Here is a 57,671-nt window from a genome sequence, read left to right as displayed (position 1 = left end):
GTCTTCGTAATACGCCATTTGTCTTGCCTTCCTTCATCTATGTGAGGTGTAACGGGATGTGCGGTGATCAGCAGGCCTGATGCCTGCGTCGAGGCGATGCGGGAATCTGCGCCATCCGGGTACGAGATCAGCGGGAAGAGGCGATCACGGTCGGGATGTCGGGCGCAAGCAGCACTCGCGAAATTACCGCGAGAGCGTCGGTGTGGGGTGCGGACGTTTAGCGGGGATCGTCAGCAGGCCGGACATGCCATCGACGCACAGCAACGACACATGGTTGCAACGCGCATCGTGATCATGTGGGCAGCCTAGCCCCCACCGCGACCCGACACAACTTCGTCCGCCTCGCGAGCAGGCCATTCGGACGCGTTGTGTCGGTCGACGGCCGATCGTTGTGCAAGATAGCTCCATGCATGCCGTGCAGCGAAGAAGACGGGAAACCCCGCTCCTCACCCGCGACTCGATCGTCACCACCGCACTGGGAATCATCCGGAGCGAGGGCCTGGACGCCCTGACGATGCGGCGCGTAGCCCGGGCGATGAACGTGGCACCGATGTCTCTCTACCGGCACATCGCCGACCGCGAGGATCTCATTCTGGGGATCATGAACCGGGTGGCGGAGGGCATGGAACTCCCGCCGGAGGATGAATCGCCCGAACACGAGCTCATGGCCCTCGTCCGGACGCTGCACAAGGTGTTCCGCAAGGATCCGTGGATCATCCTCGTGTTCGCCAACCAAGGCCTGGCCAGCCCTCTCGCTCTGACGCTGCTGGATCGGGTGTTCGCCTGCCTGTATCGCATGGGATTGGACGGAAAAGCAGCGATCAACGCCTGGCAGCTGGTGTCCCAGTACCTGTACGGCGAGGCGCTGGCCGGCCGCCTGGCGGAGGAGCAGACCTACGCCACGCGACTGCTGTGCGAGGCCGACCGCGACCGGTTCCCTCACCTCGCGAGGATGCTGGCTGATTCTCCCGGCCCGGGACACGTGGAGGAGGACTTCGAGGTCAATCTGGCGGCTCTGGTGAACCGACTGCGCCCTGGCTCGTGACGGCGGAACCGGCAGATGCACCCGTGTTCGGGCCCGAGGTGGGCGTTTCCGCCTGCGGCGAGGCTGTCGCGGGTTAAGGTCGGCAGGTGGACACCTCCTCACACCCCGGCCGGACGGGGATCAACCGGCTCACAGGATTCTTGCCCCGCGTCTCACGGTGGCTGCCGTGGTGGGCCTCCGCGCTGATCGGCATCGGCGCCGTCGTCCTGGGCGTCCTGCTGATCGTCCGTCCGTTGAGTTCGGTGACCGTGCTCACGATCTACATCGGGTTGAGTTGTGTCGCCGCAGGTGTCGCGTCGCTGTCGTCGGACGCAGCCCGTTCGCGGCAGTTGGCAGCCGGGGTGCTGGGCGCGGGATGGATCGTCCTGGGCGTGGCGGTGCTGGCGGGCCTCGGCCGGGCGATCGGGTTGCTGCCGACCGTGATCGCGGTGGCACTGATCGTCTCGGGTCTCGTGCGAGGCTTCGAGGTGCGCCGCGCCCCGACGCTGGACGCCCGGATCGCGACCGGGCTGTTCGGCCTCACCGACATCGTGTTCGGCGTGGTGGCGCTCGCCTGGCCCGACATCACACTGCTCGTCGTCGCGGTGCTGTTCGGCGCCCGCACCATCGCTTTCGGGCTCGCCCAGGTCTGGCAGGCGGTTCGCCGGGGGCGGGACGCCCGGCACCTCGACGCAACGGGCACCGGCCGTGCGGAGTCCGCGGTCGCCACCCGCTGGAGGCGGCTGGGGCGTACGACAGCGGCACTGGCGATGGTGCTGGTGTCCGTCGCCGCCCTCGTCGTCTCGGGGCGGCTGACCTCGGGGAGCCCTGCCGTCGACGACTTCTACGAGGCTCCCGACCAGGTGCCGAGCGAGCCCGGCCGACTGTTGCGCAGCGAGCCGTTCACGCGTGAGGTGCCCGACGGGGCCAGGGCCTGGCGAATCCTCTACACCACGACGCGGGACGACGACACCCCGGCGCTGGCCAGCGCGATCGTCCTGGTGCCGGAGTCGGGCTCGTCACACCCGGTGATCGCCTGGGCGCACGGGACGACCGGCTACACCCCCAACTGCGCGCCGAGCGTCCTCGACGAGCCCTTCACCTCGGGCGCGCTGCTCTTCCCGGACGAGGTCGTCGAGGAGGGCTGGGCGCTCGTGGCCACCGACTACATCGGTATGGGCACCGAAGGTCCGCAGCCGTATCTCGTCGGGCAGGGTGAGGGACGCTCCGTGCTCGACGCCGTCCGTGCCGCACGTGAACTCACCGAGGCCTCGCTCGGCGATCAAACCGTGGTGTGGGGCCACTCGCAGGGAGGACACGCCGCGCTGTGGACGGGGCAGATCCAGCCGTCCTACGCCCCGGATGTGCCGCTCCTGGGTGTCGCCGCCATGGCACCCGCGGCCAACCTGATCGGGCTCACCGGGCATCTGGCCGATCTCACCGGCGGCTCGGTGCTGGCCTCCCTGGTGGCGCAGGCCTACGTCGACGCGTATCCCGACGTCACCATGGAGCAGTACGTCATCGCGTCCGCCCGGCCCCTGGTCCGTGAGATGGCCATGCGCTGCTGGTCGGAGCCGGGGATGTCCGTATCGGTTCTGGACGCGCTGTCCATCAGCGGCGACCGCCCGATCTTCGCCTCCGACCCGTTGTCGGGTCCCCTGGGCGACCGGTTGAGGGAGAACACGCCCGCCGGGGGGATCGACGTGCCGCTGCTGCTGGCCCAGGGCGAGTCGGATCCACTGATCGCCATCGATCTGCAGGACGAGTTCGTCGAGAGCTTGTGTTCCGCCGGGCAGCAGGTGGACTACCGCACCTATCCGGGGCTCGACCACATGGGTCTGGTCGGTCGCGATTCGCCGCTGGTCACGCAACTGTTCGAGTGGACGCGGTCCCGGCTCTCCGGCGACCCGGAGATCACGAACACCTGCGACGCCTAGAGAAACGCATGACTAATACGGGCAACGTTGGTTGAGCCGGTCGAAGCCCGTCGCCGGACGGTGGTTCCACCACCCTTCGACGGGCTCAGGGATCGTTGGTCAGCGTTACGGTGTTCCACGACCCTTCGACGGGCTCAGGGATCGTTGGTCAGCGTTACGGTGTTCCACGACCCTTCGACGGGCTCAGGGGTCGTTGGTCAGCGTTACGGTGTTCCACGACCCTTCGACGGGCTCAGGGATCGTTGGTCAGCGTTTCCCTGGAGATTCCGGGCCGGATCAGTCGGACGGGCCCCGGACGACGCCGATCGCGAATCCGTCCCACCCCTTGAGGCCGACGGTCTGCAGGGCGGTCGCGGCGAGACGATCGCGGTCGCCCAGGCCGTCGAGGAGCGCCCAGGTGCCGTGGACGCGGGGATCGCGGCTGTCGGGATCAGCGACCGCTCCGTCACGGACGACGTTGTCACCGACGATCACGGTGCCGGGATGCGACATGGCGAGCGCCGCCGCCAGGTAGTGGGGATTGTTGGGCTTGTCGGCGTCGATGAAGACCATGTCGAAGGGTTCGGTGCCCTGGTCCGCCAGAGCCCGGGCCGACTCGAGGGCAGGTCCCAGGACGAGGTCGATACGGTCGGCGACACCGGCTCGCTCGAAGTTCTCGCGGGCGACGGCCGCGGCGACCTCGTCGACCTCGAGGGTGACGACCCGTCCCCGCTCGCCCACCGCGCGGGCGAGCCAGATGGTGGAGTAGCCCGCCAGCGTCCCGAACTCGAGTATCCGGTGCGCGCCGGCTATTCGGGCGATGATCGACAGGAAGGCTCCCTGGTTGGGCGCCACGTCGGCCTGCGGCATCGCCGTGCGAGCGGAGCTCTCACGAGCGGCCACCAGGGCCTCGTCCTCGTCCACGAGGCGGTCGATGAACAGGCGGTCGACAGCTTCCCAGATGGGTTCACCCCGGTACATGGGGCCGACTCTAGCGGTCGGTGGCTCGGCGCCGACCTCAGCCCGAGATGAGCAGCATGGTGAGGTTGTCGCCGTTCACGTCCGACAGAAGCAGTTGGGTGTCACCGCGTGGTTTGGTGACGTGCAGAGTGCCGGACGCCGATCCGCCGGCCCGCAACGTCTCCTGGCGGATGTCGCCGCTCTGCGTCGGGGAACTGACGTCGTAGACGTCGCCGGTGGCCACGTCCATGGTCACGAACCAGAACTCCAGCGACCCGGTGTCGACGCTCACCGTGACGTCGACGGTGAGCGTCGATCCTTCCCACTGGGAGGAGTTGAGTATGAAGGTGCCGCTCACCTGATCGGTCTCGAAACGGATCTCGTTGGCAGCACCCCCGGGCGTGGCAGGGGTCGGAAGTGTGGTGCGGCTGGGGGTCGGGGTCGCACTCGCGCTGTCGACGGGCTCGGGCCGGGTACCGAAGTACAGGACGCCCGCGACGACGACGAGCACCGCGGCCAGAAGCAGGATCGGGACGGCGACATTGCGCTTCGTCCGATACTGGTCGATGCTCACCCGCGGTCGCGAGGTCTCCTGGAACGGCGTGGGCCCCGTGACAGGAGCCGTGGGGCCAGTGGGCACGGAGCCGGGCTCGGGCGGGGAGGACGCCGGGCGATCCCCGCCGGGTGCGGCCCATCCCGTCGTCTGGTTCCAGGCCGAGTTCGGTGCCCCCCAACTCGACGGCGGCTGACCGGGGCTTTGGGACAGCCCGCCGAATCCCTCCTGCGCGGACGCCGCGGCATCGCGATTCGGTGCCGGTGTGCCATTGCCGCCGGACGGCGGGGTCGGTTGACTCATAGTGCACTCCAGCGTATCCGAGCCCGTGGAGGCCAGGGTTGTCCACAGGCTCGACGAATGTGAGCAACCCTGGGCCGGCTCACCCACAGTCGTTGGCGTGACAGACAATCACTATGAACGGCACCCCGGCTGGCCGGACGACGTGCCGACGGCGGCTCGTGACATTGATGGCCCCCTGAGGGTGAGGGGCCTGCCCGACCTGATCTCGATCATTCCCTACCTGCTCGGTTTCCATCCGGACGAGTCGGTCGTGATCGTCGTGTGCGTCGAGGGGCAGGTGGCTCTCACCGTGCGATTCGAGATCGGGGACTGCCGCCATCCACGGGCCGTGGAGGCTCGGTTGTGGGCGATCCAGGCGCGGTTCGCCTCGGCGCGGTTCGTCCTGGCGGCGTACTCGGACGAGCCGCGACGCGCGCATGATGCGCTGGCCCTGGTGGAGCAGATTCTGGAACCGGACAGCCTGCTCGACAGCGTCGTCGTCGGGTCGGGTCGCTACTGGTCGCGCCTGTGCACGAGCGAGGAGTGCTGCCCGCCCGAGGGCGTCCCGTTCGATGCGGCGAGCGGCCCGATGGCCGTACGTGCCGTCGTCGCGGGGTTGCAGGCGTTGCCGAGGCGGTCCGACCTCGAACGGCGAGTCGCCCTGCCCCGGGGTGGGGCCGTTGGGGCATCGCGGCGTCGCTACGACCGCGTGGAGAGCGCTGCCGGAGGCCTCGAATGGGCCGACCGACGAGCCGGACTGGACGAACTCGTGGACCGCGGCCTCGACGATCCCGCTTCTCTTTCGGACGACGACCTCGTCGAACTGGCGATTCGGCTGAAAGACCCTGACCTGCGGGATCGTGTTCTCGTCCGGTTGGATCGTGCGACCGCGTCCGGTCATGTCCGGCTGTGGGAGCGGGTCGTTCGCGCGACCCCACGGGAGGGACGCGTACCCGCTCTGTGCGTGCTGGCTCTCGCGTCCTGGGTCAGCGGTGACGGGGCGTTGCAGGTCGTCTGCATGTGCCAGGCCGAGCGTATAGACCCGGGGTTCCCGCTGCTGCATCTGCTGGCCGACATCAATGCCACGGCGGCACCGCCGTCGATCTGGGATCGGATGCTTGTCGACATCGCGATGGACATGGCCGGGGGACAGTTCGGTGGTTAGGGTTGATCCATGCGGGTGGCAGTATGCGGAGAGGCACTGATCGACCTGATCCCGGCGGCGGAGGTGCCCGCGAACCAGCGGGCGTCGGCTTCGTCATGGGCGGCGCACAACGGTGGCGGGCCCATGACGACGGCGGTGGCGCTGGCGCGGCTGGGCTGCGAGACCGCGTTCTGGGGATCGTTGTCGAGCGACGTCTTCGGTCGCCAGCTGGCCGGGTGGATGGAGGCCGCCGGTGTCGACCTGCGGGCTGCGCGGCGCCCGCAGGGGCCCACGGCTCTCGCGGTGGTGGAGTCTTCGCCGAAGGGCATCTCCTACACGTTTCATCTGCAGGGTTCGGCGACGTTCCAGTGGGACGATACTGGTCTGCCGACAGGCGGGGACGATCTGTGGCTGCACATCGGATCGCTGGCCGCTGTACTGGAACCAGGCGCCTCCGCGCTCTTGGACTATCTGTCCAGGTGTGGCCTGCCGGCGTCCTTCGACATCAACGTGCGGCCGACCGTGGTCGGCGACCAGGCGGACTACTGGGAGCGCATCGAGCGCGTCATGGTGCGGGTGGGCGCGGGCGGGGGCATCCTGCGTGCCAGTGATCAGGACATCGCGTGGTTGGTCGGTGCTGTGGGCGATCCGGATCTCGACGTCATCGACGTCGCTACCGATTGGGCGCGCACATACGGGTTCTCGCTGGTGGTCGTGACATTGGGGGATGCCGGGGCACTGGCGGTGAAGCCCGACGGCCGGGTGAGCGCGTCTGGGCGGTTCGACGTGCCGGTGGTGGACACCGTCGGAGCGGGCGACGCGTTCACCGCGGGTTTCCTCTCACAATGGCTCCGCGACCCCCTGGACACCGAGGCCGCGTTGCGCCGGGGCAATGCCGCCGCGGCGCTCACCTGTACGCGGATCGCCGCGGATCCGCCGACACGGGCGGAGGTGGACGGCTTCCTCGCGGCTCACACCGAGAAGAGCGTCCCGACCGTGTAGGTCAGGCACATACCGAGGCTCCCGACGAGCATGTTGCGCAGAACAGGACGCGCGGCGCTCGCTCCGCCGAGTCGAGCACCGGTCAACCCCGTGAGGCACAGCGCCAGTTCGACGCCGAGCATCGTGGCCAGTACCCGCGTGTTCGGTGGAGACGCGAGCATGAGGACCAGCGGGATGAACGCTCCGAGCGCGAAGGCGATGAGCGAGGCGGTGGCCGCCGCCCAGGGACTCGTCTGCTCGCCGGCCTGGATCCCCAGTCGGGTCTCGGCGTGGGCGGCCACTGCGTCGTGCCGTGTGAGTTGCTCGGCGACCTGGAGCGCGAGCGACGGCTCCAGACCCCGAGCGGCGTACGCGCGGGCCAACGCGTGGCGTTCCCTGGTGGGGTCGGAGGCCAGCCGGGCGCGCTGGGCCGCCAGTGCGGCCAGTTCCGTGTCGGCCTGACTGCTGACCGACACGAACTCCCCGCCGGCCATCGACAGCGCTCCCGAGACCAGTCCGGCGACTCCGGCGATGAGGAGCGTGCGGCTGTCGGCCGCCGCCCCGGCCACCCCCATGACGAGACTGGCCACCGAGACGATCCCGTCGTTGGCACCCAGCACGGCGGCGCGCAACCAGTTGAGCCTGCCGGTCAACCGTGCGGGCTCCGAACCGGTGAGCGCCATTGCCATCATGGATCAACCATGCGGGCGGATCCTCCCGACAGCAAGCAATGTGGCTGCGACTTGAGGCAAGGCTGGGCTGATGGGCCAATCCGCTAGACTGCACGGGTGCATGGCGCGCAACTTCTCCCCGTTCCACGGTTCGCCGGCTGAACGGACGGGCCGTGGACGCCCTGATGCCTACGGGCCTCGGGGCGTTCTTCATGTGGGAGGGGTCATGTGGGGAGCCGCTGGAGCGGTGACGACAAGGAGACACCAACGGTGAGCGAGACCAACGAATCGGCCGGGCAGACAGGCTACGACGCCGTCGCCGCGCAGGAGAAGTGGCAGCGCTTCTGGGCGGACGACCAGACCTTCGTCGCCCACGACGACACCGACAAGCCACGACGCTACGTCCTCGACATGTTCCCGTATCCGTCGGGCGACCTCCACATGGGTCATGCCGAGGCCTACGCGATGGGTGATGTGATTGCGCGGATGTGGCGTATGCAGGGCTACGAGGTGCTGCACCCGATCGGCTGGGATTCCTTCGGCCTGCCGGCGGAGAACGCCGCGATCAAGAGCAACGAGCACCCGGCCACGTGGACCTACGCGAACATCGATACGCAGAAGAACTCGTTCAAGCGCTACGGACTGAGCCTCGACTGGACGCGCGAACTGCACACCAGCGACCCCGAGTACTACCACTGGACGCAGTGGCTGTTCCTGCGCTTCCATGAGCGGGGGCTGGCCTATCGCAAGGACTCCTACGTCAACTGGTGTCCGAAGGACCAGACCGTGCTGGCCAACGAGCAGGTCATCAACGGCCTGTGCGAGCGATGCCACACGCCGGTGACCAAGCGAAAGCTCAATCAGTGGTACTTCAAGATCACCGAATACGCGCAACGGCTGCTGGACGACATGGCCCAGCTGGAGACCGGATGGCCTGATCGCGTCCTGGCCATGCAGCGCAACTGGATCGGACGCTCCGAGGGCGCGGTGGTGGAGTTCACCGTGGACGGCCGCGAGGACCCGATCACGGTGTTCACCACGCGTCCCGACACGCTGTACGGCGCCACCTTCATGGTGGTCGCCCCCGACAGTGAGCTGGCCGGCGAGCTGGTCACCGACGAGCAGCGTCCTGCTTTTGAGACCTACCTGGAGCAGGTCAAGAAGTCCACGGAGATCGAGCGGCAGTCCACTCAGCACGAGAAGACCGGTGTCTTCCTGGGAGTGCACGCCGTCAACCCGGTGAACGGGGAACGCGTCCCCGTGTGGGCGGCCGACTACGTCCTGTCGGAGTACGGAACGGGCGCGATCATGGCGGTGCCCGCTCACGACCAGCGCGATCTGGACTTCGCACGCAAGTTCGGGCTGCCCGTCCGTGTGGTCATCGCGACCGGCGAGCCTGATCCCGGCGAGTCCGGGATCGCGACGGCCGGGGACGGCACCTACGTCAACTCCGGCCCTCTGGACGGCCTGGAGGGCAAGGCCGCGGGCATCGCGAGGACGATCGGGACGCTGAGGGAACGCGGGACTGGCGACGCCAGAGTCACCTACCGGCTCCGGGACTGGCTGTTGAGCCGCCAGCGTTTCTGGGGCTGCCCGATCCCGATCATCCATTGCCCGGCCTGTGGTGAGGTCCCCGTGCCGGACGATCAGCTGCCGATCGAACTGCCGGATCTGCGGGGCGATGCCCTGGCGCCCAAGGGCACCTCGCCGCTCGCCGGGCCGGCTGCCGCGCAATGGCGCGACGTCACCTGCCCTCAGTGCGGTGGGCCCGCCCAACGCGACACCGACACGATGGACACGTTCGTCGACAGCTCCTGGTACTTCTACCGCTACTGCAGCCCGGGTTACGCCGACGGTCCGTTCCGTGCCGCCGATGTCCGGCGCTGGATGCCGGTGCAACAGTATGTGGGCGGCGTCGAGCACGCGATCCTGCATCTGCTGTACATGCGGTTCTTCGCCAAGGTGCTCCACGACCTGGGCATGATCGACTTCGACGAGCCCATGGAGCGCCTCCTCAACCAGGGGCAGGTGATCAACCAGGGCAAGGCGATGAGCAAGTCCCTGGGCAACGGCGTCGACCTCGGTCAGCAGATCGACGCCTACGGGGTGGACGCCGTGCGGTTGACCGTGGTGTTCGCGGGCCCGCCCGAGGACGACATCGACTGGGCGGACGTGTCGCCGGCGAGTTCCCTGAAGTTCCTTCAGCGTGCCTACCGGCTGGCTGTCGAGGTGGCCGGTCCGCGAGGAGCAGACGTCGCCTTCGGTGACCGCACGCTTCGCCAGGCGACCCACAGGGCCATCCGGGACGTGACGGACCTGGTCGGGCTCGGTCGTTTCAATGTCGCCATCGCGCGCGTGATGGAACTTGTGAACGCGACCCGCAAGGCCATCGACACGGGTTGTGGACCGCAGGACGCGGCCGTGCGCGAGTCGGTCTCGTTCGTGGCTCAGGCACTGAGCCTGGTGGCCCCCTATGTGGCCGAGGAGATGTGGGAGGTATTGGGCGAGGCGCCGTCGATCGCGAACTCGCAGTGGCCGACGCCCGATCCCGAGTTGCTGGTGACAGAGGCGATCACGATGGTCGTCCAGGTGCAGGGCAAGGTGCGTGCCAAGCTGACCGTCCCGCCCGAGATCACCGAAACGGATGCCACGGATCTGGCCCTGTCGGACGCGAACGTCCAGCGTGCGCTGGCCGGCCGGGAGGTCGCGAAGGTCATCACCCGGCTACCGAAGATGGTGAGCATCGTCCCCAAGGACTGATCCCCGCGAGTGCCCTTTGCCGCTCCGAGAGTGGGCGGTGAGAGGCACGAGTTTTCCACAGCTTCGACGAATGTGGTCCACGGGGCGGTGACACACCAACAGTGAGGGTGTGAATCAGGCACGCGATCACACGCCGGTGCGTGACCCGGCTGGTCGGCTCGAGGCGGTCGTGGGCCGGGCACAACCGCCCGGCGGTCCGCGACGCGCCCGGGTGCGGTCGGTCGCGGGTCCGCTCTCCCGGCCGGGTGTTCTCCCCGAGGAGTGGGCCGACGACTTCGTGGACGAGCAGGTCGCCGCGCCGGGTCGGCAGGAACCGCAGGACACCGCCGACGGCGGGTACCAACTTCCGCCGGGCGGAGCGGCTCTGCTGACACGGTTCATCGGTCTCGGGCGTGCCCATGTGGGTGCGATCGTGCTGGTGCTCGTCGTGGCGCTCATCTTCACCGCGACCCGCGTGATGGCCGCCAAGGGCCATGATGTGCAGGACACGCCGCTCACGCCGGCCCTGACGCCCGTCGTCGCTCAGTCGACGGCGAGCCCGACGGAGGCGGACACACCTATCGAGATGATGGTCCACGTCCTGGGTGCGGTGGCGACCCCAGGCGTGGTGGTGCTGTCCCCGGGCGCCCGGGTGGCGGACGCGATCGGGGCCGCCGGTGGTCTGTCCCAGGATGCCGATTGTGCGGAGCTCAATCTCGCCGCGCCCGTGTCGGACGGTGACCAGGTCGTCGTCGGTACCCGCTCGGCACCACGTGGGGAGGTGCGGCGTGCCGGGGAACCGACGACGGTACCGGCGTCGGGCAGCGGCTCGCAGGGGGCAGGCTCCACCCTCGACCTGAACACCGCGACGGCGGACCAGTTGGACGGGCTGCCCGGTGTCGGACCGGTCACGGCGCAGCGCATCCTCGCCTGGCGTGACCAGCACGGACGCTTCACGCGGGTGGAGGAGTTGCAGGAGGTCGATGGGATCGGAGAGAAGACCTATGCCCAACTCGCGCCGCTCGTCCGTGTGTGAGACGGCGAGCGTCGCCGGCCGGGGCGGGCGGCCGGTGACGGACGCAGTCCCCGAGGACCCCGTCGATCTGCGGTTGGTGCTCCCTGCGCTCGGCGCTTGGGCGGGGGCGGCATCGGGAGTGACGCCCGGACGGGCGGCCGTCGTGCTCGCCATCGCCGGTGCGACGCTGGTCGTCGCCGGCTGGACGCGCAGGGCCTGGGTGGCGGCCGCCACCGGTGCGGCGGTGGCAGGTTCGATCGTGGTGGCCTGGTTGTGGGCGACCGGGTTGGCCGCGTCCACCCCCGCCGGTCTCGCCCGTGACGGAGCCCTGGTCGAGGTGCGGGCCGTGGTGTCGTCCGATGTGCGCACCTGGGAGGCCTCCGGGACACGGCCCGGTCTGGCCCTCCTGCCCGTCACGGTGCAGTGGATCGAGGCTCGGGGGGATGCCTGGCAGGGACGAGTGCCCGCGACCGTCCGCTCGACGGGCGGGGACGCCGCGCGCGACCTCGCGTTTCCCGTGGGGGCGACGATCGAGTTCCAGGCACTCGCCGCTCCCGCGGACCCGGGGGATCGGTCGATCGGCACCCTCGCCCTACGAGGGGACGTGGCGCAGTTGGAATCGCCACAGGGTCTGGCGGCACTGGCCAACCGATTCCGTGAGGGGTTGCGAACGGCGATGGGGCACTCACCCTCCGAGCAGGCCGGACTCGTCCCCTCCCTGGTCGTCGGGGACACGTCCGCCGTGCCCTCGGAGGTGACCGATGATTTCACGACGACGGGGCTCACGCATCTGACCGCCGTGAGCGGCACCAACCTCACCCTCATGTTGGGGTTCTGTCTCGCGCTGGCTCGCGGCGCAGGCGTGCGCGGCTGGTGGCTGAGGGGAATCGGCGTGCTGGTGACCGTCGTCTTCGTGGTGGTGTGCCGGGCGGAGCCCAGCGTCCTGCGTGCCGCGGCCATGGGGCTCGTGGCTCTGGCTGCCACCGGTCTCGCCCGCGACCGGCGGCGAGGGCTCCGCAACCTGTGCGTGGCGGTGCTGGGGCTCGTCCTGGTCGATCCGTGGCTCGCGCGCTCGTGGGGATTCGCGCTCTCGGTGACGGCATCCGCCGGAATCCTGTGGTGGGGTGGGCCCTGGCAAGCACGGATGCGCCGCTGGGCGCCTGGTTGGGTGGCCGAGGCCCTGGCGATCCCGTTGTCGGCACAGATCGCCACGCAACCGATCGTGACGGTGCTGTCGGGTTCGGTCAGCGTGGTGGGGCTGCCGGCGAACATGCTGGTCGGGCCTTTCGTCGGGCCCGTGACGGTGATCGGGTTGGCCGCCGCCGTGGTCTCGCTGGTGAGTCCACCGGTGGCGGGTGTCCTCGGCTGGGCGGCCGGTTGGTGTGTCCAGCCGATCCTGCTCGTCGCCCATGCCGGCGCGGCGGCCCCCGCAGCGACCTGGCGGTGGGCGGTCTCGCCTACGGGCATCGCGGTGCTGGCACTTCTCTGCGTGGTGGTGGCGGTCGGAGTCGTCCCTCGTGTGCTCGACAGCCGGTGGGGCTCGGCACTGCTCGTGATGGTGGTGCTCGTCGGTGCTCTGCGGAGTCCGCCGCAGGCCGGGTGGCCCGATGACTGGGCAGTGATAGCCTGCGACGTCGGTCAGGGTGGCGCCCAGCTGTTCCGGGCCGGTCGGCATTCGGCCGTGATCGTCGACACCGGTCCCGATCCCGGTCTGCTGGCCGACTGCCTGCGGCTCGCCGGGGTGGACGATGTGCCGCTGCTCGTCCTCACCCACCCGCACGCCGACCACGTCGGCGGCGTCTCGGCCCTCGGTGACGACAGTGGCATCGGGGTCGGCATGGTGCTCATCGGGCCCGCATCCTGGCAGGACGCGGGCGCCCGGCTGCTCGGGCATCTGCCCGCCCCGCACGTGACCCACGCGGGTGACGTCGTCCGGGCGGGACAGGTGACCTGGACGACGCTGGCTGCGGGAGGGGCATGGTCGGACCCGATCTCGGCGGGCGATGGGGACAGCGCGGCCGAGAACGATGCGGGCGTGGTCGGGCGGGTCGACGTGGACGGGATCACAGCCCTCGCGACCGGGGACATCGAGGTCGCCGGCCAACAGGCGCTCGTTGCTTCCGGGGTCGACCTGCACGCCGACGTACTGGTCGTCCCGCATCATGGAAGCCCCAACCAGGACGAGCGGTTCGTCGAGGCCGTCGGGGCGTCCGTCGCACTCGTCCAGGTGGGGGAGGACAACGACTACGGTCATCCGGCCGGTTCGACGCTGGCCCTGGTCGGAGCACGGGGAGCCGCGGTGTTCCGCACCGATCTCCAGGGGGCCATCGCGATCCGCACCGACCCTCTGGAGGTGGTGACCCAGCGCTGAGCCCGAGCAGGGAGGAACACCCGGGATCGTCCGGGCATGACAGTTCGGCGAACATTCGCCTACCCGCCGTCGACAGTTCGGCGAATGTCGCGCGCGCAGGGGCCGGTCGGGAGGTGCGCTGACGGTGTCCGCCGCTAGCGTCGTGGTCGCCGCCGGCGAAGGCGGTGTCTACCTCCCCGTCAAGGAGCACGAGTGAAACCTCCACAGTCCCCGATCCGCAACGGTCGTGCCGCAGCGATGCTGCTGGTGTCGGTGGCCATCGTGGCGGGTGGCATAGGTGCCGCCCCCGCGCATGCTGTCAGCGACCACGTGATCATCAGCGAGGCCTACGGTGGCGGTGGCAATTCGGGCGCCACCTACACCCACGACTTCGTCGAGCTGTACAACCCCACGGCCACGGCGGTCGATCTGGCGGGCTACTCGGTGAACTACTACTCGGCGGGCGGCAACCTCGGTAACAGTTGCGCGCTGTCGGGTTCGATCCAGGCCGGTGGCTACTTCCTCGTCCAGCAGGCCAAGGGGGCGGGCGGCACGACCCCGCTTCCCACTCCTGATATCACCTGCTCAGCCGCGATGAGCGGCAGCGCCGGCATCGTCCGCCTTCTCGCCCCGGACAGCTCCACGATCGACCTTGTCGGCTACGGGTCGAGCGCCACCCAGTTCGAGACCGCGCCCGCGCCCGGAACCTCGAGCGTGACATCGGTCGCCAGGGCCGTGCTCGACGACACCGACGACAATTCCGTGGACTTCGCAGCCGGTGATCCCACCCCGCGGGCCTCCGCCGATTCCGGTGGGCCAGACCCGGAGCCGGAGCCCGGGCCGGAGGCAGTCACGATCGCCGAGATCCAGGGAACAGGCGCCGAATCGCCGCTGCGTGGTGACGCCGTGACGACACTCGGCCTGGTCACGGCCGCATACCCCACCGGTGGCCTGCGCGGGTTCTTCATGCAGACGCCCGGGTCGGGCGGTTCGTCCGACGCCACGCCGGGAGCCTCCGACGGCATCTTCGTCTACGGCACCACCGACGTCGAGATCGGCTCGTGCTACACGGTTGCCGCCACCGTGAGCGAGTATCAGGACCTCACGGAACTCACGAGCGCGACCATCACGTCCGCCACCGACTGCGACCCCGTGGAGGCCACGGCGCTCGCGTCCCTACCGTCGCAATCCGAGTCCGAGGCCCTCGAGGGAATGCTGGTTGCGCCCCGGGGCACCTACACCATCGCGAACAACTACAACCTCAACACCTACGGAACCCTCGGCCTGGCGTTCGGTGACGAGCCGCTGTACCAGGCCACCGACGTGGTGGAGCCCGGCGCCGCGGCAGAGGCCTACGAACTGGCCAACCAGGCCAACTCGATCGTCCTCGACGACGGGTCGAGCTGGAACTACATGCAGAACGCCGAGGCGCAGGCGTCCCCCTTGCCCTATCTGTCGCAGGACGAGCCCATGCGCACCGGGTCGCAGGTGACGTTCGTCCAGCCGGTCGTCATGGACTACCGCTACGGCGCCTGGACGTACCAGCCGGTCGGGCAGATCATCGGAGCCACCGACAGCGACGACCCGCTGGCCACCGAGAACGATCGGGAGGCGGAGCCCCCGAGCGTCGGCAGCGACCTGACCATGGCGTCCTTCAACGTCCTCAACTACTTCACCGAGCTGGGGGCTGACGAGGACGAGGTGAAGAGCTGTGACTACTACGCCGATCGTAACGGTGATCCGGTGGCGACGGACTACTGCGAGGTGCGTGGCGCATGGTCGCCGGCGGCGTTCGACGATCAGCGCGCCAAGCTCGTGAACGCGGTGAACTCCCTCGGTGCCGGGGTGGTGGCGCTGTCGGAGATCGAGACCTCGAACATGGTCTCGTGGATCGACCGCGGTCGTGACTACACGCTTTCGGAGTTCGTCGACGAGCTCAACGCCGCCGGTGGGAACTGGGCCTATGCGGCATCCCCCCTGGTCACCCCCTCCGACGAGGACATCATCCGGACGGCGTTCATCTACGACCCGAGCATCGTGCAGCCGACCGGAGCCTCCGAGATCCTGCTGGACGATGCCTTCGCGAACGCGCGGTACCCGCTGGCGCAGACGTGGCAGGTGGCCGATTCGCCGACCTCGTTCACCACGATCGCCAACCACTTCAAGTCGAAGAGCTCCGGTGAGGACGACGGCACGGGCCAGGGCCTGTCGAACGCGTCGCGCGTGGCGCAGGCACAGGCGTTGGTCGACTGGGTCGCGGGAGAGGGGAGCGGATCGGCGGACGAAGCGATCTTCCTCATGGGCGACTTCAACTCGTACAGTCGTGAGAGTCCCGTGCAGGTGATCGAGTCGGCGGGCTTCACCGATGTCATCGGTCAGTTCGACCCGGGCTCGTCCACCTACCAGTACAGCGGGCGCCTCGGTTCCCTCGACCACGTCTTCGCCAACGAGCAGGCACTCGCCCTGGTCTCCGGCGCCGGGGTCTGGGACATCAACGCCGACGAGTCGATCGCGATGCAGTACTCACGGCGCAACTACAACGTCGTCGACTTCTACACCACGAGCCCGTTCGCCTCGTCCGATCATGATCCGGTCGTCGTCGGCCTCGACGTGGGCGACGACCAGACCGGTGACCAGACCCCGGGAGGGGAGCAGCTGTCCGGCGGCACTCCCGACGGGGCCACGCCCGACGGGACCACCGATGCCGGCGACGTCACCACGCCGACGGCATCGCAGACCCCGGTCGCCCAGCGTCCGGGCAAGCTCCCGAGCACGGGCGCAGCAGGCACGGCGATGGCGCTGATCGGGCTCGTGGTGGCGGCGCTGACGGCGACGGTGGCCATCCGGATGGTCGTTCGGGTGCGCTGAGACCCGGGATCGGTTCGGCCGGCGGGACGAGCGACCGGGCGGCACATCACTGCGGGCGCTGTGGGCGCGAGACATTCTCCGGCGCTCGCAGCGCCCGCGGTGATGTCGTTCGTGGGGCGGGCGAGCCCCGCTACCGGGTGGCGAAGAGCGGCTTCAGATGGCGCTCCAGCAGGTTCTCGGTCACGTTGCGGGCGACGTGCTCACGATGCTCGTCCAGGGCTGCCAGGTAACGGGGCCCCATCTCCGCGGCGACCTTGTAGGCCACGTGGAGGAGTTGGCGCACGTTCCGGTCGTAGGCGGGGTTCGACTGATCGTGACGAAGGGCTCCGGCGTACTGGGCGCTGGTCCACCCCTCGACCGTGTCGGGGGAGGGGAGCGCCGCCTGATCGATGTCGATGACGTCCGAGTACGGAGCGGCCAGTTCGTCGTAGCGGCCGTAGGCGCTGCGGTAGATCTCCTTGGCCAGGTCGAGACCCTGGCCACCCGCCTCGGCGAGGCCGATGAGTTCCTCCAGCCAGGTCGTTCCGGCGGTCTTGAGGTGCAGCCCAGCGTCCAGTTCACGGATGATGTCGCCGATACCGGGGTAGATCGAGAACTTGTCACTACCGGTGTGCACGGAGAGCTTCAGGCCGGCGGGGATGCCGAAGGCCTCGACCGCATAGTTGGCGACGCACACGTCAGCCCGGAACTCGGCCAGGAAGTCGGTCACCTCGCCGACATAGTCGACGCCCTTGTTGAAGCGCCCGGAGAACTTGGGGGCGATGGTCGCGATCGGGATGCCGGCGTCCGCGACGGCCGCGAGGATGATGAGCAGTTCGGCGGGCTTCTGCGGCTTGTCCGTCTCGTCCATCGACACCTCGACGACGATCGGCGCGTCGCCCTTGACGTCCTTGATGTGTCGATAGGTGCGATCGGCCTCCTCCACGGCGTACAGGTACCGCTCGGCGACCGCGCGCAGGAGATCCTCGGTGATCACGAGGGGATCAGCGATGCCCGGCACTTCGATCTCCCCGACGAGAGAGGAGCGCCGCGCCTGGAACGCCGCCAGGGACTCGGGGCTCGCCGGCTTGCCGATGAAGTCCGTGACGTCGAGGGTGAAGAAGTCGCAGTGGCCGACGAACGCGTCGACACTGGACATGTTGATGTGGTCCGCGTCGACGAAGTACCGACCGGCCCATCCGCTGGCTGTCACCGCGTCGTCCGCCGCCTTGCGCTGGTCGGCGGGAGTGGTCCCGATGGTCTTGTGCTCGCGGTTGCTCTTGTTCCACACGATGTCCACGTCGACTCCGGCGTCCTTGATGGCCTGGAATGCCGCGACTTGTGCCACGCCCTCCTTGCCGAACCTGTCGCCTGCTCCCACGGAGTACTTGCCGATCGTCATTGATGCCTCCTCTGGTTGACCTCGGATCAAGGCTAATTGGCGGGGTACCCGTGCGTCTCTATGGAATGCAACTCATGGCAACCGGCTCTGGTTTGGAATGATGCCTGAACTGACGAATGTCTGCCGGGGGTGGCAGCATGGAGATGTGAAAGCCTCCTCTGTATTCGGTTCGACGTTGCTCGTGGTGGGATCAGAGCCGTTGCTCGCCGAACGTGCGGTTCGCCAGCGCATCAAGCAGGCCACTGCGGAGCAACCCGATGCCGAGATCAGCGAGGTCGATGCCGCGGCGCTGGCCGACGGGAGTTTCGCCGACCTGATCGGGGGCAGCTTGTTCGCGTCCCGTGCGGTCGTCGTGGTCGACGATCTGGCCGGCCTCCCGGACGCACAGGTCGATCTGGTGAAGCGCACGGCGCTCGACCCGCATCCCGAGTTGTGTCTGGTCCTCGTGCACGGTGGTGGGACGAAAGGCAAGGCGCTGCTGGACGCGTTGAAGCCGAAGGTCCAGGTCGAGAAGGCAGACCCGATCAGGAACTGGGATCTGCCGAAATTCGTCGCGGCGGAGGCACGCAGTCTACGGATGTCGATGGACGCGGCGGGTGCCCAGGCGTTGGTGGACGCGGTCGGCAGCGACCTGCGCACACTTGTCGGCGCGTTGCGGCAACTCGCTTCCGACTACGCCGATCAGGCCGTCGACGTCGAGGGGGTGCGGCGCTACTTCGGGGGCCGCGCCGAGGTGACGAGCTTCTCGGTGGCCGACGACGCCCTCGCCGGCCGGCCCGGCGCCGCGCTCGAGAAACTGCGGTGGGCTCTGGCGACAGGAGTGGCACCCGTGCTGGTCACCAGCGCACTTGCCGGGACGTTGCGTGGCCTGGGTAAGTATCTGGATCTACGCTCGGCGCGTCTTCCCGACAACGAGGTGGCCAGGCAGGCCGGCGTCCCCCCGTGGAAGCTCAAGGAATTGTCCCGGTTGGCCCGTGACTGGTCGCCGCGGGGGGTGTCGTCCGCGATAAAGGCTGTGGCCGTGGCGGACGAGCAGGTCAAGGGTGCTGCGGCCGATCCGGGGTTCGCGTTGGAGCAGTTGGTGCTCGCCGTGGACGCGGCTCGGGGTGGTCGGCGTCACTGAGTTCGTCGTGCGTGGCGGTGATGGTTGCCGTCGGCCGACGCGCGTGGGCGTCGTTCGCTTGCGGGGCGGCAAGCGAAACGCGGACACAGACGAACGCTCTGACCACCCAGTCGGGCCAGAGCGTTCGGGAGTGATGCTGTGGGGACGGCTCTCAGAGAGCCGCGGCGCGCGCCGAGATCGCGGACTTGCGGTTCGCGGCCTGGTTGCGATGGATGACGCCCTTGGAGACGGCCTTGTCGAGAGCGCGGTTGGCGGCCTTGGCGTACTCGGCAGCCTTGTCCTTGTCGCCGGCGGCCGCAGCCTCGCGGAACTTGCGGACGTGGGTACGCAACGCGGACTTCACGGCCTTGTTGCGCTCGTGCGCCTTCTCGTTGGTGATGATGCGCTTCTTCTGCGACTTGATGTTCGCCACTGGGCAAGCCTCTTCTGTCGTTCCACTGGGTATGTGATGTTTCCGGGCGCGCCCGGCCTTACCGGGGACGCGCGACAGACAACGTTATCACGAGGGGACATCGACCCTCAACCGAGCTGTGACGGGGCTCGTCCGGCCAGGTGGGCGCGCTCGCACGGCGAACCGGTCGGGAGAGGCTCCAGGTACAGCGTTCGGAGATCCGTCAATTGTTAAGATGTTGAAATCTTGACATAAAGTACTCAACCCCTGGACCTCTTGACCGAAGAGATTTTGAAACTGGAAGCATGCGTTTTAGTCTGTTTGCGCTTCGACTTAGGGAAGTCGAAACTCACACGAGCACAGATTGGATTCCCATGGCTAGTCAGGTCTACAAGACGCTCCTGAAGATCGTCGGTCTGGTCCTGTTGGTCATCGGCATTGGCGCACTCATCGGTGGTTCCTTCGCTCACAGTTATGTGAAGGATCAACTTTCTGAACAAGCGATCGCCATGCCGACCAACGAGACATTGGACGCCCAGGTCAAGTCAGGTCGCCTCACCCAGGAGAACGCGGACGCCATGCGTCCCTTCGCAGGCGAGGAGATGACCACCGGTCCGATGGCTCAGGCCTTCGCGAACGAGTACATCGCATCCCACATGAAGGCGGCCGCTGTCGCGCTGGATGTCCCTGATGACAAGGCGACCTACGAGGGCGTGGGCGAGTTGGTCACCGAGAAGACCAGCGCCTTGACCGAGGTTCTGAAGGCTGAGCCGGAGAATGCCGACAAGACGGACGCCGAGATCTCGGCGCTGGCCACCAAAGAAATCGCGAACGCGAACACGACCTACCAGGACGCGAAGGACGCAGCTGCCCTTCAGACCCTGCGTACCGGCACCATGTTCACCGGAAACTCGCTGCGCGGCATGCTGCTGAATGCCTACGGCTGGTGGCTGCTCGGCACCATCGCCATCGTGGCGGCGTGGGCCCTGATCGTCATCGGTGTCGCCTCCGTGGTGGTGGGCTTCGTGTGGAAGCCGAAGTCGGCGACTGCGAGCGCCCCGGCGACCGAGTAGTCGACCCTGGTATCGCGCGGCGGCGGCGTCCTATCCGGCAGGACGCCGCCGCCGTTTCGTTGCCCGGACGCGCCCATTAGACTGTGGGCACCCGGCCGGGCAATGCGCCACAACGATGCGGAGGATCATGGCAGACACCGTCCACACCACTTTGGCGAACGTCTTCGGCCCGGTCCTGATGGCTGTGGGGGCGGCTGCGGTGGTCGGCGGGGAGTTCGCGATGCGGTTCGTCGCCCGGCAACTCGGGTCGGAGGGAATCACCCTGCCGACGGGCGAGCAGATAGGCGCGGAGGTTCGCGGCGGGGCGATCTCTCCCGACGACGCGGGGCGGCTCGAGCCGTTCGCCGGTCAGCGGCTCACCTCAGGTCCCCAGGCTCGTGCGTACGCCGACAACTACGTCCTGGCGCACATGCTGACCGCGGCGCGCCGGGCCGGTGTCCCCGACGATCTCGCGACGTACGCCGGGGTCGGCGACCTGGTGACCGAGAAGACCCGAACGCTCCGGGACGAGATCCGGACCGCTCGTCCCGAGATGAGTGGCCCCGAGGTGGCCCTGCTCGCCAAGGCGGAGATCGGGGACCCGGAGACGGAGTTCGACATCGCCCGCGAGATCGCGGGGTTGAACGCGCTGCGATCGGACAACTTCTTCATGGGCAACGCGATTCGGGGAATGCTGCTCAACGCGTACGGCTGGTGGCTGGTCGGAATGGTGGCCCGCACGGCGGGGTGGGCTCTGGCGGGCATCGGGGGAGTCCTGGGCGTCGCGGGCCTGCGAGGCCGGAGGCGTGCATGACGACCCGGCGGGTCGTGGCTCCTGACGTCGCCTGACGCCGTCATTGGGTGGCATCCGGGTGCCGTGAGACAATGGCGCAGGTGCCGACGCAGGTCGGCACGGCTCATCGCACGCGCGAGAGCCCACACCGAGTGGATGTCGAAGCCCGTACCGACTGGATTGTGAATGCCCGTATCTGAACCCGGACGCACCGACCCTGCGCTCATCCGCAACTTCAGCATCATCGCCCACATCGACCACGGAAAGTCGACGCTGGCCGATCGGATGCTGCAGTTGACAGGGGTCGTGGACGAGCGCGCCATGCGCGCCCAGTACCTCGATCGCATGGACATCGAGCGTGAGCGCGGTATCACCATCAAGTCGCAGGCGGTCCGCATGCCGTGGCAGGCGTCCGGGACCGACTACGTGCTCAACATGATCGACACCCCGGGCCACGTCGACTTCACCTACGAGGTCTCCCGTTCGCTCGCCGCCTGCGAGGGAGCGGTGCTGCTCGTGGATGCCGCGCAGGGCATCGAGGCCCAGACGCTGGCCAACCTCTACCTCGCCCTCGAGGCCGACCTGGCGATCATCCCGGTGCTCAACAAGATCGACCTGCCCGGGGCACAACCCGACAAGTTCGCCGCTGAACTGGCGAGCATCATCGGGTGCGAACCCGACGAGGTGCTCCGCGTGAGCGCGAAGACCGGCGAGGGCGTCCCCGCGCTGCTCGACCGCATCGTCGAGGTGGTCCCGGCGCCCCAGGGGGATGCGGACGCGTCCACCCGTGCCCTGATCTTCGACTCGGTCTACGACGCCTACCGGGGCGTGGTCACCTATGTCCGCGTGGTCGACGGGGCGATCGCCCACCGCGAGCGGGTCACCATGATGTCCACTTCGGCCACCCACGAGGTGCTGGAGGTCGGTGTCATCTCACCCGAGCCCGTGCGGTCACAGGCGCTGGGCGTCGGCGAGGTCGGTTACCTCATCACAGGCGTGAAGGACGTGCGGCAGTCCCGCGTCGGTGACACGGTGACGCTGACCCGGCGTCCGGCGCAGACGCCCCTGGCCGGATACCGGCACCCGAACCCGATGGTCTTCGCGGGCATCTACCCGATCGACGGGGACGACTTCCCCGACCTGCGGGAGGCACTGGAGAAGCTTCAGTTGAACGACGCCGCGCTGACCTTCGAGCCCGAGACCTCGGCGGCCCTCGGCTTCGGGTTCCGCGTGGGTTTCCTCGGCCTGCTGCACATGGAGATCGTCCGCGAGCGGCTGGAGCGGGAGTTCGGCCTCGACCTGATCAGCACCGCCCCGAACGTGAACTACCGGGTAGTGATGGAGGACGGCACACAGCACCAGGTGACCAATCCGTCGGAGTTTCCCGACGGCAAGGTGGCCGAGGTCTTCGAGCCCGTCGTGAAGGCCACGGTCCTGTCGCCGGCGGAGTTCATCGGGACGATCATGGAACTGTGCCAGACCCGCCGCGGGGTTCAGAAGGGCCTCGACTACATCTCGGAGGACCGCGTCGAGTTGCGCTACGAGCTTCCGCTGGCCGAGATCGTGTTCGACTTCTTCGACGCGTTGAAGTCCCGGACGAAGGGCTACGCCTCGCTCGACTACGACGAGGCGGGGGAGCAGGCCTCCGAGCTGGTGAAGGTCGACATCTTGCTGAACGGCGAGCCGGTGGACGCGTTCAGTTCCATCGTCCACAAGGACAAGGCATACCAGTACGGGGTCGCGATGGCTGCCAGGCTCAAGGAGCTGATCCCGCGCCAGCAGTTCGAGGTGCCGGTGCAAGCCGCTATCGGTGCGCGCGTGATCGCCCGCGAGACGATCCGCGCGATGCGCAAGGACGTGCTCGCCAAGTGCTACGGCGGCGACATCACTCGTAAGCGCAAGCTGCTCGAGAAGCAGAAGGAGGGCAAGAAACGGATGAAGGTCGTGGGACGCGTCGAGGTGCCCCAGGAGGCCTTCGTCGCGGCATTGTCGACCGGCGAGAGCGCGAACGGGAAGAAATGACCGTGTCGCCCGCCGATCGTTCCGCCGTGGCGGAACGAGGCTGACAACGTGCCCGGTCCGCTGCCCGAAGGTGATCCGGTTCCTGCCGACGGGACGCTGCCGGCCTCCGCATTGGTGCAGGTCGCGCGTCGTCCCCTCGGGTTCTACGTCCACGTGCCCTTCTGCCGCGTGCGCTGCGGGTATTGCGACTTCAACACCTACGTGCTCGACCAGGCGGGGACCCGGGGGCCCGGTGACTGGCTCACGGCGGCGCACGCCGAGATCGACCTCGCGTCCCGGGTGCTGGGGGAGCAGGCCCCGCCGGTGTCGACCGTCTTCTTCGGTGGTGGTACCCCGACCCTGATGAGCCCGGCTCAGCTCGGAGGGCTGGTCTCCCACATCGCCGAGCGGTTCGGACTGGCCGACGGCGCCGAGGTGACCACGGAGGCCAACCCGGAGACCGTCGGCCCGGCCGAGCTGGAGGGCCTGCTGGCGGTCGGCATCAGCCGCCTGAGCCTGGGCATGCAGTCGGCGGTGCCCCATGTGCTGGCGACCCTCGACCGCGTGCACACACCTGGACGCGCCCTGGAGGTGGTCGCGGAAGCGCGATCGGCCGGGTTCCGCAGCGTCAGCCTCGATCTCATCTACGGCACTCCGGGGGAGTCGCTCGACGACTGGAGAGCCTCGCTGGAGGCCGCGGTGTCGTCCGGGGTGGAGCACGTCTCGGCGTACGCGCTGGGCATCGAGCCCGGCACGGCCATGGGACGCAGGGTGGCGCGCGGCGAACTGGCACCCACCGACGACGACGTGCAAGCCGACATGTATCTCGAGGCCGAGCGCGTGCTGACCTCGGCCGGGTTCGCCAACTACGAGGTGAGCAACTGGGCGACAGGTCCCGAGCACCAGGCCCGTCACAACCTCGGCTACTGGCTCGGGCACCACTGGTGGGGGGTCGGGCCGGGAGCCCACTCGCACGTGGGCGGCGTCCGCTGGTGGAACGTCAAGCTGCCCGCGCAGTACACCGCGGCCCTGAGCGCCGGGCGAAGCCCAGGACAGGCGCGCGAGGTGCTGGACGACGAGTCGCGCCGCGTGGAACGCGTTCTGCTGGAACTACGGCTGGCCGACGGACTGCCGCTCGACGTGCTCACCGCCAGGGAGCGGGCCCGGCTCGACGGATTCGGTGCGCGCGGCCTGGTGACTGTGGCGTCCGGACGCGTCCGGTTGACCCTGCAGGGCAGGTTGCTCGCGGATGCCGTGGTGCGCGACCTGCTCGACTGACATTCGGGGACGCTCGTCGCGTCCCCGATAGCGCCTCCCGCGTCGTCACTCGGACGTCGGCTCCGGCCGGGGTCGGCGTCACAGACCGATGTCCACCACCAGGTTGTCCCTGAACTGTTCGGCGTCGAGGTCTGCCGACAGGTACCCGACGTCCTTCAGAGCCTGCGCGAAGTACAGGGCGTCTTCCTCGGCCTGGGCGATCTGGGTGGCAGGTTCGTGCTCGGCATGTGCGCTGTAGTGGTAACTGGTGAGCAGCGTGACCAGCAGGTCCTTGTCGGCCGATGCGATGTAGGCCTCGTGTTGGCTGGTGTCGGTGACGATGGTGGCGGTCTCCTCCGGGTTCGCCGCGATCCACGAGATCGCCCGGTACCAGCCGCGCAACAGTGCGGAGACCGCTTCCGGCCGTTGCTCGATGGCCTGACCGGAGGCGTACAGGAAGCAGCAGAAGCGGCCGCCGAACAACGGATGGGTGCTGATATCGACGAGCACACGGAACCCGGCCTGTTCGGCGATCGTCGCGAACGGATCCCAGGCACCGATCGCGTCGACCTCGCCTCGGGCGGCGACTTCCTGAAGTGTGCTCGCGTCGTAGGGAGCGAACGTCACCTCACCGGCGGACTCGGCCGGGTTGATGCCCGCGTCGCTCAGCGAGATCGAGGTGATGGCCCAGGGGGAGCCGCCGACCTCGTCCACGCCGATCTTCTTTCCCCGCAGATCGGCCACCGTCTGGACGGGGGAATCAGGAGGCACGAGCAACTTGATGCACCCCTCGTGCAGACCGCCGATGATCTTGAGATCCAACCCCTGCTCGACGGCCGGGAAGAACTGGAAATCGCCGTTGGCCACCAGGTATTCGCCACCGGCCAGGCCGTCCTTCGACTGCTGGAAGGTGCCGCTGACCAACTCGACGTCGATACCCTCCTCGGCCCAGAAACCCTTGTCCTTGGCGATGTAGGAGGGTGAGCCGCAGAGCCCTCCGCCGAGTGCCTGAAGCTTCGTGGAGCCGAGCGGGAACTCCGACGAGCTTGCCGCGGCGCCCTCCGTCGAGCCGGAAGAGGCCCCTGCGGTCGAGTCTGATGGTGTTCATGTCATGTCCTTTTCGGTGTTCGTGCACGATCTGTGCGGGAAAGAGCGGCTGTGCGTGTCGGTGCTGGGGGTGGAAAGGCGAGATGGGCCGACCTGGCGGTGGCGGCCGGCGAAGGGTCGATCTCGGGCAATGCCCGTCAGGCGGCGGAGGGCACGATGCGGGGCCGACATCGCGGTCTCCGCGCGGGCCGGCCGACGGCCCGATGCTGTGTCACTGGGCGCTCCCGGCGAGTACGGAGGTGGGCGTGCCGCTCGTGCTGAGCTTCAACTGTTCGAGGATGTGGGCCCTGAGCCTGAGGAAGCCTGCCTCGCCGCGCGCCCGCGGGCGCTCCAACTGGACGTCGATAACCTCGCTGACCCTACCCGGACGAGGCGTCATGATGACGATCCGGTCGCTCAGATAGATCGCCTCGTCGATGTCGTGGGTCACCAGCACCATCGTTGAGGCGAGCCGCTGCCACAGTTCGAGCAGCTTGTCCTGGAGCTCGATGCGGGTGAAGGAGTCGAGGGCACCCATCGGCTCGTCGAGCAGAAGCACCCGGGGCTCGTTGATGAGCGCGCGGGCGATGGCCACTCGCTGGGCCATGCCTCCCGAGAGCTGGTGAGGATAGGCGTGAGCGAAGTCCGAGAGACCGACCATGTCGACGAACTCGCGCACCCTGGCCTTCTGCTGTGAATACACGCCCCGGGCCTTGAGCCCGGTGGCGATGTTGGCCTCCACCGTGGCCCATGGGAACAAAGCGCCCTGCTGGAAGACGTAGCCGCGCTCGTGGCTCGGCCCTGTGACCGGCTCGCCGTCCACCTCCACGGATCCTTGTTGCGGAGAGTCGAGCCCGGCCACCAGGCGCAGCAGGGTCGTCTTCCCGCAGCCGGACGGCCCGATGAGGCTCACGAACTCTGTCTCGCCGACGTGCAGGGAGACGTCGTCCAGAGCGTGCGTCTGTTTGTCGTCGGCGGTGTAGATGCGTGACACATGCCGCAGATCCACGAGCGCGCTCACGGTTGCACCAGCCCTTTCTGCCAGCGCAGGACGCGGTTCTTGACGCGCTCGATGATCGCCAGGATCACGGTGAAGACGATGAACATGATGATGATCGCCGCATAGACCTGGTAGTACTTGCTGAAGGTCTTCGAGTAGTTGATGAAGTACCCCAGGCCGGCGGTGGCGCCCATCATCTCCGCCGCCACCAGCGTCAGGAACGACATGCTCGTCGCCATGCTGATCCCGGTGAAGATGCTGGGCATCGCATGCGGAATCGCGACGTGGAACAGCAGGAAGCTGTCCTTGGCGCCAAGGGTTCGGCTGACTTCGTACAAGGCGGTGGGGGTCGATGCCATGCCCTGGCAGATCATCAACGCGATGACGAACCACGAGGCGATGACCAGCAGGAATGTCATCGCGACGGGCGCAGGCTTGAGAAGCACCGTCGCTATGGGCATCCAGGCAGTCGCGGGGACGACGCCTGTGAACTTGAGGATCGGATACAGCCAGTAGAACCACTGGCGATACCAGCCGATCAGAATGCCGGTGCCGATTCCGGCTATCGTGCCGAGCCCGAGCCCTATGGCGAACAGGCGGCTGGAGGCCAGGACGTGACCCAGGAGGTTCTCCCAGTTGCGGGGCACATAATCCAGGATCGTCACGGGTCCGGGGAAATAGGGCGGCTTCATGACGAAGAGCTTGGAGGTCAGCAGATCCCACACGCCGATCGCCAGCGCTCCGGCGAAGACGAACTGTGCCTTGTGGAAGAACCGTCTGCCCAGACGCGGGAAACGTAACAGGAACGGGTACAGGGCGACCAGAGCCAGACCGATGGCGGCTAGGAGTATCCGGTAGTTCCTGGGATCCAGTGGATAGTCCTGCGAGAAATCCTCGCCACGCACGAGACCCGGCAGATTGTCCGGGACGAGGAAGCTGGCCGCCAGCGAGATGCCGAAGCCGGCGACGGCGACCCAGTACCAGACTCGTGAGCCGGCCTTCCAGTGGACAGGGTCGGTGCTTTCTCGGACGGCCGCGCGATCGCGTGGCCGGTGACGCTCGCTCGGCGTGTCCGCGGAAGCGTGGCGTATGGTCCGTTCTCGCCGAGCGTCCGTACCGGTCGTTCCGGGGTCGACGATCGGGGTGGACGCTGCGGGACTCGTGGTGTCCACGGAGCTAATCGCCCCCATGTGCGTTCCTCCTGAGGTGTGGTGTGTCTGTTGCCCTGCGTCCGGTTACTTCGTTGACTCGGGCAGGCCGGGCGGGTTGATCTGCGAGGAGTCGACGGCTTCGGCCTCCAGCCCCCAGCGCTTGAGGATCTCCTGGTACTGGCCACCCTCGATCGCCTTGTTCAGCACGATGTTCACCGCTTCGATCAGGCCGTTGTCCTTCTTGGTGCCGGCAGCGATCGGTGCCGACTCGGGCCAGCCCCCGTCGACGGTGCCGACCAGCTTCGTGTCACCGGTCGAGGCAGCGTTGAACGCGCCCGTGGCATTCGGCCCGAAGATCGCGTCGGCGCGCCCGGACGCGACGGCCAGCGTCCCGGCCGCGTTGTCGTCGTAGTACTGGAGTTCTGCCGGGGCCTTGCCGTCGGCCTCCAACGAAGCGTTCCAGTTCAGCAGGATCTTCTCCTGGTTGGTCGCCGAACCGACCACGATGGTCAGACCGGATATGTCGTCGGCTGACTCGAGCTTGGTGATCTCGCTGTCCTGCCGCACATAGAACCCCAGGAGATCCTTTCGGTAACTGGCAAAGTCGTAGAGTTCCTTGCGCTCCTCCGTGACGGTCACATTCGACGTGACCAAGTCGTACTTGCCCGACTGGATTCCCAGCGGCCAGTCGGACCACGAGGTAACCGCCTGCTGGTACTCCAGGCCCAGGCCTTCGGCGATGAGCGCCCCGAAATCGGCCTCGGAACCGATTCGAGTCTGGTTGTCGTCGGAGGCGAGCAAGCCCAGCGGTGCCCCGCCCGACCCAGCCGTTCCGACCACCGTGAGTTTGCCGGCCTCGATCGGTTGGAATCCGCTCGCTTTCAGCGCCTCCACGGCCTCGGGGACCGCTCCGATGTGAGGACGTCCCTCAACGTTCTTGGATGTGAGGTCGAACTCTACGGCCGCGGCGACTTGTTGCTCGGTGCTCACCTGGTCGGATTCACGTATGTTGGTGATCGCGTAGGCGACCCCGCCGGCTGCCACTACGACCACGAGCGCGGTCGCGACCAGTAGCCCGATCTGTCTCTTGTTGATTGCCACGATATTCCTCCTTGTCATCGCACTTTGGCGATGAACTCCTGTGCCCTGTGGTGCCGCGGATGGTCCAGGACTTGTTCAGGAGTGCCTTCCTCCAGGACTTCGCCATGGTCCAGGAACACGATTCGATCCGAGATCTCGCGTACGAACCCGATCTCGTGCGTCACGATGATGAGCGTGGTTCCCTCGTGGGCGAGATCGCGGATCACGTCCTCGACCTCGCCCACGAGCTCGGGGTCCAAGGCGCTGGTCGGTTCGTCGAAGAGCAACACCTTCGGATGCAGCGCGAGCGCCCGCGCGATGGCGACCCGTTGCTGCTCCCCGCCCGACAGCTGCCGTGGATAGTGGCCGGCATGGTCGGCAAGCCCGACTCTTTCGAGAAGCTGCAGGGCCTCGATACGCGCCTGGGTCTTTGCGACGCGGCCAAGGTCCACCGGAGCCTCGGTCACGTTCTGGAGGGCCGTCAGGTGCGGGAACAGGTTGAAGTTCTGGAAGACGAGCCCGACCTCCGTACGACGTTTCAGCACGTCGCGCTCCGGCAGTTCGTGGAGGCGACCGCCCTTGCGCTCGTAGCCGATGTACGTGCCGTCGACGGTGACCGACCCGCGATCGACCGTCTCCAGATGGTTGATTGTGCGCAGCAATGTCGATTTGCCTGATCCCGACGGCCCGATGATGCCGACGACTTCGCCCGGGTCCACGGTCAGGCTCACCCCCCTGAGCACGAGGGTCTGCCCGTAGGACTTCCAGACGTTCTCGACGACAACCTGACCGAGGCCCTCGTGACGGGCAGTTGGAACTGGCGTCTCTCGACGCAACCGCACGGAGGTCATGAGTCGTGCCCCTTCTCGGTGGCGGTGGACGGCGGGCTGTCGCCCAGTCGCCGCCAGAGCGCCGCGACCGCCTGGCGGAAGCGTTGTGGTGGCGTGAGTGGTAGCTCACGCACCGAACCCCGGGCGTACCGCCGCTCGATGTAGAACTGCGCGATCGTCAGTGCGGTGGTGACGATCGCATACCACGCGACGGCGACCAGTAGCAGGGGAATGATGCGCTGGTTGCGGCCGTAGATCACCTGCACGGTGTAGAACAGCTCCGGAAGGGCGACGATGAAGCCGACCGAGGTCTCCTTGACCTGCCCTACCAGGCTGTTGAAGAAGTTGGGCAGGATGGCGCGGGCCGCTTGCGGCAGGATGATCCGGAAAAACCGTTTGCGGCGAGGAAGCCCGAGCGCCGCTGCGGCCTCGAGTTGCCCCTGATCGACCGAGATGATGCCGGCGCGGATGATCTCGGCGGAGTAGGCGGCTTGATTGAGCGTGAGCCCTACGGCGACCGCGGCGAATCCGGTGAACAACTGAACCGTGGGGAACGAGACCAGCCAGAAATCCTCGGTGAACGGTGTGCCCAGGCCGAGGGTCGGATACAGGTATCCCAGGTTGTACCAGACCAGGACCTGGACCAGTACGGGCACCGAACGGAACAGCCAGATGTACCACCACGCGACCGTGGCGAGCAGAGGTGAGCCTGACAGCCGGAACGTCGCGAGAGCGGTGCCCAACACGAACCCGCCGGTGATCGAGATGACGGTGAGGAGCAACGTGTTCACCAGACCGCGAAGCACCGCGGGGCTGAGGAAGTACTCGGCGAAGACCCCCCACTCGTAGCGCGAATTGGTGATCAGCGACCACAGGAACTGTGCGACCAGGAAAGCAACGAGTGCCGATGCGATCCAGCGCCCCCAGTGCCGAATCGGCACGACGGCGAGTGGCTCGGATGAAGGGGACGGTGAGTGGTCGCGCACCAGAGGCGCCGTCGGCCCGTGGGATGTCGTCAGGCTCTCACTGATCACTGACATCTGTTCCTCCCCGTTCCACCTTGTCAAGATCGGATTGCTGGGTGCTGCCGAGGGTCTGCGCCACCAGCGCGGTACGTGCTCGGCCATTCGCGCCCGCGCCGTGCCGGACGATGTTGTTTGTTCCCATGTGCTGCTCCTCGCAGTGAGGTGCCGACAGCCCGTGAGGGTGCGGCGCCTGGTTATTCGGCCGCCGCGCCGACGAGTTGTTCGGCGGGCACCCGATCGTCGTCGTCGTAGATTCCCGCCGACAGGTAACGTTCGCCGGAGTCCGGGATCACGACGACGATCGTCTTCCCGGCGTTCTCGGCACGCTGTGCGAGCAGCGTCGCCACATGCACGATTGCTCCGGCGGAGGTTCCGGCCAGTAGGCCCTCCTCCCTGGCGAGGGCACGCGATGCGGCGAAGGCGTCATCGGTCTCCAGGGCGACGATCTCGTCGAGCAGCGCTCTGTCGAGGTTGTCCGGCAGTTGCTGGGGCAGTGCCTCGGTGACGTTGTGGACGCCGTCGATCTCCTTGGGGTACGGATTCTCGGGAGTGGGAACCGATCCCAGCCCGGGTTCTGCGGCGACGACCCGCACCGATGGCTTGTGTTCCTTCAGGTAGCGTCCGGCTCCGCTCAACGTGCCCCCGGTGCCGACACCACCGACGAGGATGTCGACCTGGCCGTCGGTCGCCTGCCAGATCTCGGGCCCGGTCGTCTCGTAGTGAAAACGCGGGTTCACCGGATTGGACAACTGGTCGGCGAAGAACGCCCCGGGGTTCTCCTCCTGGGCGCGAGTGCGTAGCAGTACGAGGGCGTCGGGGTCGAGGAAGAAGGTGTTGGGCACCTTGACGATCCGTGCACCGAAAGCCCTGAGCAGCGCGAGCTTGTCGGGGCTGATGTTGTCGCTGGCGTAGAAAATGGACGTGTAGCCCCTCGAGGCGGCGATCGCACCGAGTGCGATGCCGGTGTTCCCGCTGGTGACGTCGACGATCTCGCCCCCTGGATGCAACAGGCCGCGTTCCTCGGCGTCGCGGATGATCGCCCAGGCGATCCGATCCTTGACGCTGCCCACCGGGTTCCGGGTCTCCAGTTTGGCGAGGATTCTGGCGTTCAGGCCTCGGTGGGCGCCGTAGCGGCTCAGCTCGAGCAGGGGCGTGTCGCCGATGAGGTCGGTGAGAGTGGTGACCAGCTGACTCATGGGAGTTCTCCTTGCGTGTGATGTGGTTTGGGTGTGACAAAGCGCGGAGGCAGCAACCGGGCCCTGCAGCAGACCCTGTGCCTCGATCGAACTTCGGGTATCAGGCGTCGGGACAACAGGCGCGGGCCGCGCGGGCGTGCGACCGGCCGACGACGTACTTGTTGAGCTGCGGGATCACAGCGTCGAGGGTGCCGTCCGTCTCGAGCGTGTCGATACCGTGACGCAGCAGGACCGCCTGCGGTTTGCGGCCGATGGCGACGGTGAGCAGATAGCGGCAATCCGCCAGCAACTCGCCGGTGCGTCCCAAGCGCTCGATGTCGGTGCCGATGCAGGTCACCGATCGTCCGGTTTCTCCCTCTGCGGCGTCGACGGCCGGAGCGCGGCGTCGTCCCTCGGTCCTCGTCTCGCCCCGGTCACTGTCGACCACGAGGACGAGGAAATCGCTCACCTCTGCGAAATGTTGGTCGATGTGGATGCCATCGCTGCTGGCCACCGCGATTCGGTACTCCATCGCGTGTCCTACTGCTTGTTCCTGGTCAGCGTGGTGTCGGCGATGTCGCCGGCCTTGAAGATGCTCGTGTAGACGTCCTCCATGAGCCGCAGCCCACCGCGGTAGCCCGCGTAGCTGCGGTCGATCACGACGTCGTTGGTGATGGGCAGGCTGAGGTGGAGGCTGAGGTTGCCGGTCTCGCGGGCGAGGTAGTCCTCCCACGTGCTCCCGAGGATGAGAGCTTTGGTCGAGCCGTGGAGGCGGGTTCTGATGCTGTCCTGGATCGCGCGCCCGTCGATCTCGAAACGCGGGACCGGGTCACCGTCGCCCAGGTCGGCCACAATGTCCGACAAAGCCTGGCGGATGTCGCTCTGGCGGTTCTCGGGAGGGTCGTCGGTCAGGTAGATGCCTTCGGGCACGAAGCCGAGTTCGTTGACCAGGAACGCCGTCGCGCCCAGCGCGTACGCGCTGTCACCCACCACGTAGAGCTCGGAGGGAATCATGTTGCGGTAGTCCGCGACGAAATCAGCGGTAGAGACGAAGTAGTCGTAGAAGACGAGTTCCTCGTGGGCGATGAACTCCTCGACAGGCCCGGCCGGGAGCCCGGCGAAGTCCGCGATCGTCCGCAGCGTCTTCCCGGTCAGTTCCGGGCCGATCGGCAAGAAGGGCAGATGCAGGTACGGCGTGCCGTACTTCTTCTCCGCCAACTCGGCCGCGTCGAGACCGACCCATGGCGACAGCACGAGGTTGAATTGGGCGTTCGGAAGGTCACGCCACTCGGAGATTCCGGCGGAGCCTGCCCCGAACAGGATGTTGACCTGCAGCCCGATGCCCTCGAGGACGCGTTTGATCTCGGCCAGGTCGCCTCGCCAGAAGGGATTCTGTGGGGGCACCGAAGCGAAGACGTTGACCAGCCCGGGTCGCACGGCGGGGGTGACGTCCCCCACGAACTGGTCGATGATCTCATGCACGACGATCTCGTGCCCGACATAGCTGTTCCCCCGGAACCCGGGGGTCTCGGCGCCGATCACGGGGTGCCCGTCGCGGGCATACTGCTGGGCGACCCTGACCACGTCGTCCCCGATGAGCCCCGAGGTGCACCCTGACAAGATGACGAACAGGTCTCCGTCGAGCACCCGCAAGGCGTTCCCGACGAATCGCTCGAGCTTGGGCTCACCCCCGAAGACCACGTCGGTCTCGCCGGTGTTGGTGCTGCTCACAGCGCCCCCGCCGCCGTATCCCTCGCCCTGGAAGCCCGCGTTGGTCGCCGAGAACGCGAAGACCTTCCCGGAGCAACCCGGGCCTGCATGCACCACGGGAAGGGCTCTCGGGATTGCCAGCACGGTCTGCTGGCCCGCGAGCGCGCACGAGAACCGGGGCTGCTCGATGTAGCCGCCCATCAGGCCACCGGCTCGCTGCTGAGGAGGAAGGGATCGTTCTGAGCCATCCACCACTCGCTGTAGGGGTGCCGGTGGTGCCTGGCGATGTTCTGGAAGATCCGGCGGGTCCGCCAAGCGGTGAGCAGGCGCTCTCCGAGCTTGATGAGCCCGTCGTACCCCGCGCTGATGTTGACGTCCCCGTCCTGGATGGTGGGGATGCCGAGCTTCGCCCCGATGACAGCCATGTTCGTGTGGCGCACGATGAGAATGTCCGGCTGCAGGTCCTTGAGCACCTTGACCATCTGGAAGGGCTGCTTGTCGCACACCGAGAAGTTGCCGATGTCTCCCTTGGACGCCACCAGCTGTCCGAGGCTGTCCGCCTCTTCCAGCCCGCCGTCGGTGGTCTGGTCGTGGTGAAACGTGTTGACACCGATCAGATCGAGGCCGAGATCCAGCAGCATGTTCGAAATGCTGTGGGCGTATGAATCGCCGGCGAAGATGTAGACGCGCCGACCGGCGAGTTGGGCGCGCATAGTCTCCAGGAGCGGTTCCAGACGCTTGTGCTCGCTCTCGATGACCTGCTCGGCGAGTTCCTCGCGATCGGTGATCCGGGCGATCTCGCGCAACCAGGCGTCCGTCCAGCTGATGCCGAAGGGCGGTGGCGATCTCACCTCGGGCACGCCGAACTCCTGCTCCAGCGCCTTGGCCGGGTAGGTGGCCAGCGTCTCGCAGATGTGGGCGGTGCAGGCCGCCTCCGACATTCTCGACAAGGTCTCCACGTCGGCCAGGGAGATGACGTAGTTCGCCCGCAGATCCAGTTTTCCCAGCAGGGGGGTGAACGTGTCGCTGCCCTCGAAGTTGAACACGTTGACGAGATCGGGCTGCTTCTTGCGCGCCGGTTTGACGATCTGGCGCAGGATGCCGTGGAAAGTCGCGTCGATGCCGGAAATCCAGATCTTGGACCTGAATCCTTCGCAGAAGACGGGGATGACGGGAATCCCGAGCTCGTCCTGGAGTTCGCTCGTCACAGCCTCGATGTCCTCGCCGATGATGCCTGCCGCGCACGACGACAGTACGAATATGGCGTCGGGAGAGAACCGGCGCTTGGCCTCCCGCACCGTCGCGCGCAGTTTCTCGGCGCCGCCGTACACCGTGTCGGACTCCGAGAGGTTGGTGCTCAGCACGTTCACCGACTGATCCGGCAGCCCGCGTGCCGCGTTGGCCACGTTGATGCCCATGGCGGCCGAAGCCGGTTGGGCACAGCCGATCGGCGAATGCTCGACCACCGCGGCTCCCCGAACGTTGTAGGCGATGCCCGCGCAACCCTGCTGGCAGGTGCTGCACTGCTCGAAGCCGCGTTCGTGGTTCACGAGGCTGAAGTTCTTCGATCGCCGACTCAGGTCGCGCGCGGTTCCGTTGTACGACACCGTCGCCCGGAGTCGTTGCTCGCGCACCTCGACCTCGGGCAGATCCAGCCTCACCGGGTGGGCCATTGCCATGGTGCTCACCAGAATTCCTTGGATGTTGGGGGTTGACTTGATCGGAAGACTAGGTGGCGGTCCTCCGGTGAGGTCGAGTTGCTTCCGCCGTGAAAACAAGATCCTCGGAGTCGTCCTGCTCCAGCGCGCTCGTGACCGCGATCGGGTCCTCGTAGATCGGCCGGAGTGCGACCGAGCACGCGGCGGCCGCCTGCACGATATCGGCGTCGTCGGGAATCACCAGGTCGATCGGCCCTAGGGCGGTCGATCCCCGAAACCCGCGTAGAAGCATCGCCCTGGCGCTGGGAGCGTCCGGGACCGCCTGACCGAGCAGGACGATCCGGTCGGGGGCCTGCATGTCTCGCACGAGCGCCACCGCGCGGCCCATCAGAGCAGCCCGCTCCTGCATGATGGCGAAGGCTCCCCGGTTGCCGGTGCGTGCGGCAGCCTCCAACTCGTCGATGCTGGGTGTGGAGATGATCCCGGCCTGCACGGCTCGTGCCACGACGGCGCGCTCGCCCACCGAGATCCCGAAGCATCCGGTCCGGCCACACGGGCAGCGGAATCGCGACCCGGTGGGCACGTGAGTGAGGTCGGCGACGCGCGAGATCTCGGTTCGTGTGCCGTCGGAGAGCACCATGGCGAACCCGGACACGTTGCGTGCGTAGATGTAGCAGGACTGGCCCGGTGGGGGCTGGCGCCGCGTCAGTTCGGCGTCCACGATCGCCTCGATCTGATCGCCCGTGGCCACCGGTACGCCGAAGGCGGTGTGCACTTTGCGTGCGACGGGAATGCGCGACAGGCCGAGGGCGTGCCACGGTGCGACCAGGCCCGCGGACAGCAGTTCGCGGTCGAGAAACTCGTTCAGCAGGCGTCCCGCTGCGCGAGAAATCAGCCCGATCGGTTGCGCGGAGCAGTCCGCATTGCGGATGGACAACTGTGCGAGTATCTGGCCGCGCAGGTCGCCCGCCGCGATGGTGATCATCTCACTGCCCAGATGCACCCCGATGCAGACGTGGCGGTCCTCGACGAGGGCGAGGGGAATCGCGGGGCGTCCTCGGCCTCCCCAGGCGGCGTTGTCGCGCAACTCGCGGACCAGCCCGGCGCGGATGAGCGCCGAAGTCGTCCGTGTGACCGACGCCGGGCTGAGTTTGGTACGCCGCCCGAGGTCTTCGCGCAGAAGGGCGGGCTCGGTGCGGAGCGCCTCGAGAATCCGTGTCGCACCGGAAGAGGAGTGACCGCGGTCATTGACTGAAGTCAATGTGGCTACGTGGTTCGTATGGTTCCCGCTGTTCGCGGGGGATGAAGCTGACGAGATGAGGGTCATGTCGGGTGAGCTTTCGCAGGAGAAGCCAACATGGGAAGCAGCAGGCCGAGCCAGAGCCGGGGTTCTCGAAGAACCGCTACCACGCTCCGGTGGCCGTATGCCCTGCGACAGCCGATCCAGTGGCACGTGCTCCGGCCGCTGCGTGCTGGTTTCGGGGGTCCGACGCGATGAGGAAGAGGGTCAGCGAAGCCGACAACAACAGGCACGCGGGCGCACACAGCGCCGTACCCCGGCGAGCGGGGTATCTCTGTGCGACAAGCTCCCCATGGGGCCCTCCAAGCAGGCTGACCGTGCCAACAGGTTTCGGTTGAGAAGTGAGGCTAGCAGACACCGGGTGCGCGGATCACCAGGTCGGCGCGCGCCTGGCCCCATGCCCAACAGGTCGCGGGTAACCTCGCGCAGGTGAGCAATCGACCCATGGACAGGTACGGACGCGATGTGCTCGATCCGCGGACCCAGCGGGCGGCGCGTCCCCGAACGGTCGACGTCCCCATGGAGATCGGCATGGTGGTGGAGGATCCGGCGTCGGGGTATGTGGGCGAGATCATGGGCTGGGAGAACGGTCTGGTCATCCTGGAGGACCGCCACGGCAAGCGGCGGGCGTTCCCCGTCGGCCCGGGGTTCTGGCTCGACGGCAAGCCGGTGGCATTGCGGATACCTCCACGCACGGGCTCGACCACCCGCTACACGGCGTCGGGGTCGCGGGTCGGCGACCCCGGTCGTCCCGCGAAGGTGGCTCTGCCGAGTCGCATCTATGTGGAGGGACGCCACGACGCCGAACTGGTGGAGAAGATCTGGGGATCCGACCTCAGGCATGTCGGAGTCGTCGTCGAATATCTGGGCGGCATCGACGACCTCGTGAGCATCGTGGCCGAGTTCCGGCCTGAGAAGGGACGACGCCTGGGGGTTCTGGTGGATCACCTCGTCAGCGGCACTAAGGAACAGCGAATCGCCGCAGAGGTTGCGCGCGGCGGGTACGGGGACGTCGTCCGGATCGCGGGTCATCGCTTCATCGACATCTGGCAGGCGATCCGGCCCGAGGTGCTCGGCATCAAGGCGTGGCCGGAGGTTCCCCGCGATGTCGACTTCAAGAAGGGGACTCTCGCGGCACTGGGCATGCCTCATCACGACCAGATCGACATCGCCAATGCGTGGAAGGCAATGCTGGGACGCGTACGGACTTTCCGCGACCTCGATCCCGATTTCACCCGGGAGGTCGAGAAACTCATCGACTTCGTCACCCAGGATCACCTGGACGAGATCGACTGAGACAAAAGGCGTCACCGGGGCAGGTGATCCAATCGAGGTCGGCAGGTACGGCATGTTGATGGCTCCCGCATGGCATTCGATCGGGCTATGTTCGGACCATGACTGATCAGGCGCAGCCGCCCAGGGCTACACCGGTCGCCCCCGAGTCGTGGGGGAACGCGACGTGGCCGCTCGGCGCCACCTGGGATCCCGAGCGCGGGACCACCTCGTTCGCGGTCTTCGCACCCGACGCGGTCCGCGTCCTCCTCGAGTTCTATCCCACTGATATCGGGTCGGACGCCTCGTCGAGCGTCGACACCGTCCAGGACGCTTTCGGCATCTGGCGGGCGGAGCTTGCCGGTGCAGCCCCCGGCACCTTTTATGCCTATCGCTGCTGGGGCCGCAACTGGCCCAATGACCCGGCGTGGACGCCCGGTTCCCTGGCCGGCTTCGAGTCGGATCGGGATGCCGACGGAAACCACTTCAATCCCAACAAGGCGCTGCTCGATCCGTATGCGCGGGAGATCAGCCACGTCCCGCTCAGCCCGCGGCTGAAGGCGCTGGGCGTCGACCACGGCGTCTTCGGAACCGGCGGGGGCGACTACCGGGGCAGCGTACGTCGCACCGTGGACACCGGACGCTATGCCCCGAAGGGCATCGTCGTGCACGACCAGACCAGTCCAGGGGAGCATCCCCGCATCCCCGCGCAGGATGCGAGCGTCTACGAGGCTCACGTCAAGAATCTGACGATGCACCCGTCGGCGGGCTCCCTGGCCTCGCTGCTCGCAGGCGAGGCCGGTTTCGACGGGGTGGACGACGTTCCGGAGGATCTGCGCGGTACCTACGCGGGTGCCGCCTGTCTCGCGGGCTACCTCAAGGGGCTCGGGATGACCACGATCGAGCTCCTGCCGGTGCACGAGACCGACTCCGACCAGGCGGGTGCGGTGAACGGGACGACGAATCATTGGGGCTACATGACCCTGGGGTTCTTCGCACCCAATCGCGACTACGCGTCCGACAAGTCACCGGGCGGTCCCACACGCGAGTTCAAGCAGATGGTCAAGGCATTCCACGACGCCGGGCTGGAGGTCTATCTCGACGTCGTCTACAACCACACCAGCGAGGGTGGCAACTGGGACGGCGACACCGATTCGGCGGGCTTCGTGAGCTTCGGTGGCTTCGCGACGACGAGGTACTACGACCTGACCGCCGACGGTCACATCGTCGACGGCGCGACGGGCTCGTCCAACCAGACGAACTTCTCCAGCGAGGCGATGTGCCAACTGGTTCTCGACTCGCTGCACCATTGGCATCACGACATGGGCGTCGACGGCTTCCGGTTCGACCTGGCGACCGTGCTGGGCAGGTTCCCGGCGCTGTCGGGCCCCGAGGACTGGGGTGGGCGGCGCCGCTTCTTCACCGAGCACCCGCTGCTGCGCGACGTGGCCGACCTGGCCGACCGCCGGGGATTCGAGGTCATCGCCGAGGCATGGGACCTGTGGGGCTACGAGGTGGGCAACTTCCCCCATGGCTGGGGGGAGTGGAACGGCCGGTTCCGGGACGCCATGCGCCACTACCTCAAGGGGGACGGCAACGCGCGTCCGTTCGTCGAGCTGTTCAACGGCGACTGGCTGCACTTCAACGACAACGGTGGCCCACAGAAGTCGATCAACTTCATGACCGCCCACGACGGGTTCACCATGATGGACCTCGTCGGCTTCAACCAGAAGTCGAACGGGCAGTCCTACCCGTTCGGGCCGTCCGACGGCGGCAGTGATTCCAATCTGTCGTGGGACTCGGGCGGCGACCACGCTCTGCGCCGGACGCGCTGGCGCAACAGTTGGCTGGTGACGCTGCTGGCCCACGGGGTGCCGATGGTGGTGTCGGGGGACGAGTACGGGCGCACCCAGAACGGCAACAACAATCCGTGGAACCTCAACACTGTGGGCGTGTGGAACAACTGGGCGCAGGCGGTCTCGGACGCACCCACGCGCGTGGCGGTCGATCCCGGTGACCCGGGTGCGGGCGCCTACTACGACCTGGTGGGACAGTGCCCGACGGCCCCGGATGTGAATCCGCTGTTCCGGTTCGCTCGCTTCGTCGCGCACCTGCGCCGCCTCGACCCGACCCTGCGTCAGAACACCTGGGCCGACGGTCTGCCGCAGACCCCCGACGTCGCCTACCTGTTCCAGCGTCCCGACATGTCCGGCCAACCGGGGCCCGCGGACAGGCAGTTGAGCGTCCTCGTCGACGGGTCGAGCGTCGGCGGCACCGACTACCTGGTGCTGGTGAACATGTACACCCAGCCGGGCAGATTCGTCGTGCCGGGGCAGCCCGATTCCCTGCGGCTCGGCCTGACCTGGCGCAGGATCGTCGACACGGCCGGCTGGGCGGAGCCGGTGTGCAACGTGTGGGCGCCGGACGAAGCCGAGGTGATAGCCGGCGACTACGTCGTCCAGCCCTGGTCGATCGCCGTACTTGCGGCGATTCCGGACGATTCGCCGCTTCATACCGATGTGTTGGCCGGCATCGCGACAGGTCGTGGCGGCCGGTCCGGCGCGACCACGGCACCTGTACCACAGCCCGGGACCTGACCTGTCCCGGAACGAACCGATGGGAGAATGGCGGCATGCAGACCGACGAAGTGCTTGAGCTCATTCAGCATGTGGCAGCGGAGGTCATCAACCCCCGTTTTCACGCCCTCGCGAGCGGGGACATCGAGCAGAAGAGCCCAGGTGACTTCGTCACGATCGCCGACCGCGAGGCCGAGCAGCTGCTCACCGCGGAACTGCGGGCACGCGAACCGGGCTGCCTGGTCGTGGGGGAGGAGGCGACGTTCGCGAATCCCGACATCCCGAACGGCCTGGCCGACGCCGAGGTCGCCTACACCGTCGATCCGGTCGACGGAACCGGGAACTTCGTCCACGGTTCGCCCAAGCATGCGGTGATGATCGCCGAACTGCGCCGCGGCGAGGTCACCCGCTCGTGGATCTGGCAGCCGCAACTGAACAATGCCTGGGTGGCCGAACGCGGTGCGGGGGTCACACACAATGGCGAGCTCGTGACGCGCGGACCGATCAACCAGCGGCCGTTGGGGGCGACCTCGCGGCGCGGCTGGCACGGATACGACGCGGGCGGCCGGCTGGCGCCCGTCACCGACGCCAGCTTTTGCGCGGGCGTCGACTACCCGATGCTCGCGATGGGCGAGATCGACTTTCTCACCTACCTGCGTCCCAAGCCGTGGGATCACATGCCCGGATACCTGATCGTCACCGAGCTGGGAGGGACGACGCTCGATGTCGAGGGCCGTCCCTACGGGCCTGACACCCCGTATCAGACGACGATCGTGGCGGCCGCCAGCCCCGAACTCGCGCAGAAAGTGGCGGATCTGTGGCGTCCCCAGTGGGACAGGTGAACTCGGTCGGTACTCGGGCGTTGCGCTAGCATTGGCACTCGTGAATCCGGAGTGCCAGGATCGGGCTTGTGCCCGGGTGGGCGCCCGGGCCGTCGTCTCGGCAGCGGAGGGAGGGGACCATGCTGGATGAGCGCAAGCTGGAGGTGCTGCGGGCGATCATCACCGACTACGTCTCGACCCACGAGCCCGTCGGGTCGAAGGCGCTCGTGGAGCGGCACCGCCTCGACGTGTCGCCTGCCACCGTGCGCAACGACATGGCCGTGCTGGAGGACGAGGGATACCTCACCCAGCCGCACACCAGCGCCGGACGCGTCCCCACGGACAAGGGATATCGCCTGTTCGTCGACCGGCTGGGCGCCATCAAGCCGATGTCCATGGCCGAGCGGAAGGCCATCTCGACCTTCCTGTCGGGGGCCGTCGACATCGACGACATCGTCCACCGCACCGTGCGCCTGCTGGCACAACTGACCCAGCAGGTCGCGATCGTGCAGTATCCGGCGTCCGTATCGACCACGTTGCGCCACGTGGAACTGGTCAGCCTGACCACCGATCGGGTGCTGGTCATCGTCATCGACTCCACCGGGCGCGTCGAACAGAGGTCGGTGATCCTCGCCGATCACACCGACGAGGAACTCGACGCGTGGCGCGACCGGCTCAACGCCGCGATCGTGGGCAAGACGCCTGCCGAGGCGGACGCAGACCTGGCCGACGACTTCCTCCAGCCGGAGGACGCCGTGCGTGTGGGCCCGATCGTGTCCGGCGTCCGCTCGATGCTGGAGGCCGATCCGTCCAGCGAGGTGGTCGTCGCCGGAGTACCCAACCTGACGCGCTACGGCTCGTCCTACGAAACGGCCATCCGGCCGGTGCTCGAGGCGATCGAGGAGCAGGTCGTCCTCCTGCACCTGCTGGGGGAGGCGGTCTCCAGTAACCCCAGCGACGTCGCCGTGCGCATCGGCCAAGAGAACCCCTACGCCGCCCTGCACTCGACCTCGCTGGTCGCCAGCGCCTACGGTCCTGACGACACACGCGCTACCCTCGGCGTGGTCGGTCCCATCTATATGGACTACCCGTCGACCATCGCCGCAGTGCGGGCTGTCGCCCGTTACGTCGGGCGCTTCCTGGCAGAAGGATGAACGAAGACCCACAATGAGCTCTCCCGACTACTACACGATCCTCGGCGTGTCCCGTGACGCCACTGCGGAACAGATCAAGAAGGCCTATCGCAAGATGGCCATGAAGGTGCATCCGGACGTCGCCACCGATCCCGATGCCGAGGAGAAGTTCAAGCAGGTCAACGAGGCATACGAGGTGCTCTCGGATCCCGACAAGCGGGCCGTCTACGACCGGGGTGGCGACCCGATGTCGCGCGGGGGCGGCGATCCGTTCGGCAACATGGGCGGGTTCAGCGGATTCTCGTCGTCCTTCGGGGGCGGTGAGGGCTTCGACATCGGAGACCTCTTCGGTGCGATGTTCGGGGGCGCGACGGCCAGCCGCGGCCCGAAGTCGCGAGTCCGCAGGGGCCAGGATCAGCTCATCCGCACGCAGCTCTCGTTGTCGGAGGCGGTCTTCGGGGTGACGAAGGCGTTGCGCTTCGACACCTACGCCGTCTGCCAGGTCTGTCAGGGCAGCGGTGCGGCCGGCGACAAGGAACCGGTCACCTGCCCCCAGTGCCACGGACGCGGCGATGTCATCGTCGTCCAGCGTTCGATCCTCGGCGAGATCCGCACCTCTCAGCAGTGCCCGACCTGTCAGGGCTTCGGCAACATCATCCCCGAGCCGTGCCCGGAGTGCTCAGGCCAGGGCCGGGTGGCCACGAGCCGCACCCTCAACGTGAAGATCCCGGCGGGCGTCGACACCGGCAACCGCGTGCACCTGCAGGGTCAGGCCGAGGTCGGGCCCGGCGGCGGCCCGGCCGGAGACCTGTACGTCGAGATCCAGGTGATGGCTCACGACGTCTTCCGCCGCGACCGGGAGAACCTCGAGATGGTGGTGCGGGTACCCATGTCGCTGGCCGCGCTCGGCACCTCGGTCGACGTCGCCACGCTGGAATCCGAACTGCCCGACTGCCCTGAGGATCGCCGCACGGTGACCCTCGACGTGCCCGCGGGCACCCAGTCGGGGGCGAGGCTGGTGCTCAAGGGGTACGGCGTGCCGAGCCTGCGCGCCAACCGGCGCGGGGAGAACCCGCGCGGCGACCTCGGGGTCACGCTGCTCGTCCAGACGCCGACGAAGCTGGACGACGACCAGCGTGACCTGCTCGCGCAGCTCGCGCGTCTGCGGGGCGAGGAATCCGGCCCCCAGGTGGTGACCAAGCAGGAGGGGAAGGGCTTCTTCGATCGCCTGAAGGATGCCTTCAGCTCCTGATCACCTGACGGCGCTCCAGCGGGGGGATTCCATGACCGACGCGCTCTACCTGGCCGAACTCGGCCGGGCCGTACTCGGGGGCACGATCGAGATCGGCGGGGACGAGGGACGTCACGCCGCGGTCGTCAAGCGCACCAGAGTCGGGGAGCGGGTGCTCGTCGCCGACGGGTTCGGACGCGCTGTTCGCGGCACCGTCACCGAGGTCTCCAAGCAGGGCATCACCGTCCGGGTGGACGAGGACGTGCGCGTCGACGAGCCCCGGCACCTGTGGGTGGCTGTGCAGGCCCTCGCCAAAGGCGATCGCTCCGACATCGCCGTCGAGTCGCTGACCGAGCTGGGCGCGTCCGAGATCATCGCCTGGCAGGCGGCGCGATCGGTCGTGCGCTGGGAGGGCAAAGCCGACAAGGGCGTGGGCAAGTGGCAGGCCACCGCCCGCGAGTCGACGAAACAGTCGCGGCGGTTCACCGTGCCCCGGGTGTCGTACGCGGCGACCGCGGACGTCGTCGCCCGCATCGGCGCGGCCGACCTGGCGCTCGTGGCGCACGAGGATGCCACCGCCGGGTTGTGGGAAGTGGAGCTACCGGCGTCCGGCGAGGTGCTGGTGATCGTCGGTCCGGAAGGCGGGATCGCCCCGGACGAACTCGCCGCGTTCACCGCGGCCGGCGCCGTCCCCGTGAGCCTGGGCGAGGGCGTGCTCCGCACGTCGAGCGCGGGTGTCGTGGCGCTCGCCCAGTTGCAGGTGCTGGCGCGGCGGCCAGGCTCGGCGTAATAGCCAGGCTCGGTCTCAGACCAGCAACTCGGTGGGCTGCTCGCGTTCCGATGGCTGAAGGCCCGACAGATCGCAGTGCACCACGTGGTTGCGGTCGGCCGTCGTCCCCAGCATGAAATGGGGGCCGATGCCGAGCATCTGCCACCGGCTGCGGTAGAGCCAGTCGAGGGCGTCGGGGTAGGCAGGGCGCCAGAAGTTGAGGATGTAGCCGCCCTCGTAGAGGTGGACGACCGCGTACCCGCCCGGATAGGCAGCGCAGGCGGCGTTCTCGATGTAGTTGGTCTGCGAGGTGAACAGGTCGGCGCGGTCGCGGCGCATCCGATGGGTGTGGCCCGCGTGGTGGAGGAACACCCCTGGGGCGTTGTTCTCCAGGATCTGCAGGCGCAGCCGGTCGGCGCCGCGCAACATGAACTGAGGCCCCGAGACCGACGACCACGCCGCATCGGTCGTCACCGGGTGATGGGTGCAGGCGATGGTGGGACGGTCGGGATCGGCCTGCAACTCCGCCATGATCTGGTCGTACTGATCGGGCAGGATCCATCCGCCGCCGGAGCCGTGCGTCGAGTCCATCGCGAGGATCCGCAGCCCACTGGCCTCGCACACCTTCTGCGTCTCCTGGTAGCCGACGAAGGCCTCGCCGAACGGGTCGGCGTCGCGTCGCGGATGATCATGGTTGCCGCGTGTGGCCACCCAGTCGACGCGCTGGGCACCGTACTCGTCCAGCATCTCGCGAGCCCGGCGCACCTGCTCGGACGTGTTGTCGTAGGTGAGATCGCCATTGACCACCAGCAACGGCGAGGCGTAGCGGTCCTGGAGGTCGCACAGCGCCGCGGCGAACATCAACTCGGCGTAGTCGGACTGGGTGTCCTCGGGCCTCACCGAGGTCGGCAGCGCGCCGAGCACGATGCCCTGGCGCCGCTCCCCGATATGGATGTCGTTGGCCAGGGCGATGGTGGTCAGATAGCGCCCCGACGGGGGGAGCAGAGTCGTGAACTCGCCGTTGCGCTCGTTGGTGCCGCGCCGCGTTGCCGGACGCAGCCCCGGGCCGGCCTGCCGGCCGTTCGAGGTGGCTCGGAACCGATAGGTGCGCCCCGGTTCGAGACCCTTGATCTCGACCACGTGGAACGCGCGCGGGGTCGGGTCGTCGTGCACGAGGACGAAAGGCTCCCCGGGGGGTCCCAACTCCAGCCGTGTGTCACTGGGGAGCGGGGCGGGCACACCGTGCAATCGGTAGGGGGCGCGCGTGATCCAGCTGATGACGACGCTTGTCGGCGTGACGGTGGACACTTCCAGGTCGGTGACGACCAGACGAGCGCTCGTCGGGGCCGCGACCGGTGCGGCGGCGAGCCGAGCGCTCGGCGAAGGGAGACTCACACCTGCCAAAGCTACACGGTCGTGGCGTACGGCCGGCAAAACCCAGGTGTCGGCGCGGCGTCGAGCCGGTGAGCGGCACCGCACCGGCGAAGAGATGGCCCGGCGCGCTCGCGGTGACGTAGAGTCGCGAGCATGTCGTCCATCGAGCCTCGCCAGCGGGTGGTGACCATCGTGGTGAATCCTCGTTCTGGTCGCGGGCGCGCGGGGCGTCTGCTGCCCAGAGTCGTCGCCGCCCTCGACGAGGCGATGCCGGACGCGGTGGTGCGCGTCATCCGGACACGCGACTACGCGGACGCCCGGGAACGAACCGTCGGCGTCGTGGCCTCGGCGGCACCGCCCGCCCCAGGATCGCAACCCGACGTGCTGGTCATGATGGGCGGTGACGGCATGGCCAGCCTCGGCCTCAACGCCTGTGCGGGCTCGCACGTGCAACTCGGGATCATCCCGGCGGGTACCGGTGACGACTTCGCCCGTGGGGTCGGCATCCCGCGCAGGCCTCTCGCCGCAGCGGCGGCCATCGCGGCCGGGCGCACGCGGCGCATCGACCTCACGCTGGCGCGAGGCGCGATCGCAGGCGGTGGCGATCGTCGCTACATCGGGTCGGTGGTGTCGAGCGGCTACGACGCCCGGGTCAACTACCGCGTCAACCATGCGCGCCTCAACCTCGGCTCGGCGTCCTACGCGTCGGTGGTGCTGTCCGAGATCGCGCACCTCGTCCCACTCGACTATCGCCTCGTCGTCGACGGCACGGTGCGGGAGGAGCCAGCGGTTCTCGTGGCGATCGGCAATGCCGGTTACATCGGCGGGGGCGTCCACATCTGCCCGGACGCCGATCCCGCCGACGGCCTGCTCGACGTCACCCTCATCAAGCCGGTCAGCCGCATGACTCTGGTGCGTCTGTTCCCCCAGCTCTACCGGGGTGATTTCGTCCACCATCCCGCCATCGAGCGGTTCCGGGCTCGCGAGGTCGTCCTGGACGGCGACGGGCTCATCCCGATGGCCGACGGTGAGGAACTCGGCCAGGCTCCGCTGCGCCTCACCTGTGAGCCCGGCGTGCTGGAAGTGCTCGTCGGGGACGGAGCCTGAGATGACTGAGACTCCGGATGGCGAGCGGCGCTCGGCCGGGCTCGTCGACGAGTTCGCGTCGGGGTACGGATTCGCGTTCGACGACTTCCAGTCGACCGCCTGCCGGCACCTGACTGAGGGACGTGGAGTGCTGGTGGCCGCCCCGACGGGCTCCGGTAAGACCGTGGTGGGGGAGTTCGCGTGCTGGCTCGCCGTCGAATCGGGCCGTAAGTGCTTCTACACGACACCGATCAAGGCGCTGAGCAATCAGAAGTTCCACGATCTGGCCGCGCGTCTCGGCGCTGACCGAGTCGGCCTGTTGACCGGTGACACGTCGATCAACCCGGAGGCAGACGTCGTCGTCATGACGACCGAGGTGCTCCGTAACATGATCTACGCGCGCTCCCGCACCCTCGAAGGCCTGGGCTTCGTCGTTATGGACGAGGTGCACTACCTGGCCGACCGCTTCCGCGGTGCGGTGTGGGAGGAGGTCATCCTCGGGCTGGCCGCCGACGTGCGGTTGGTCTGCCTGTCGGCGACGGTGAGCAACGCCGAGGAGTTCGGCGAATGGCTGGACGAGGTGCGCGGCGGCATGGAGGTGGTGGTGAGCGAGCGGCGTCCCGTGCCGCTGTTCCAGCACGTGCTCGTCGGGCGACGCCTCTACGACCTCTTCGACCAGCAGGCGCCCACCCAGGTGCCGTTGCCCGGCGCTCGGGCCGATGTCAACCCGCAACTGGCACGCCTGGCCCGTGAGGAGTCCCGTCTCGTTCGTGACGATCGCCGGCGTCCGCGCGGACGCCGGGAACGTCGGCGGATCGAGGACGGCTACGCGGCCCGTCAGGGCTCGCAGGCCCCGACGAGGGTACGCCCACCGCGTCGGGACGGGGCGGTGGAGGCGCTTGCCGAGCGCAATCTGCTCCCGGCCATCTTCTTCGTGTTCAGCCGCCAGGGATGCGACCAGGCGGTGCGCCAGTTGCTGGGCTCCGGGATCGATCTGGCGACCCGGGACGAGCGCGTCCGGCTCCTCGAGATCGCCGAGCGTCACGCCGGTGCCCTGTCGGAGGCGGACAGACGGGCGCTCGACTGGGAGACTTTCACCGAGGCGCTCGGCCGGGGGATCGCGGCGCATCACGCGGGGCTCCTGCCGGCCTTCAAAGCGATCGTCGAGGAGGGTTTCGTCCAAGGCCTGATCAAGGTGGTGTTCGCCACCGAGACCCTGGCGCTGGGCATCAACATGCCCGCTCGCACCGTCGTCATCGAGAAGCTGGTCAAGTACAACGGCGAGACACACGCCGACCTGACTCCCGGTGAGTACACGCAGCTGACCGGCCGTGCCGGGCGGCGCGGGATCGACACCGAGGGTCATGCCGTCGTCTTCTGGCAGCCCGGTCTCGACCCGCGGGCGCTGGCGGGCCTCGCGTCGCGGCGTACGTATCCGTTGCGGTCGAGCTTCGCCCCCACCTACAACATGGCCGTCAATCTCGTGGGATCGGTCGGCAGACGGCAGGCCCGGGCGCTTCTGGAGCAGAGCTTCGCGCAGTTCCAGGCCGATCGTCAGGTGGTGACGATGGCGCGGCAGGCCACCCAGCAGAGCGAGAAGGCCGAGGCGTTGTGGGAGCAGGCCCAGTGCGATCGCGGCGATTTCCGGGAGTATGCGCGCCTGCGCGAGCACGTCAAGCAACTGGAGGGGGAACTGGTCCGGTTGCGCCGACGCGACCATCGTGCGGAACTCGCCGACGCACTGGCGGCGTTGGAGCCGGGCGACGTCTTCTGGATACCCGCGGGCAAACATCAGGGGTGGGCCGCCGTGATCCTGCCCGGGAACCGGAACACGCCCGAGCCGCGTGTGATGACTTATGACAGGCAGATCGTCCAGATCAGTGAACGTGACGTGAACGAGGTAGTCAGACCTATCTCGCGAGTGCGTATCCCCCGCAGGTTCGACCCGCATTCGGCGGCCGACCGCCGCGCACTGGGCAACTCGTTGCAGGCGCGGGCGGAGACGCTGGGATCACGTCCGCCCCGTGCGGAGCACACCAGACCGGACGAGGCCCTCGCGGACGAGGTCGCGGAGCTGAGGACACAGGTGCGTGCTCACCCCTGTCACGACTGCCCCCACAGGGAGGAACACGCGCGGTACGCCGAGGAGGCCGTGCGGCTGGAGCGAAGCCACGACGAGACCCGGCTCAAGACTCGTGCCAAGGTGAACTCGATCGCCGCGCGATTCGACCGGGTGTGTGGGGTGCTCGACTCTCTCGGCTATCTGGAGGGCGATCACGTCACCGAGTCCGGTGCCATGCTCGCGCGTCTGTACAACGAGCTCGACCTGGTGGTGGCGCAATGCGTCCGGCAGGGTGTGTTCGACGGTCTGAGCGTTCCGCAACTGGCCGCCGTGCTGTCGTCCCTGGTGTTCGAGGCCCGGCACACCGACGCCCGGACGCCGCACCGCATGCCGGACGACGAGAGCGAGGCCGCGCAGGTGGCGGTGCGCGCGATGTGGCGCGACATCGTGACGGTGGAGCGTGACAACCGGGTCGATCGCAGCCCGATGCCCGATATCGGGTTCGCCGAGCCGGCCTACGCCTGGGCCGCAGGTGAGTCCCTGGCGATCGTGCTCTCCCGCAGCCAGTTGCCCGCCGGCGACTTCGTCCGCTGGGTGCGCCAGGTGGTCGACCTCGCCGGCCAGATCGCCCAGGCCCCCGGCACCGGTGCGCTGGCGCGTTCCTGCCGTCAGGTGGTCGGCGCCATGCGGCGCGACATCGTCGACTTCGACCCGGACGAGGACTGAGCCGGTCGTCTGGCACCTCGGGTTCTCCATATCTGCGGACGAAATCTGTTGTTGCGGACAAGCTTTCGTCCGCAACAACAGATTTCATCCGCGGAACGTCGGTCGCTGATCCAGGAACCGTGCCAATCCGCGCGCGAAAGCGCGGCCGTCCCTCAGGTTGTCCCATATCCAGCGATAGACCCACCAGCCTTCCGCGCGGAACAGATTTTCACGCACCTTTTCTTTCATGACGATGTCGGCTGCTGTCCCGCCATCGGGGACGAGGCGGTCGTATTTGATGCGTCCGTCGAACTCGCCGAGCACGCGGTGATCGGGCCAAGCGAAGTCTGCGCGTCCCAGCACTCGGCCGCTGGCGTCCTGCACCTCGAACTGCAGCAGCGGGAGGGGCAGACCGGCTGCGATCATCCAGTAACGGCTGCGTGATTCACCCGGGCTCTCCGCCAGCGGGTTGGCATGGGCCAGAGCCCAGCGCGCTGTGGCTACGCCTTTCTTGTGGGACGCGGCGGACACCTGCTCGGCCAGCGCATCCGGGGTGCCGGCTTGCCGCCACGCGGCGTCCATCACCGCCAGCGCGGCGTCGCGGGGCAGGCGGCGGCTGACGTCCACCGCGGTACGGGCGAGGCTGGTTGTCAGTATGCCGTTGTGCTCCACCACGTCGAGATCGGCGAGCGGCTGGCAATGAGTGTGTGCCCACCGCTCGATGGTCCCGCCCGCGTTCCGGTTGCGAGTGACGTGGATCCGATCCAGCTGACTGGGCGGCACCGGCAGCCCCCACAGAATGGCCGCGGTGCCGTAACTGATCACGGTGTCGTCCTTGAGGAGGGACCGGGTGGTCTCGAGCAGAGCCAGGTGCCGCTGTTCGGGGGTGTCGGGCACGGTGCCCGACACGAAGCCGCCGTGGCGCACCCGAGTCAGTTCGCCATTGCGCACCGACTTTCGGATGGCCGGCTCTTCCATTCCCTGGGCGACCAGTTCGGAATAGCGAAATGTGTCCATGTCGCTACCGTCGCAGCAGATCACGCGGCTTCTGGGTTGTCCACAGGCCTCCGTGTTGTCCGTCCCGCACATGGTGTTGTCCGCCTGCGACGGGCCCTGCCCCGCCTCCGCCGGCCCCGATCGCCGGGAGCTCGCCAGACCGCGGTTTTTGCGGGCGAAATCTGTTGTTGCGGACGAGATCTTATCCGCAACAACAGATTTCATCCGCGGGTGCGGGGTGCGGGGTGCGGGGTGCGGGGTGCGGGGTGCGAGCGGGCGGGTGTGGGGTGGGCGGAGGGGTCAGGAAGGACGAGAGGTCAGGGTCTTCTCGGCAGTTCGCGCCGGGTCGCGCTCGACGGAGTCGGCGAGGATCTCGTCCACCTCGGTGAGCACCTCGGTGGGGATCGTGACACCGGCGGCCGCGGCATTGCTGGCGATCTGTTCGGGACGGCTGGCTCCGACAAGGGCGGCAGCCACGTTGTCGTTCTGCAGCACCCATGCGACGGCGAACTGCGCCATGGTCAGCCCGAGTTCGTCGGCCAGGGGCTTGAGGCGTTGGACGCGCTCCAGCGTCACCTGGTCGTCCACCAGCCGCCGGCCCAATGCCGAACCGGCGGGGGAGGCCGCCCTCGATCCAGCCGGAACCTCGCTCCCCGGCAGGTACTTGCCGGTCAGCAAGCCCTGAGCGATCGGGGACCAGACGATCTGCGAGATGCCGAGCTCGCGGCAGGTGGGCACCACCTGGTCCTCGATCACGCGCCACAGCATGTTGTACTGCGGCTGGCTGCTCACCAGCGGCACGTGCAGCTCGTCGGCCAGCGCCTTGCCTGCGCGGATCTGATCAGCGGTCCACTCGCTGACACCGATATAGAGGGCCTTGCCCTGGCGCACGATGTCGGCGAAGGCCAGCATGGTCTCCTCGAGCGGGGTCTCGATGTCGTAGCGGTGCGCCTGGTAGAGGTCGACGTAGTCGGTGCGCAACCGTCGCAGCGACCCGTCGATCGACTCCATGATGTGCTTGCGCGACAGCCCGCAGTCGTTCGGGCCCTTCGGGCCGGTCGGCCAGTAGACCTTGGTGAAGATCTCCAGCGATTCCCGGCGCTGCCCCGACAGCGCTTCCCCGAGCACGCTCTCGGCAAGCGTGTTGGCGTAGACGTCAGCGGTGTCGAAGCTCGTGATGCCTGCGTCCAGAGCGGCATGGACGCAGGCGATGGCGGTGTCGTTGCCGATCTGGTCACCGTGGGTGATCCAGTTGCCGTAGGTGATCTCACTGATCTTCAGTCCCGAGTTTCCCAAGTACCTGAATCGCATGTTCTGACTCCATTCCTCACGAGTTCACGGATCGCACTGCCCATCCAACCCCATGGACCGTGCTCGTGAGCGTCCGGGAGGTCGGATAGCCTGGACAAATGGCTGTGGCGATCCGTGTCATCCCCTGCCTCGACGTCACCGATGGGCGTGTCGTCAAGGGGGTCAACTTCGCGAACCTGCGGGACGCCGGCGACCCGGTGGAACTCGCGGCTCGCTACAACGAGCAGGGCGCCGACGAGGTCACGTTCCTCGATATCTCGGCATCCGCGCGCGGCCGTGAGACGACCCGCGAAGTGGTCACCCGGTGCGCGCAGAGCGTGTTCATCCCGCTGACCGTTGGCGGTGGGGTGCGCGGCGTGGACGACGTGGACGCGCTGCTGCGTTGCGGGGCCGACAAGGTCGGCATCAACACCGGGGCGATCGCTCACCCGGACGTCATCGACGAGATCACAGGACGATTCGGCAACCAGGTGCTCGTCCTCAGCCTCGATGCCCGCCGCGAGGCCGGGATGCCCAGCGGGTTCGGCGTGACGACGCACGGCGGACGGCGGTCGGCCGGTCTCGACGCGCTCGCCTGGGTACGGGAGGCCGTCGATCGTGGGGTCGGCGAGATACTGCTCAACTCGATGGATGCCGACGGGACGACCGACGGGTTCGACATCGAGATGATCGAGGCCGTGCGTGCCGAGGTGGAGGTGCCGTTGATCGCCTCGGGTGGGGCGGGCACCGTCCAGCACTTCGTCGAGGCGGCGCAGGCAGGGGCGGACGCGGTGCTGGCAGCCAGCGTCTTCCACTTCGGTGTGCTCACCGTGGCCGAGGTCAAGGCCGCGTTGGCCGATGCGGGCTTCCCCGTCCGGCTCGTCTGATGCCGATCGGGCTGTGGGCACAGCGTCCCGAATGCCGAGATGAGGTTTTGGCCGATCGGCGTGCGACGTGCCATCATGCATGTGTGATCGATCGACAGGATCTCGTAATTTCTTAGGCGCTTCGTCCGCTGACGGAGCGCCACCCTCGCATGCCACGCCGGCAGCGAGGGTTTTTTGTTGCCATCGAACCTGTCACCCATGCCGCCGAGGAAAGGACGAACAATGGCCAAGGAGCCTGATGAGCTGCCGATCATGACGGGTGCCCAGGCGCTTGTGGCCTCGCTCGAGCGCTCCGGGGTCGACGTAGCTTTCGGGATCCCCGGTGGGGCGATCCTCCCGGCCTACGACCCGTTGTTCGATTCGTCGATCCGCCACATCCTCGTCCGCCACGAGCAGGGTGCGGGGCACGCCGCCGAGGGGTACGCGATGGCGACCGGACGGGTCGGCGTGTGCATCGCCACCTCCGGCCCGGGTGCCACCAACCTGGTGACGCCCATCGCGGACGCCTACATGGACTCGGTGCCGATCGTCGCCATCACCGGGCAGGTCAACTCCGCGTTCATCGGCACGGATGCCTTCCAGGAGGCCGACATCCGGGGAATCACGATGCCGATCACCAAACACAACTTCCTGGTCAAGCGCACCGAGGACATCCCCGAGACGATCAAGGCGGCGTTCCACATCGCTGCGACCGGGCGTCCGGGCCCGGTGCTCGTCGACATCGCGAAGGACGCCCTCGCGAGCAGCGCGCCGTTCGACTGGAACGACGAGATCGTCATGCCCGGATACAAACCGACGAGCCAGCCGCACAACCGTCAGGTCAAGCAGGCCGCCAGGCTTGTCGCCGCCTCCAAACGCCCGGTGCTCTACGTCGGTGGCGGAATCGTCAAGGCGCAGGCATGGAAGGAGCTGACCGAACTCGTCGACCTGGCGGGAATCCCGGTCGTGACCACCCTGATGGCTCGCGGGGTCGTCCCCGACTCGCATCCGCTCAACATGGGCATGCCCGGGATGCACGGCACGGTCGCCGCCGTGGGCGCGTTGCAGCGTGCCGATCTGCTGATCGCCGTCGGTACCAGGTTCGACGATCGCGTCACCGGGCGGCTGGACTCCTTCGCACCCGACGCGCAGGTGATCCACTGCGACGTCGATCCGGCCGAGATCGGCAAGAACCGCCCGGTCGACATCCCGGTGGTGGGGGACGCGCGCGCGTTCCTCAGCGCCCTGACCGAGGCATTGCGTCAGGAGGAGCCGGCCGATTGGGGCCCCTGGCGCGACTATCTGGCCGGGCTCAAGGAGCGGTACCCCGTGGGCTGGGGCACTCCGCGGGACGGGCGGCTCAGTCCGCAGCAGGTCATCCGCCGCATCGGCGAGCTCGTCGGCCCGGACGCGATCTATGTCACCGGCGTGGGCCAGCACCAGATGTGGGCGGCGCACTTCCTTCCCTTCGAGAAACCGGCCGCCTGGCTGACCTCGGGAGGGGCCGGGACGATGGGCTATTGCGTCCCGGCTGCGATGGGCGCGAAGGTCGGGGCGCCGGACAAGCAGGTCTGGGGGATCGACGGGGACGGCTGCTTCCAGATGACCAACCAGGAGTTGGTGACCTGCGCCCTCAACCACATTCCGATCAAGATAGCGATCATCAACAACAACGTGCTCGGCATGGTGCGGCAGTGGCAGACCCTGTTCTACGAGGAGCGCTACTCGAACACCGATCTGCACAGCGACCAGGTGCCCGACTTCCCCAAGCTGGCCGAGGCCATGGGCTGTGTCGGCCTGCGGGCCAGCACCCCTGAGGAGGTGGACGAGGTCATCGAACAGGCGATGGCCATCAACGACCGGCCGGTGGTTGTGGAGTTCGTCTGCTACAAGGACGCGATGGTCTGGCCGATGGTCGCAGCCGGGACGAGCAACGACGACATCAAGATCGCACGCGACATGGCACCCGAGTGGGAGGCGGAGGAACTGTGAGCAGGCTTCTCGGGAATCGTCCGGAAGGGAGACGACTGTGAGCGTCCACACCCTCAGCGTCCTGGTCAGCAACACCCCTGGTGTCCTGGCCCGAATCGCGGGTCTGTTCAGCCGGCGCGGGTTCAACATCGAATCGTTGGCGGTCGGGCCCACCGAGCGCAGTGACGTCTCCCGGGTCACGCTGGTGACCACGGTGGACGAGGCCAACGTCCTGGAGCAACTCGTCAAGCAGCTGAACAAGCTGGTCGAGGTGTACAAGATCATCGAACTCGAGCCGAACGCCGTGCAGCGTGAGCTCATCCTGGTCAAGGTGCGGTGTGACGACCAGAACCGCAGCGCGATCATCGACGTGGTGGGTCTGTTCCGTGGCAAGGCCGTGGACGTCGGGCCGGAGTCGATCACGCTGGAGGCCACCGGCAGCTCGGAGAAATTGGCGGCGTTGCTGACGATGCTCGAGCCGTACGGGATCATCGAGTTGGTGAAGTCGGGCCAGGTGGCGCTCGGCCGCGGACACCGGAGCATCACCGAGAAGAACCGTCCGGCGTTGCGTGCCCGGCACTGAGCCTTCGTCCGGCCCGGCCCGTTCGGCGGTGCCGGGCGTCGCAGTCCAACCCTCCTGCCTTTGCGCAGCACACACAACAAGAAAAAGGAGCACAACCTCATGGCAGAGATGTTCTATGACGACGACGCCGACCTGTCGGTCATCCAGGACCGGACCGTCGCCGTCATCGGCTACGGCTCGCAGGGGCACGCACATGCGCTGAACCTGCGGGACTCCGGCGTCGACGTCCGGGTCGGCCTGCAGGAAGGGAGCAAGTCGCGGGCGAAGGCGGAGGCTCAGGGCCTGCGCGTCGTCACCCCGGCGGAGGCCACGCGTGAGGCCGACCTGATCATGATCCTGGCCCCCGACCAGGTGCAGCGGACCCTGTACGCGAACGAGATCGCTCCCAACCTCAAGCCGGGGTCGGCGCTGTTCTTCGCCCATGGCTTCAACATCCGTTTCGGCTACGTCGAGGCCCCGGAGGGCGTCGACGTCTGCATGGTGGCCCCCAAGGGGCCGGGGCACCTCGTCCGTCGCGAATACGCCGACGGACGTGGCGTGCCGGTCGTGGTGGCCGTCGAGAAGGACGCCAGCGGCAACGCGTGGGATCTCACCCTCAGCTATGCGAAGGCCCTGGGCGCCCTGCGCGCCGGCGGTATCAAGACCACCTTCGCCGAGGAGACCGAGACCGACCTGTTCGGCGAGCAGAACGTGCTGTGCGGCGGCCTGTCGCACCTCATCACCGCGGGCTGGGAGACGTTGGTCGAGGCCGGCTACCAGCCGGAGGTCGCCTACTTCGAGTGCCTGCACGAGATGAAGCTGATCGTCGACCTCATCTACGAGGGCGGCATCGCGAAGATGCGGTGGAGCATCTCCGACACTGCCGAGTACGGCGACTACGTGTCGGGGCCACGCATCATCGATGCCGGCACGAAGGCCCGCATGAAGGAGGTGCTGGCCGACATCCAGTCGGGTGCCTTCGCCGAGCGCTTCATCGCCGATCAGGACGCCGGCGCCCCGGAGTTCAAGCGCCTTCGCGCCGAGGGCGAGGCACACCCGATCGAGGCCACCGGCCTGGAACTGCGCAAGCTCATGGCGTGGGTGAAGCCGGACGACGATTACCAGCAGGGACACGCCGCGCGCTGAGCCCGGTTCGTCCCCCGGTCGTCGACCCACTCCTGCTGCCCCCGCCACCCCGGGGGCAGCAGTGCGTCCGGGTGGCCGTGCGTTCGGGTTCGGGATGTCTGCCCGGGCGCCGCACCGGTCGCACCGCCCGGGCCCTAGGATGGGCGCACCATGACCGTCTTGCTCATCATCGGTGCCGCGGGCATCGTCCTGTTGCTCCTGGCCCTCTTCGTCGGTGACGTCCTCGAGGGCGGCTTGGGCGTGGACGCCGTCGCAGGCTTCGATTCCGATGTCTTCTCGACTGCGGGTGTGGCTGGACTGTTGGGTGGCTTCGGCTTCGGTGGGGCACTCGGCCTGGAACTGTCGGGGCTCATGTGGGTCGGCGTGGTCGTCGGCGTAGTCGTGGGCGTGCTGCTCGGCTGGGGTGCGGGGCGCCTCACGCGGTTGCTGCGGCGCCAGGGCTCCGATGTGGCGCTGAACACGTCGTCCCTCGTGGGCGTCGAGGCGCTCGTCCTCACCGCGATCCCGGAGGAAGGCTACGGTCAGGTGCGACTCAGCCATGGTGGCCACACCGTGACGCTCAACGCGAAGGCGCCGATCCCGCTGGAGGTGGGCACGCGTGTGTGGGTCTCGGGGGTGCTGTCGGCGACCTCGGTGGAGGTGCTGCCCGTGGACGCGCTGCCGGGCAGCGATGTGATCGGCCGCTGAGATAGGCGACTCCCGGATCGGGCGGTGAACCGCGAACACCGATAGCCTGAGGGCAACCGTTCGCAGCCTCGACACCCGCATAGGAGCGCTCATCGATGAATCCCCTGATCATAGCCATTGTCGGACTGGTCGTCCTCATCGTCCTCATCGGCCTGCTGATCGCGAGCCGCTACAAGGTGGCCGGACCGAACGAGGCTTTCCTCGTCACGGGCCGCAAAGGCAAGGAGGTGCGCAACCCGGAGACCGGGCAGGTGTCCGCCGATCTGTCCGGGCAGAAGGTCGTCATGGGCGGCGGCGTGTTCGTCATCCCGTTCGTCCAGCGCCTGTTCGTCCTCGATCTGTCGAGCCGCCGGATCATGGTGCAGATCCGTGGCGCCGTCTCCGGTCAGGGCATCAAGCTCAACCTGGAGGGTGTGGCCATCGTCAAGGTGGGAGGCGATGAGGATTCGATCCGGGCCGCGGCACAGCGCTTCCTCACGCAGCAGGACGAGATCGAGAGGTTCACGCAGGAGACGCTGGCCGGCTCGCTGCGCTCCATCGTGGGCGGCCTGTCGGTCGAGCAGATCATCCGCGACCGGGCGGCGTTCGCACAGCGGGTGGCCGACGAG

Annotated in this window: 48 protein-coding genes (2 of these 48 cut by a window edge); 27 read left to right on the top strand and 21 right to left on the bottom strand. The window is 67.7% G+C overall.

Annotated elements, in window-relative coordinates:
* A protein-coding gene (gene cysK, locus FB473_RS08725; RefSeq protein WP_167166523.1) for a cysteine synthase A crosses the window boundary here: on the bottom strand, positions 1–18 show its 5' end (the start). The gene continues 915 nt to the left of window position 1, outside the view; only the first 18 of its 933 coding nucleotides appear in the window; its start codon is at positions 16–18; the stop codon falls past the left edge of the window.
* Between the two features lie 388 nt (positions 19–406).
* On the opposite strand from cysK, the gene FB473_RS08720 reads away from it, so the two are divergent.
* Both FB473_RS08720 and FB473_RS08715 read left to right on the top strand, forming a co-directional pair.
* The gene (locus FB473_RS08720; RefSeq protein WP_167166521.1) at positions 407–1,045 is read left to right on the top strand and encodes a TetR/AcrR family transcriptional regulator; all 639 of its coding nucleotides are present in this window, start codon (positions 407–409) and stop codon (positions 1,043–1,045) included.
* Between the two features lie 86 nt (positions 1,046–1,131).
* Positions 1,132–2,961: a lipase family protein gene (locus tag FB473_RS08715; RefSeq protein ID WP_208390493.1), complete on the top strand. Its 1,830-nt coding sequence runs from the start codon at positions 1,132–1,134 to the stop codon at positions 2,959–2,961.
* A 276-nt stretch (positions 2,962–3,237) separates the two neighbouring features.
* On the opposite strand, the gene FB473_RS08710 is transcribed toward FB473_RS08715, so the two are convergent.
* Positions 3,238–3,921 (bottom strand): O-methyltransferase, encoded by a 684-nt coding sequence (locus FB473_RS08710; RefSeq protein WP_167166519.1) that lies wholly within the window; start codon positions 3,919–3,921, stop codon positions 3,238–3,240.
* 37 nt (positions 3,922–3,958) lie between these two features.
* The gene (locus FB473_RS08705; RefSeq protein WP_167166518.1) at positions 3,959–4,756 is read right to left on the bottom strand and encodes a hypothetical protein; all 798 of its coding nucleotides are present in this window, start codon (positions 4,754–4,756) and stop codon (positions 3,959–3,961) included.
* Positions 4,757–4,853: 97 nt separating this feature from the next.
* On the opposite strand from FB473_RS08705, the gene FB473_RS08700 reads away from it, so the two are divergent.
* Positions 4,854–5,900, top strand: coding sequence for a DUF4192 family protein (locus FB473_RS08700; protein ID WP_167166516.1), 1,047 nt, complete (start codon positions 4,854–4,856; stop codon positions 5,898–5,900).
* Between the two features lie 9 nt (positions 5,901–5,909).
* Positions 5,910–6,881: a carbohydrate kinase family protein gene (locus tag FB473_RS08695; protein WP_167166514.1), complete on the top strand. Its 972-nt coding sequence runs from the start codon at positions 5,910–5,912 to the stop codon at positions 6,879–6,881.
* On the opposite strand, the gene FB473_RS08690 is transcribed toward FB473_RS08695, so the two are convergent.
* The gene (locus FB473_RS08690; protein WP_167166513.1) at positions 6,851–7,552 is read right to left on the bottom strand and encodes a VIT1/CCC1 transporter family protein; all 702 of its coding nucleotides are present in this window, start codon (positions 7,550–7,552) and stop codon (positions 6,851–6,853) included. The genes FB473_RS08695 and FB473_RS08690 overlap by 31 nt on opposite strands.
* Before the next feature lie 249 nt (positions 7,553–7,801).
* Here FB473_RS08690 and leuS point away from each other — a divergent pair, with 249 nt between their 5' ends.
* From leuS to FB473_RS08670, 4 genes are all read left to right on the top strand, one after another.
* Positions 7,802–10,291 carry a leucine--tRNA ligase gene (gene leuS / locus FB473_RS08685; RefSeq protein WP_167166511.1) on the top strand — a complete coding sequence of 830 codons (2,490 nt, stop codon included), beginning with the start codon at positions 7,802–7,804 and terminating at the stop codon, positions 10,289–10,291.
* A gap of 109 nt (positions 10,292–10,400) precedes the next feature.
* Entirely contained in the window at positions 10,401–11,306 is a 906-nt protein-coding gene (locus FB473_RS18465; protein WP_167166509.1) for a helix-hairpin-helix domain-containing protein, read from the top strand.
* Positions 11,307–11,340: 34 nt separating this feature from the next.
* Positions 11,341–13,656 carry a ComEC/Rec2 family competence protein gene (locus FB473_RS08675; protein WP_167166507.1) on the top strand — a complete coding sequence of 772 codons (2,316 nt, stop codon included), beginning with the start codon at positions 11,341–11,343 and terminating at the stop codon, positions 13,654–13,656.
* A 192-nt stretch (positions 13,657–13,848) separates the two neighbouring features.
* On the top strand, positions 13,849–16,503 hold the full coding sequence (locus tag FB473_RS08670) for an ExeM/NucH family extracellular endonuclease (protein WP_208390492.1): 2,655 nt from the start codon (positions 13,849–13,851) through the stop codon (positions 16,501–16,503).
* Positions 16,504–16,633: 130 nt separating this feature from the next.
* Here the strand turns inward: FB473_RS08670 and FB473_RS08665 are convergent, their stop codons facing one another.
* A complete protein-coding gene (locus FB473_RS08665) occupies positions 16,634–17,884 on the bottom strand; it encodes a tagaturonate epimerase family protein (RefSeq protein ID WP_167166505.1) in 1,251 nt (416 codons plus the stop codon).
* Positions 17,885–18,029: 145 nt separating this feature from the next.
* Here FB473_RS08665 and holA point away from each other — a divergent pair, with 145 nt between their 5' ends.
* Positions 18,030–19,007 (top strand): DNA polymerase III subunit delta, encoded by a 978-nt coding sequence (holA, locus tag FB473_RS08660; protein WP_167166503.1) that lies wholly within the window; start codon positions 18,030–18,032, stop codon positions 19,005–19,007.
* A gap of 151 nt (positions 19,008–19,158) precedes the next feature.
* Here the strand turns inward: holA and rpsT are convergent, their stop codons facing one another.
* Positions 19,159–19,419, bottom strand: a complete 261-nt coding sequence (rpsT, locus tag FB473_RS08655; protein WP_167166501.1) for a 30S ribosomal protein S20 — start codon at positions 19,417–19,419, stop codon at positions 19,159–19,161.
* A gap of 284 nt (positions 19,420–19,703) precedes the next feature.
* Between rpsT and FB473_RS08650 the strand changes: the two genes are divergently transcribed.
* The 4 genes from FB473_RS08650 to hemW all read left to right on the top strand — a co-directional run bounded on the left by FB473_RS08650 (position 19,704) and on the right by hemW (position 24,522).
* A complete protein-coding gene (locus tag FB473_RS08650; RefSeq protein WP_167166499.1) occupies positions 19,704–20,471 on the top strand; it encodes a hypothetical protein in 768 nt (255 codons plus the stop codon).
* A 127-nt stretch (positions 20,472–20,598) separates the two neighbouring features.
* Positions 20,599–21,264, top strand: a complete 666-nt coding sequence (locus FB473_RS08645) for a hypothetical protein (RefSeq protein WP_167166498.1) — start codon at positions 20,599–20,601, stop codon at positions 21,262–21,264.
* 165 nt (positions 21,265–21,429) lie between these two features.
* Positions 21,430–23,265 carry a translation elongation factor 4 gene (gene lepA / locus FB473_RS08640; RefSeq protein ID WP_167166496.1) on the top strand — a complete coding sequence of 612 codons (1,836 nt, stop codon included), beginning with the start codon at positions 21,430–21,432 and terminating at the stop codon, positions 23,263–23,265.
* A gap of 48 nt (positions 23,266–23,313) precedes the next feature.
* Positions 23,314–24,522 (top strand): radical SAM family heme chaperone HemW, encoded by a 1,209-nt coding sequence (hemW, locus tag FB473_RS08635; RefSeq protein WP_167166494.1) that lies wholly within the window; start codon positions 23,314–23,316, stop codon positions 24,520–24,522.
* A 78-nt stretch (positions 24,523–24,600) separates the two neighbouring features.
* Here hemW and FB473_RS08630 read toward each other — a convergent pair whose 3' ends face one another.
* The 12 genes from FB473_RS08630 to FB473_RS08575 form a co-directional block, all read right to left on the bottom strand.
* Positions 24,601–25,473, bottom strand: coding sequence for an ABC transporter substrate-binding protein (locus tag FB473_RS08630; protein ID WP_167169342.1), 873 nt, complete (start codon positions 25,471–25,473; stop codon positions 24,601–24,603).
* A gap of 346 nt (positions 25,474–25,819) precedes the next feature.
* Positions 25,820–26,608: an ATP-binding cassette domain-containing protein gene (locus FB473_RS08625; protein WP_167166492.1), complete on the bottom strand. Its 789-nt coding sequence runs from the start codon at positions 26,606–26,608 to the stop codon at positions 25,820–25,822.
* Complete coding sequence (locus FB473_RS08620) at positions 26,605–27,777, bottom strand: ABC transporter permease (protein WP_167166491.1); 1,173 nt, start codon at positions 27,775–27,777, stop codon at positions 26,605–26,607. Before FB473_RS08620 ends, FB473_RS08625 begins: the two co-directional genes overlap by 4 nt.
* A 45-nt stretch (positions 27,778–27,822) precedes the next feature.
* The gene (locus FB473_RS08615) at positions 27,823–28,839 is read right to left on the bottom strand and encodes a transporter substrate-binding domain-containing protein (RefSeq protein WP_208390490.1); all 1,017 of its coding nucleotides are present in this window, start codon (positions 28,837–28,839) and stop codon (positions 27,823–27,825) included.
* 14 nt (positions 28,840–28,853) lie between these two features.
* Positions 28,854–29,669 carry an amino acid ABC transporter ATP-binding protein gene (locus tag FB473_RS08610; protein WP_167166487.1) on the bottom strand — a complete coding sequence of 272 codons (816 nt, stop codon included), beginning with the start codon at positions 29,667–29,669 and terminating at the stop codon, positions 28,854–28,856.
* Positions 29,666–30,589 (bottom strand): ABC transporter permease subunit, encoded by a 924-nt coding sequence (locus FB473_RS08605; protein ID WP_208390489.1) that lies wholly within the window; start codon positions 30,587–30,589, stop codon positions 29,666–29,668. Before FB473_RS08605 ends, FB473_RS08610 begins: the two co-directional genes overlap by 4 nt.
* Before the next feature lie 82 nt (positions 30,590–30,671).
* Complete coding sequence (locus FB473_RS08600; RefSeq protein WP_167166483.1) at positions 30,672–30,815, bottom strand: hypothetical protein; 144 nt, start codon at positions 30,813–30,815, stop codon at positions 30,672–30,674.
* 52 nt (positions 30,816–30,867) lie between these two features.
* On the bottom strand, positions 30,868–31,869 hold the full coding sequence (locus tag FB473_RS08595) for a PLP-dependent cysteine synthase family protein (RefSeq protein ID WP_167166481.1): 1,002 nt from the start codon (positions 31,867–31,869) through the stop codon (positions 30,868–30,870).
* Between the two features lie 100 nt (positions 31,870–31,969).
* The gene (locus FB473_RS08590; RefSeq protein ID WP_167166479.1) at positions 31,970–32,380 is read right to left on the bottom strand and encodes a NifB/NifX family molybdenum-iron cluster-binding protein; all 411 of its coding nucleotides are present in this window, start codon (positions 32,378–32,380) and stop codon (positions 31,970–31,972) included.
* Positions 32,381–32,388: 8 nt separating this feature from the next.
* Positions 32,389–33,759 carry a nitrogenase component 1 gene (locus tag FB473_RS08585; RefSeq protein WP_167166477.1) on the bottom strand — a complete coding sequence of 457 codons (1,371 nt, stop codon included), beginning with the start codon at positions 33,757–33,759 and terminating at the stop codon, positions 32,389–32,391.
* Positions 33,759–35,237, bottom strand: coding sequence for a nitrogenase component 1 (locus tag FB473_RS08580; RefSeq protein WP_243863874.1), 1,479 nt, complete (start codon positions 35,235–35,237; stop codon positions 33,759–33,761). The genes FB473_RS08585 and FB473_RS08580 overlap by 1 nt, the downstream gene beginning before the upstream one ends.
* Positions 35,238–35,286: 49 nt before the next feature.
* Entirely contained in the window at positions 35,287–36,477 is a 1,191-nt protein-coding gene (locus FB473_RS08575) for an ROK family protein (RefSeq protein ID WP_167166475.1), read from the bottom strand.
* Between the two features lie 483 nt (positions 36,478–36,960).
* On the opposite strand from FB473_RS08575, the gene FB473_RS08570 reads away from it, so the two are divergent.
* The 6 genes from FB473_RS08570 to FB473_RS08545 all read left to right on the top strand — a co-directional run bounded on the left by FB473_RS08570 (position 36,961) and on the right by FB473_RS08545 (position 44,339).
* A complete protein-coding gene (locus tag FB473_RS08570) occupies positions 36,961–37,812 on the top strand; it encodes a DUF3097 family protein (protein ID WP_167169335.1) in 852 nt (283 codons plus the stop codon).
* 98 nt (positions 37,813–37,910) lie between these two features.
* Complete coding sequence (locus tag FB473_RS08565; RefSeq protein ID WP_167166473.1) at positions 37,911–40,385, top strand: alpha-amylase family glycosyl hydrolase; 2,475 nt, start codon at positions 37,911–37,913, stop codon at positions 40,383–40,385.
* Positions 40,386–40,420: 35 nt separating this feature from the next.
* Positions 40,421–41,206: an inositol monophosphatase family protein gene (locus FB473_RS08560; protein WP_167166471.1), complete on the top strand. Its 786-nt coding sequence runs from the start codon at positions 40,421–40,423 to the stop codon at positions 41,204–41,206.
* Between the two features lie 119 nt (positions 41,207–41,325).
* Positions 41,326–42,339: a heat-inducible transcriptional repressor HrcA gene (hrcA, locus tag FB473_RS08555; protein WP_167166469.1), complete on the top strand. Its 1,014-nt coding sequence runs from the start codon at positions 41,326–41,328 to the stop codon at positions 42,337–42,339.
* 13 nt (positions 42,340–42,352) lie between these two features.
* The gene (gene dnaJ, locus FB473_RS08550; protein ID WP_167166468.1) at positions 42,353–43,570 is read left to right on the top strand and encodes a molecular chaperone DnaJ; all 1,218 of its coding nucleotides are present in this window, start codon (positions 42,353–42,355) and stop codon (positions 43,568–43,570) included.
* Positions 43,571–43,601: 31 nt separating this feature from the next.
* Complete coding sequence (locus FB473_RS08545; protein WP_167166466.1) at positions 43,602–44,339, top strand: 16S rRNA (uracil(1498)-N(3))-methyltransferase; 738 nt, start codon at positions 43,602–43,604, stop codon at positions 44,337–44,339.
* Positions 44,340–44,354: 15 nt separating this feature from the next.
* Here the strand turns inward: FB473_RS08545 and FB473_RS08540 are convergent, their stop codons facing one another.
* The gene (locus FB473_RS08540; protein WP_341770077.1) at positions 44,355–45,713 is read right to left on the bottom strand and encodes a metallophosphoesterase; all 1,359 of its coding nucleotides are present in this window, start codon (positions 45,711–45,713) and stop codon (positions 44,355–44,357) included.
* A gap of 132 nt (positions 45,714–45,845) precedes the next feature.
* Here FB473_RS08540 and FB473_RS08535 point away from each other — a divergent pair, with 132 nt between their 5' ends.
* Both FB473_RS08535 and FB473_RS08530 read left to right on the top strand, forming a co-directional pair.
* Positions 45,846–46,799, top strand: coding sequence for a diacylglycerol/lipid kinase family protein (locus FB473_RS08535; RefSeq protein WP_167166464.1), 954 nt, complete (start codon positions 45,846–45,848; stop codon positions 46,797–46,799).
* A gap of 1 nt (position 46,800) precedes the next feature.
* On the top strand, positions 46,801–49,566 hold the full coding sequence (locus tag FB473_RS08530; RefSeq protein WP_167166462.1) for a DEAD/DEAH box helicase: 2,766 nt from the start codon (positions 46,801–46,803) through the stop codon (positions 49,564–49,566).
* Between the two features lie 84 nt (positions 49,567–49,650).
* Here the strand turns inward: FB473_RS08530 and FB473_RS08525 are convergent, their stop codons facing one another.
* Positions 49,651–50,766: a type IV toxin-antitoxin system AbiEi family antitoxin domain-containing protein gene (locus tag FB473_RS08525; RefSeq protein ID WP_167166460.1), complete on the bottom strand. Its 1,116-nt coding sequence runs from the start codon at positions 50,764–50,766 to the stop codon at positions 49,651–49,653.
* 75 nt (positions 50,767–50,841) lie between these two features.
* The gene (locus tag FB473_RS08520; RefSeq protein WP_167166458.1) at positions 50,842–51,852 is read right to left on the bottom strand and encodes an aldo/keto reductase family protein; all 1,011 of its coding nucleotides are present in this window, start codon (positions 51,850–51,852) and stop codon (positions 50,842–50,844) included.
* A gap of 98 nt (positions 51,853–51,950) precedes the next feature.
* Between FB473_RS08520 and hisF the strand changes: the two genes are divergently transcribed.
* From hisF to FB473_RS08490, 6 genes are all read left to right on the top strand, one after another.
* A complete protein-coding gene (gene hisF, locus FB473_RS08515) occupies positions 51,951–52,718 on the top strand; it encodes an imidazole glycerol phosphate synthase subunit HisF (RefSeq protein ID WP_167166456.1) in 768 nt (255 codons plus the stop codon).
* Positions 52,719–52,940: 222 nt separating this feature from the next.
* On the top strand, positions 52,941–54,689 hold the full coding sequence (locus FB473_RS08510) for an acetolactate synthase large subunit (RefSeq protein ID WP_167166454.1): 1,749 nt from the start codon (positions 52,941–52,943) through the stop codon (positions 54,687–54,689).
* 37 nt (positions 54,690–54,726) lie between these two features.
* Complete coding sequence (gene ilvN / locus FB473_RS08505) at positions 54,727–55,251, top strand: acetolactate synthase small subunit (RefSeq protein ID WP_167166452.1); 525 nt, start codon at positions 54,727–54,729, stop codon at positions 55,249–55,251.
* Positions 55,252–55,350: 99 nt separating this feature from the next.
* The gene (ilvC, locus tag FB473_RS08500; RefSeq protein WP_167166450.1) at positions 55,351–56,376 is read left to right on the top strand and encodes a ketol-acid reductoisomerase; all 1,026 of its coding nucleotides are present in this window, start codon (positions 55,351–55,353) and stop codon (positions 56,374–56,376) included.
* Between the two features lie 150 nt (positions 56,377–56,526).
* A complete protein-coding gene (locus tag FB473_RS08495; protein WP_167166448.1) occupies positions 56,527–57,063 on the top strand; it encodes a hypothetical protein in 537 nt (178 codons plus the stop codon).
* Between the two features lie 95 nt (positions 57,064–57,158).
* Positions 57,159–57,671, top strand: partial view of a flotillin family protein gene (locus tag FB473_RS08490; RefSeq protein ID WP_167166446.1) — the 5' end (the start) only. 918 nt of this gene lie beyond the right edge of the window; only the first 513 of its 1,431 coding nucleotides appear in the window; its start codon is at positions 57,159–57,161; the stop codon falls past the right edge of the window.

Source organism: Brooklawnia cerclae, from assembly GCF_011758645.1.
In the GTDB taxonomy this organism is placed as follows: Bacteria; Actinomycetota; Actinomycetes; order Propionibacteriales; family Propionibacteriaceae; genus Brooklawnia; species Brooklawnia cerclae.
Note: the sequence above shows the minus strand (reverse complement) of the source record. Positions and strands in the feature narration are given on the sequence as shown.

Excerpts from the sequence above, each read along its gene's own strand:
- FB473_RS08720 (WP_167166521.1), top strand. The coding sequence starts at position 407 with ATGCATGCCGTGCAGCGAAGAAGACGGGAAACCCCGCTCCTCACCCGC.
- FB473_RS08710 (WP_167166519.1), bottom strand. The coding sequence starts at position 3,921 with ATGTACCGGGGTGAACCCATCTGGGAAGCTGTCGACCGCCTGTTCATC.
- FB473_RS08705 (WP_167166518.1), bottom strand. The coding sequence starts at position 4,756 with ATGAGTCAACCGACCCCGCCGTCCGGCGGCAATGGCACACCGGCACCG.
- FB473_RS08695 (WP_167166514.1), top strand. The coding sequence starts at position 5,910 with ATGCGGGTGGCAGTATGCGGAGAGGCACTGATCGACCTGATCCCGGCG.
- FB473_RS08690 (WP_167166513.1), bottom strand. The coding sequence starts at position 7,552 with ATGATGGCAATGGCGCTCACCGGTTCGGAGCCCGCACGGTTGACCGGC.
- FB473_RS08665 (WP_167166505.1), bottom strand. The coding sequence starts at position 17,884 with ATGACGATCGGCAAGTACTCCGTGGGAGCAGGCGACAGGTTCGGCAAG.
- FB473_RS08650 (WP_167166499.1), top strand. The coding sequence starts at position 19,704 with ATGCGTTTTAGTCTGTTTGCGCTTCGACTTAGGGAAGTCGAAACTCAC.
- FB473_RS08645 (WP_167166498.1), top strand. The coding sequence starts at position 20,599 with ATGGCAGACACCGTCCACACCACTTTGGCGAACGTCTTCGGCCCGGTC.
- lepA (WP_167166496.1), top strand. The coding sequence starts at position 21,430 with ATGCCCGTATCTGAACCCGGACGCACCGACCCTGCGCTCATCCGCAAC.
- FB473_RS08620 (WP_167166491.1), bottom strand. The coding sequence starts at position 27,777 with ATGGGGGCGATTAGCTCCGTGGACACCACGAGTCCCGCAGCGTCCACC.
- FB473_RS08610 (WP_167166487.1), bottom strand. The coding sequence starts at position 29,669 with ATGACCTCCGTGCGGTTGCGTCGAGAGACGCCAGTTCCAACTGCCCGT.
- FB473_RS08600 (WP_167166483.1), bottom strand. The coding sequence starts at position 30,815 with ATGGGAACAAACAACATCGTCCGGCACGGCGCGGGCGCGAATGGCCGA.
- FB473_RS08595 (WP_167166481.1), bottom strand. The coding sequence starts at position 31,869 with ATGAGTCAGCTGGTCACCACTCTCACCGACCTCATCGGCGACACGCCC.
- FB473_RS08590 (WP_167166479.1), bottom strand. The coding sequence starts at position 32,380 with ATGGAGTACCGAATCGCGGTGGCCAGCAGCGATGGCATCCACATCGAC.
- FB473_RS08585 (WP_167166477.1), bottom strand. The coding sequence starts at position 33,759 with ATGGGCGGCTACATCGAGCAGCCCCGGTTCTCGTGCGCGCTCGCGGGC.
- FB473_RS08580 (WP_243863874.1), bottom strand. The coding sequence starts at position 35,237 with ATGGCAATGGCCCACCCGGTGAGGCTGGATCTGCCCGAGGTCGAGGTG.
- FB473_RS08570 (WP_167169335.1), top strand. The coding sequence starts at position 36,961 with ATGGACAGGTACGGACGCGATGTGCTCGATCCGCGGACCCAGCGGGCG.
- FB473_RS08565 (WP_167166473.1), top strand. The coding sequence starts at position 37,911 with ATGACTGATCAGGCGCAGCCGCCCAGGGCTACACCGGTCGCCCCCGAG.
- FB473_RS08560 (WP_167166471.1), top strand. The coding sequence starts at position 40,421 with ATGCAGACCGACGAAGTGCTTGAGCTCATTCAGCATGTGGCAGCGGAG.
- hrcA (WP_167166469.1), top strand. The coding sequence starts at position 41,326 with ATGCTGGATGAGCGCAAGCTGGAGGTGCTGCGGGCGATCATCACCGAC.
- dnaJ (WP_167166468.1), top strand. The coding sequence starts at position 42,353 with ATGAGCTCTCCCGACTACTACACGATCCTCGGCGTGTCCCGTGACGCC.
- FB473_RS08545 (WP_167166466.1), top strand. The coding sequence starts at position 43,602 with ATGACCGACGCGCTCTACCTGGCCGAACTCGGCCGGGCCGTACTCGGG.
- FB473_RS08535 (WP_167166464.1), top strand. The coding sequence starts at position 45,846 with ATGTCGTCCATCGAGCCTCGCCAGCGGGTGGTGACCATCGTGGTGAAT.
- FB473_RS08530 (WP_167166462.1), top strand. The coding sequence starts at position 46,801 with ATGACTGAGACTCCGGATGGCGAGCGGCGCTCGGCCGGGCTCGTCGAC.
- FB473_RS08525 (WP_167166460.1), bottom strand. The coding sequence starts at position 50,766 with ATGAAATCTGTTGTTGCGGATAAGATCTCGTCCGCAACAACAGATTTC.
- FB473_RS08520 (WP_167166458.1), bottom strand. The coding sequence starts at position 51,852 with ATGCGATTCAGGTACTTGGGAAACTCGGGACTGAAGATCAGTGAGATC.
- hisF (WP_167166456.1), top strand. The coding sequence starts at position 51,951 with ATGGCTGTGGCGATCCGTGTCATCCCCTGCCTCGACGTCACCGATGGG.
- FB473_RS08510 (WP_167166454.1), top strand. The coding sequence starts at position 52,941 with ATGGCCAAGGAGCCTGATGAGCTGCCGATCATGACGGGTGCCCAGGCG.
- ilvC (WP_167166450.1), top strand. The coding sequence starts at position 55,351 with ATGGCAGAGATGTTCTATGACGACGACGCCGACCTGTCGGTCATCCAG.
- FB473_RS08495 (WP_167166448.1), top strand. The coding sequence starts at position 56,527 with ATGACCGTCTTGCTCATCATCGGTGCCGCGGGCATCGTCCTGTTGCTC.